This window comes from Mycobacterium sp. IDUB_24 (assembly GCF_055419385.1).
Window position 1 is genome coordinate 113,887 of sequence record NZ_JBVAXO010000008.1, and the last position, 55,598, is coordinate 169,484.

Annotated in this window: 57 protein-coding genes (2 of these 57 only partly in view); 27 read left to right on the forward strand and 30 right to left on the reverse strand. The window is 67.3% G+C overall.

The window, feature by feature from the left end; genetic code table 11:
• From ACZYZF_RS25395 to ACZYZF_RS25430, 8 genes are all read left to right on the forward strand, one after another.
• Positions 1-149, forward strand: partial view of an iron reductase gene (locus ACZYZF_RS25395; RefSeq protein ID WP_463747802.1) — the final stretch only. 622 nt of this gene lie to the left of the window's left edge; only the last 149 of its 771 coding nucleotides appear in the window; the start codon falls outside the window, past its left edge; it ends in the stop codon at positions 147-149.
• Positions 150-305: 156 nt separating this feature from the next.
• A complete protein-coding gene (locus ACZYZF_RS25400; protein ID WP_463747803.1) occupies positions 306-707 on the forward strand; it encodes a PaaI family thioesterase in 402 nt (133 codons plus the stop codon).
• A gap of 66 nt (positions 708-773) precedes the next feature.
• The gene (locus ACZYZF_RS25405) at positions 774-1,076 is read left to right on the forward strand and encodes an urease subunit gamma (protein WP_463747804.1); all 303 of its coding nucleotides are present in this window, start codon (positions 774-776) and stop codon (positions 1,074-1,076) included.
• A gap of 3 nt (positions 1,077-1,079) precedes the next feature.
• Positions 1,080-1,394 (forward strand): urease subunit beta, encoded by a 315-nt coding sequence (locus ACZYZF_RS25410; RefSeq protein WP_463747805.1) that lies wholly within the window; start codon positions 1,080-1,082, stop codon positions 1,392-1,394.
• Complete coding sequence (locus ACZYZF_RS25415) at positions 1,391-3,124, forward strand: urease subunit alpha (protein WP_463747806.1); 1,734 nt, start codon at positions 1,391-1,393, stop codon at positions 3,122-3,124. Before ACZYZF_RS25410 ends, ACZYZF_RS25415 begins: the two co-directional genes overlap by 4 nt.
• A 14-nt stretch (positions 3,125-3,138) precedes the next feature.
• Positions 3,139-3,774, forward strand: coding sequence for an urease accessory protein UreF (locus tag ACZYZF_RS25420; RefSeq protein ID WP_463747807.1), 636 nt, complete (start codon positions 3,139-3,141; stop codon positions 3,772-3,774).
• A gap of 32 nt (positions 3,775-3,806) precedes the next feature.
• A complete protein-coding gene (ureG, locus tag ACZYZF_RS25425; protein WP_463747808.1) occupies positions 3,807-4,493 on the forward strand; it encodes an urease accessory protein UreG in 687 nt (228 codons plus the stop codon).
• Complete coding sequence (locus ACZYZF_RS25430) at positions 4,493-5,140, forward strand: urease accessory protein UreD (protein ID WP_463747908.1); 648 nt, start codon at positions 4,493-4,495, stop codon at positions 5,138-5,140. Before ureG ends, ACZYZF_RS25430 begins: the two co-directional genes overlap by 1 nt.
• Here the strand turns inward: ACZYZF_RS25430 and ACZYZF_RS25435 are convergent.
• From ACZYZF_RS25435 to ACZYZF_RS25445, 3 genes are all read right to left on the reverse strand, one after another.
• Positions 5,137-6,510, reverse strand: a complete 1,374-nt coding sequence (locus ACZYZF_RS25435; protein ID WP_463747809.1) for an NAD(P)/FAD-dependent oxidoreductase — start codon at positions 6,508-6,510, stop codon at positions 5,137-5,139. The two genes, ACZYZF_RS25430 and ACZYZF_RS25435, sit on opposite strands and share 4 nt — an antisense overlap.
• Before the next feature lie 98 nt (positions 6,511-6,608).
• Complete coding sequence (locus ACZYZF_RS25440; RefSeq protein ID WP_463837143.1) at positions 6,609-7,538, reverse strand: LLM class F420-dependent oxidoreductase; 930 nt, start codon at positions 7,536-7,538, stop codon at positions 6,609-6,611.
• 19 nt (positions 7,539-7,557) lie between these two features.
• Complete coding sequence (locus tag ACZYZF_RS25445) at positions 7,558-8,232, reverse strand: SDR family oxidoreductase (protein WP_463747811.1); 675 nt, start codon at positions 8,230-8,232, stop codon at positions 7,558-7,560.
• Positions 8,233-8,409: 177 nt separating this feature from the next.
• Between ACZYZF_RS25445 and ACZYZF_RS25450 the strand changes: the two genes are divergently transcribed.
• The 5 genes from ACZYZF_RS25450 to ACZYZF_RS25470 all read left to right on the forward strand — a co-directional run bounded on the left by ACZYZF_RS25450 (position 8,410) and on the right by ACZYZF_RS25470 (position 13,038).
• On the forward strand, positions 8,410-9,204 hold the full coding sequence (locus ACZYZF_RS25450; protein WP_463837144.1) for an ABC transporter permease: 795 nt from the start codon (positions 8,410-8,412) through the stop codon (positions 9,202-9,204).
• Positions 9,201-10,289 (forward strand): sulfate/molybdate ABC transporter ATP-binding protein, encoded by a 1,089-nt coding sequence (locus tag ACZYZF_RS25455; RefSeq protein WP_463837145.1) that lies wholly within the window; start codon positions 9,201-9,203, stop codon positions 10,287-10,289. The genes ACZYZF_RS25450 and ACZYZF_RS25455 overlap by 4 nt, the downstream gene beginning before the upstream one ends.
• Positions 10,290-10,529: 240 nt before the next feature.
• Positions 10,530-11,558: an APA family fibronectin-binding glycoprotein gene (locus tag ACZYZF_RS25460; protein WP_463837146.1), complete on the forward strand. Its 1,029-nt coding sequence runs from the start codon at positions 10,530-10,532 to the stop codon at positions 11,556-11,558.
• A gap of 147 nt (positions 11,559-11,705) precedes the next feature.
• A complete protein-coding gene (locus ACZYZF_RS25465) occupies positions 11,706-12,008 on the forward strand; it encodes a GlsB/YeaQ/YmgE family stress response membrane protein (RefSeq protein ID WP_463747815.1) in 303 nt (100 codons plus the stop codon).
• A 13-nt stretch (positions 12,009-12,021) separates the two neighbouring features.
• Positions 12,022-13,038 carry a zinc-binding alcohol dehydrogenase family protein gene (locus ACZYZF_RS25470; RefSeq protein ID WP_463837147.1) on the forward strand — a complete coding sequence of 339 codons (1,017 nt, stop codon included), beginning with the start codon at positions 12,022-12,024 and terminating at the stop codon, positions 13,036-13,038.
• 8 nt (positions 13,039-13,046) lie between these two features.
• On the opposite strand, the gene ACZYZF_RS25475 is transcribed toward ACZYZF_RS25470, so the two are convergent.
• Entirely contained in the window at positions 13,047-13,520 is a 474-nt protein-coding gene (locus tag ACZYZF_RS25475; protein ID WP_463837148.1) for a hypothetical protein, read from the reverse strand.
• A gap of 120 nt (positions 13,521-13,640) precedes the next feature.
• Here ACZYZF_RS25475 and ACZYZF_RS25480 point away from each other — a divergent pair, with 120 nt between their 5' ends.
• Entirely contained in the window at positions 13,641-14,219 is a 579-nt protein-coding gene (locus tag ACZYZF_RS25480; protein ID WP_463837149.1) for a CGNR zinc finger domain-containing protein, read from the forward strand.
• On the opposite strand, the gene ACZYZF_RS25485 is transcribed toward ACZYZF_RS25480, so the two are convergent.
• A complete protein-coding gene (locus tag ACZYZF_RS25485) occupies positions 14,216-14,980 on the reverse strand; it encodes a lysostaphin resistance A-like protein (RefSeq protein ID WP_463747819.1) in 765 nt (254 codons plus the stop codon). The two genes, ACZYZF_RS25480 and ACZYZF_RS25485, sit on opposite strands and share 4 nt — an antisense overlap.
• 38 nt (positions 14,981-15,018) lie before the next feature.
• Complete coding sequence (locus ACZYZF_RS25490) at positions 15,019-17,388, reverse strand: phosphoketolase family protein (protein WP_463747820.1); 2,370 nt, start codon at positions 17,386-17,388, stop codon at positions 15,019-15,021.
• A gap of 166 nt (positions 17,389-17,554) precedes the next feature.
• Here ACZYZF_RS25490 and ACZYZF_RS25495 point away from each other — a divergent pair, with 166 nt between their 5' ends.
• The gene (locus ACZYZF_RS25495; protein ID WP_463837151.1) at positions 17,555-19,042 is read left to right on the forward strand and encodes an acetyl-CoA acetyltransferase; all 1,488 of its coding nucleotides are present in this window, start codon (positions 17,555-17,557) and stop codon (positions 19,040-19,042) included.
• Here the strand turns inward: ACZYZF_RS25495 and ACZYZF_RS25500 are convergent.
• The 5 genes from ACZYZF_RS25500 to ACZYZF_RS25520 all read right to left on the reverse strand — a co-directional run bounded on the left by ACZYZF_RS25500 (position 19,012) and on the right by ACZYZF_RS25520 (position 25,511).
• Positions 19,012-22,164, reverse strand: a complete 3,153-nt coding sequence (locus tag ACZYZF_RS25500) for a helicase HerA domain-containing protein (protein WP_463837152.1) — start codon at positions 22,162-22,164, stop codon at positions 19,012-19,014. The genes ACZYZF_RS25495 and ACZYZF_RS25500 overlap by 31 nt on opposite strands.
• Positions 22,164-22,811, reverse strand: coding sequence for a hypothetical protein (locus ACZYZF_RS25505; RefSeq protein ID WP_463747823.1), 648 nt, complete (start codon positions 22,809-22,811; stop codon positions 22,164-22,166). Before ACZYZF_RS25505 ends, ACZYZF_RS25500 begins: the two co-directional genes overlap by 1 nt.
• 151 nt (positions 22,812-22,962) lie before the next feature.
• On the reverse strand, positions 22,963-24,189 hold the full coding sequence (locus tag ACZYZF_RS25510; RefSeq protein ID WP_463837153.1) for an NAD(P)/FAD-dependent oxidoreductase: 1,227 nt from the start codon (positions 24,187-24,189) through the stop codon (positions 22,963-22,965).
• A gap of 11 nt (positions 24,190-24,200) precedes the next feature.
• Positions 24,201-24,929, reverse strand: a complete 729-nt coding sequence (locus ACZYZF_RS25515) for a DUF72 domain-containing protein (RefSeq protein WP_463747825.1) — start codon at positions 24,927-24,929, stop codon at positions 24,201-24,203.
• 9 nt (positions 24,930-24,938) lie between these two features.
• The gene (locus tag ACZYZF_RS25520; protein WP_463747826.1) at positions 24,939-25,511 is read right to left on the reverse strand and encodes a hypothetical protein; all 573 of its coding nucleotides are present in this window, start codon (positions 25,509-25,511) and stop codon (positions 24,939-24,941) included.
• A gap of 55 nt (positions 25,512-25,566) precedes the next feature.
• Between ACZYZF_RS25520 and ACZYZF_RS25525 the strand changes: the two genes are divergently transcribed.
• The gene (locus ACZYZF_RS25525) at positions 25,567-26,265 is read left to right on the forward strand and encodes a DUF998 domain-containing protein (RefSeq protein WP_463747827.1); all 699 of its coding nucleotides are present in this window, start codon (positions 25,567-25,569) and stop codon (positions 26,263-26,265) included.
• Here ACZYZF_RS25525 and ACZYZF_RS25530 read toward each other — a convergent pair.
• The 8 genes from ACZYZF_RS25530 to ACZYZF_RS25565 all read right to left on the reverse strand — a co-directional run bounded on the left by ACZYZF_RS25530 (position 26,233) and on the right by ACZYZF_RS25565 (position 34,090).
• Positions 26,233-26,484: a hypothetical protein gene (locus ACZYZF_RS25530; protein ID WP_463747828.1), complete on the reverse strand. Its 252-nt coding sequence runs from the start codon at positions 26,482-26,484 to the stop codon at positions 26,233-26,235. The genes ACZYZF_RS25525 and ACZYZF_RS25530 overlap by 33 nt on opposite strands.
• Positions 26,484-27,350, reverse strand: coding sequence for an oxygenase MpaB family protein (locus ACZYZF_RS25535; RefSeq protein WP_463747829.1), 867 nt, complete (start codon positions 27,348-27,350; stop codon positions 26,484-26,486). Before ACZYZF_RS25535 ends, ACZYZF_RS25530 begins: the two co-directional genes overlap by 1 nt.
• Before the next feature lie 14 nt (positions 27,351-27,364).
• Positions 27,365-27,589: a hypothetical protein gene (locus ACZYZF_RS25540; RefSeq protein ID WP_463747830.1), complete on the reverse strand. Its 225-nt coding sequence runs from the start codon at positions 27,587-27,589 to the stop codon at positions 27,365-27,367.
• Positions 27,590-27,657: 68 nt separating this feature from the next.
• Positions 27,658-27,990 carry a TfoX/Sxy family protein gene (locus ACZYZF_RS25545; protein WP_463837154.1) on the reverse strand — a complete coding sequence of 111 codons (333 nt, stop codon included), beginning with the start codon at positions 27,988-27,990 and terminating at the stop codon, positions 27,658-27,660.
• Positions 27,991-28,005: 15 nt separating this feature from the next.
• Positions 28,006-29,436 carry a D-serine/D-alanine/glycine transporter gene (gene cycA / locus ACZYZF_RS25550; RefSeq protein WP_463747832.1) on the reverse strand — a complete coding sequence of 477 codons (1,431 nt, stop codon included), beginning with the start codon at positions 29,434-29,436 and terminating at the stop codon, positions 28,006-28,008.
• 62 nt (positions 29,437-29,498) lie between these two features.
• The gene (locus ACZYZF_RS25555; protein ID WP_463747833.1) at positions 29,499-30,290 is read right to left on the reverse strand and encodes a lysophospholipid acyltransferase family protein; all 792 of its coding nucleotides are present in this window, start codon (positions 30,288-30,290) and stop codon (positions 29,499-29,501) included.
• A gap of 103 nt (positions 30,291-30,393) precedes the next feature.
• Positions 30,394-32,724: an endopeptidase La gene (gene lon, locus ACZYZF_RS25560; protein WP_463837155.1), complete on the reverse strand. Its 2,331-nt coding sequence runs from the start codon at positions 32,722-32,724 to the stop codon at positions 30,394-30,396.
• A gap of 97 nt (positions 32,725-32,821) precedes the next feature.
• Positions 32,822-34,090: an HNH endonuclease gene (locus tag ACZYZF_RS25565; RefSeq protein ID WP_463837157.1), complete on the reverse strand. Its 1,269-nt coding sequence runs from the start codon at positions 34,088-34,090 to the stop codon at positions 32,822-32,824.
• Positions 34,091-34,197: 107 nt separating this feature from the next.
• On the opposite strand from ACZYZF_RS25565, the gene ACZYZF_RS25570 reads away from it, so the two are divergent.
• The 3 genes from ACZYZF_RS25570 to ACZYZF_RS25580 are packed head-to-tail and all read left to right on the forward strand — an operon-like array spanning position 34,198 to position 36,084.
• Positions 34,198-35,124 (forward strand): NADP-dependent oxidoreductase, encoded by a 927-nt coding sequence (locus tag ACZYZF_RS25570; RefSeq protein ID WP_463837158.1) that lies wholly within the window; start codon positions 34,198-34,200, stop codon positions 35,122-35,124.
• Positions 35,125-35,144: 20 nt separating this feature from the next.
• Entirely contained in the window at positions 35,145-35,867 is a 723-nt protein-coding gene (locus ACZYZF_RS25575) for an SDR family oxidoreductase (RefSeq protein WP_463747909.1), read from the forward strand.
• Between the two features lie 16 nt (positions 35,868-35,883).
• Positions 35,884-36,084, forward strand: a complete 201-nt coding sequence (locus ACZYZF_RS25580; RefSeq protein ID WP_463747837.1) for a hypothetical protein — start codon at positions 35,884-35,886, stop codon at positions 36,082-36,084.
• Positions 36,085-36,093: 9 nt separating this feature from the next.
• Here ACZYZF_RS25580 and ACZYZF_RS25585 read toward each other — a convergent pair whose 3' ends face one another.
• From ACZYZF_RS25585 to ACZYZF_RS25600, 4 genes are all read right to left on the reverse strand, one after another.
• Positions 36,094-37,596: a molybdopterin-dependent oxidoreductase gene (locus ACZYZF_RS25585; RefSeq protein ID WP_463837326.1), complete on the reverse strand. Its 1,503-nt coding sequence runs from the start codon at positions 37,594-37,596 to the stop codon at positions 36,094-36,096.
• Between the two features lie 141 nt (positions 37,597-37,737).
• Entirely contained in the window at positions 37,738-38,733 is a 996-nt protein-coding gene (locus ACZYZF_RS25590; protein WP_463837160.1) for an esterase family protein, read from the reverse strand.
• 163 nt (positions 38,734-38,896) lie between these two features.
• On the reverse strand, positions 38,897-40,297 hold the full coding sequence (locus ACZYZF_RS25595) for a mechanosensitive ion channel family protein (RefSeq protein WP_463837162.1): 1,401 nt from the start codon (positions 40,295-40,297) through the stop codon (positions 38,897-38,899).
• Positions 40,294-42,447 carry an adenylate/guanylate cyclase domain-containing protein gene (locus ACZYZF_RS25600; protein ID WP_463837163.1) on the reverse strand — a complete coding sequence of 718 codons (2,154 nt, stop codon included), beginning with the start codon at positions 42,445-42,447 and terminating at the stop codon, positions 40,294-40,296. Before ACZYZF_RS25600 ends, ACZYZF_RS25595 begins: the two co-directional genes overlap by 4 nt.
• Positions 42,448-42,508: 61 nt before the next feature.
• Here ACZYZF_RS25600 and ACZYZF_RS25605 point away from each other — a divergent pair, with 61 nt between their 5' ends.
• Positions 42,509-42,949, forward strand: a complete 441-nt coding sequence (locus tag ACZYZF_RS25605) for a DUF1810 domain-containing protein (RefSeq protein ID WP_463747841.1) — start codon at positions 42,509-42,511, stop codon at positions 42,947-42,949.
• Here the strand turns inward: ACZYZF_RS25605 and ACZYZF_RS25610 are convergent.
• The 3 genes from ACZYZF_RS25610 to ACZYZF_RS25620 are packed head-to-tail and all read right to left on the reverse strand — an operon-like array spanning position 42,933 to position 46,335.
• Positions 42,933-44,240, reverse strand: coding sequence for an alpha-amylase family protein (locus ACZYZF_RS25610; RefSeq protein ID WP_463837165.1), 1,308 nt, complete (start codon positions 44,238-44,240; stop codon positions 42,933-42,935). The genes ACZYZF_RS25605 and ACZYZF_RS25610 overlap by 17 nt on opposite strands.
• On the reverse strand, positions 44,233-44,712 hold the full coding sequence (locus ACZYZF_RS25615) for a nucleoside deaminase (RefSeq protein ID WP_463747843.1): 480 nt from the start codon (positions 44,710-44,712) through the stop codon (positions 44,233-44,235). The genes ACZYZF_RS25610 and ACZYZF_RS25615 overlap by 8 nt, the downstream gene beginning before the upstream one ends.
• Positions 44,713-44,748: 36 nt before the next feature.
• Positions 44,749-46,335, reverse strand: coding sequence for a hypothetical protein (locus ACZYZF_RS25620; RefSeq protein WP_463837327.1), 1,587 nt, complete (start codon positions 46,333-46,335; stop codon positions 44,749-44,751).
• Between the two features lie 162 nt (positions 46,336-46,497).
• Here ACZYZF_RS25620 and ACZYZF_RS25625 point away from each other — a divergent pair, with 162 nt between their 5' ends.
• Complete coding sequence (locus ACZYZF_RS25625) at positions 46,498-47,127, forward strand: PaaI family thioesterase (protein ID WP_463747844.1); 630 nt, start codon at positions 46,498-46,500, stop codon at positions 47,125-47,127.
• On the opposite strand, the gene ACZYZF_RS25630 is transcribed toward ACZYZF_RS25625, so the two are convergent.
• Positions 47,124-49,145: an FUSC family protein gene (locus ACZYZF_RS25630; protein ID WP_463837166.1), complete on the reverse strand. Its 2,022-nt coding sequence runs from the start codon at positions 49,143-49,145 to the stop codon at positions 47,124-47,126. The genes ACZYZF_RS25625 and ACZYZF_RS25630 overlap by 4 nt on opposite strands.
• Before the next feature lie 85 nt (positions 49,146-49,230).
• On the opposite strand from ACZYZF_RS25630, the gene ACZYZF_RS25635 reads away from it, so the two are divergent.
• Positions 49,231-49,974: an EthD domain-containing protein gene (locus ACZYZF_RS25635; protein ID WP_463837167.1), complete on the forward strand. Its 744-nt coding sequence runs from the start codon at positions 49,231-49,233 to the stop codon at positions 49,972-49,974.
• Between the two features lie 37 nt (positions 49,975-50,011).
• A complete protein-coding gene (locus tag ACZYZF_RS25640; protein WP_463747847.1) occupies positions 50,012-50,767 on the forward strand; it encodes an enoyl-CoA hydratase/isomerase family protein in 756 nt (251 codons plus the stop codon).
• Here the strand turns inward: ACZYZF_RS25640 and ACZYZF_RS25645 are convergent.
• Both ACZYZF_RS25645 and ACZYZF_RS25650 read right to left on the reverse strand, forming a co-directional pair.
• Positions 50,764-50,979: a (2Fe-2S)-binding protein gene (locus tag ACZYZF_RS25645; RefSeq protein WP_463747848.1), complete on the reverse strand. Its 216-nt coding sequence runs from the start codon at positions 50,977-50,979 to the stop codon at positions 50,764-50,766. The two genes, ACZYZF_RS25640 and ACZYZF_RS25645, sit on opposite strands and share 4 nt — an antisense overlap.
• Entirely contained in the window at positions 50,979-51,614 is a 636-nt protein-coding gene (locus ACZYZF_RS25650) for a fatty-acid--CoA ligase (protein WP_463837168.1), read from the reverse strand. Before ACZYZF_RS25650 ends, ACZYZF_RS25645 begins: the two co-directional genes overlap by 1 nt.
• Before the next feature lie 242 nt (positions 51,615-51,856).
• Here ACZYZF_RS25650 and bfr point away from each other — a divergent pair, with 242 nt between their 5' ends.
• The 4 genes from bfr (at position 51,857) to ACZYZF_RS25670 (ending at position 55,438) form a co-directional block, all read left to right on the forward strand.
• Positions 51,857-52,336: a bacterioferritin gene (bfr, locus tag ACZYZF_RS25655; protein ID WP_209916222.1), complete on the forward strand. Its 480-nt coding sequence runs from the start codon at positions 51,857-51,859 to the stop codon at positions 52,334-52,336.
• Between the two features lie 136 nt (positions 52,337-52,472).
• Positions 52,473-54,536, forward strand: a complete 2,064-nt coding sequence (locus ACZYZF_RS25660; protein WP_463747850.1) for an MDR family MFS transporter — start codon at positions 52,473-52,475, stop codon at positions 54,534-54,536.
• A gap of 42 nt (positions 54,537-54,578) precedes the next feature.
• A complete protein-coding gene (locus ACZYZF_RS25665) occupies positions 54,579-55,061 on the forward strand; it encodes a carboxymuconolactone decarboxylase family protein (protein WP_463747851.1) in 483 nt (160 codons plus the stop codon).
• 11 nt (positions 55,062-55,072) lie between these two features.
• Positions 55,073-55,438: a VOC family protein gene (locus tag ACZYZF_RS25670; RefSeq protein WP_463747852.1), complete on the forward strand. Its 366-nt coding sequence runs from the start codon at positions 55,073-55,075 to the stop codon at positions 55,436-55,438.
• A gap of 12 nt (positions 55,439-55,450) precedes the next feature.
• Here ACZYZF_RS25670 and ACZYZF_RS25675 read toward each other — a convergent pair whose 3' ends face one another.
• Positions 55,451-55,598, reverse strand: partial view of a nuclear transport factor 2 family protein gene (locus ACZYZF_RS25675; protein WP_463747912.1) — the final stretch only. The gene runs 269 nt beyond the window's last position; only the last 148 of its 417 coding nucleotides appear in the window; its start codon lies beyond the right edge, outside the window; it ends in the stop codon at positions 55,451-55,453.

The following is a 55,598-nucleotide window of genomic DNA, read 5'->3' on the forward strand; positions in this document are numbered from 1 at the left end:
TGGTCGGTGCGGCCACCCAGGTCCCGCTGCTGGCGGGGTGCAGTGAAGTCGTGAGCATGCGGCGGGGCCAGGCGGTGCTCGATGCCCTGGTGGGTTTCGGCTTGCCGGTCCGCGGCTGTGGCCGGGCGGGGAAGGTCTTGCTTAATTAGGATAGCCTTGCCTAGTATGTAGATACGAGGCTAACGGACCGAGCCGGAGTCCTGAGGGCTGCAGAGACCCCCGGTCCGCTCGAGGGCGGGTTCCGCGTTTGATACGCGGGACCCGCCCGCATCTTTGTGGCGATACGGCGTGTAGACACGAGGGCTGTGACCACTGAAACCCCCGAAGGTTTGGGCAAGGGCTTCGACACCGAACTCGGCCTGACCTATCTCGAGCTCACCCCCGACGGCGGCCGCGCGCAGCTCACGATTCACGACAAGCTGCTGCAGCCCTGGGGCATCGTGCACGGCGGCGTGTACTGCTCGATCGTCGAGAGCCTGGCCAGCGTGTCCGGCCACATCTGGCTGTCGGAGAACGGCGGCGGCACCGTGGTCGGGGTCAACAACAACACCGATTTCCTGCGCGCCATCGGATCCGGCACTGTCACAGCGGTTTCCACACCGATCCACCGCGGCCGCCGCCAGCAGCTGTGGCTGATCACCATCACCGATGAGAACGACAAGCTCGTGGCCCGCGGACAGGTGCGGCTGCAGAACGTTCCGGAGTAGCGCTTCCGGCGCCTGTCGAGGGACGAGCGCTGCCGAACACCGTTCCTCGTGGCAGGATCGCCCACTATGCGTTTGACCCCGCATGAGCAGGACCGGCTGCTCATCTCGTATGCCGCCGACCTGGCCCGGCGCAGACAGGCTCGCGGCTTGTTGCTCAACCATCCCGAGGCTGTCGCCGTCATCACCGATCATCTGCTCGAAGGTGCCCGCGACGGTCGGACGGTAGCCGAGCTGATGGTGAGCGGACGCGATGTGCTGACCCGCGGGGAGGTCATGGAGGGGGTGCCCGAGATGCTGCACGACGTACAGGTCGAGGCCACTTTTCCCGACGGCACCAAGCTGGTCACCGTCCATAACCCGATCGCCTGACCCATGGTGCCCGGAGAGATCGTGTTCGGCGACGGCGGCATCGTGCTCAACGCCGGGGCGCCGCGGTTGATTCTCGACGTCGTCAATACCGGTGACCGGCCGGTCCAGGTCGGCAGCCACGTACACCTGCCGCAGGCCAACCCCGCGCTGGATTTCGACCGAGCGGCCGCCCGCGGGCACCGTCTGGACATCCCGGCGGGTACCGCGGTTCGCTTCGAACCCGGTGTGGCCCAGCGGGTTTCCCTGGTGCCACTGGGCGGCTCCCGCGAGGTGCACGGAATCAGTCTCGACGCTCCCGGCCGATTGGATGCCCAATGACCGAACTGACCCGTGCGCGCTACGCGGCGCTGTTCGGCCCCACCGCCGGTGACCGGATCCGGCTGGCCGACACCGACCTTTTCGTCGAGATCACCGAGGACCGCAGTGGCGGACCCCGGCACGCCGGTGACGAGGCGGTGTTCGGCGGCGGCAAGGTACTGCGTGAGTCGATGGGCCAGTCGAGGGCGACCCGCGCGGACGGCGCACCGGACACCGTCATCACCGGTGCGGTGATCATCGACCACTGGGGAATCATCAAGGCCGACATCGGGATCCGCGACGGACGTATCGTGGGGATCGGTAAGGCCGGCAATCCCGACATCATGTCCGGGGTACATCCTGCCCTGGTCGTCGGCCCGTCGACCGAGATCATCGGAGGCAACGGCCGCATCCTGACCGCGGGTGCGATCGACTGTCACGTCCACCTGATCTGTCCGCAGCTCATGGCAGAAGCGCTAGGGGGCGGCATCACCACCATCGTGGCCGGGGGTACCGGACCGGCCGAGGGCAGCAAGGCCACCACGGTCACGCCGGGCGCCTGGCATCTCGCCCGGATGCTGGAAGCGCTCGATTCCTGGCCGCTCAACGTCGCGCTGCTCGGCAAGGGAAACACCGTCAGCTCCGAGGCGATGTGGGAGCAGTTGCGCGGCGGCGCAGCCGGATTCAAGCTGCATGAGGACTGGGGCACGACTCCGGCGGCCATCGACGCCTGCCTGACCGTCGCCGACGCCGCCGGCGTGCAGGTCAATGTCCATACCGACACCCTCAATGAGGCCGGATTCGTCGAGGACACGCTGGCCGCCGTCAAGGGCCGCAGCATCCACGCCTATCACACCGAAGGTGCCGGTGGTGGGCACGCGCCCGACATCATCACCGTCGCCGCCCATCCGAATGTGCTGCCCAGTTCGACGAATCCGACGCGCCCGCACACGGTCAACACCCTCGACGAGCACCTCGACATGTTGATGGTCTGCCACCACCTCAACCCGAGTGTGCCCGAGGATCTGGCGTTCGCCGAGAGCCGGATCCGGCCGTCGACCATCGCTGCCGAGGACCTGTTGCACGATATCGGGGCCATCTCGATGATCGGCAGTGACTCGCAGGCTATGGGCCGGATCGGCGAGGTGGTGCTGCGGACCTGGCAGACCGCGCACGTGATGAAGCGCAGGCGTGGCGCCCTGGAAGGGGACGCGTGCGGAAAAGCTGGAGCGGACAACAACCGCGTCCGCCGGTACGTCGCGAAATACACCATCTGCCCGGCCATCGCGCACGGTCTCGACGATGAGATCGGTTCGGTCGAGGTCGGCAAGCTCGCCGACCTGGTGCTGTGGGAACCCGCGTTCTTCGGGGTGCGCCCGCATGCGGTTCTCAAGGGCGGCATGATCGCCTGGGCGGCGATGGGTGATGCCAACGCTTCGATCCCCACGCCGCAACCGGTGCTGCCGCGGCCGATGTTCGGCGCGGCGCCCGCCGCGGCGGCGGCCACGTCGATGCACTTCGTTGCCCCGCAGGCGATCGAGGACGGTCTGGCGGACCGTCTCGACATCCGTCGAAAGCTGGCTGCGGTCAAGAACGTTCGGCAGATCGGGAAGGCTCAGATGCCACTCAATGATGCGATGCCGCGCATCGAGGTCGATCCGGACACGTTCACCGTCCGGATCGACGGGCAGGTGTGGCAGGAACAGCCTGCCGTGGAACTGCCCATGGCGCAGCGATACTTTCTTTTCTGATGAGCAGCTTCTAGATGACCAGCCTGGCAACACTTCTGACCCTGGCCGATTCGCGGTTGCCGACGGGCGGACACGTGCACTCCGGCGGCGTCGAGGAGGCGGTGACCAGTGGCCTGCTCACCGACGTCGACACGTTGCGCGCGTATCTGGTCCGGCGCATCCGTACCAGCGGGGTAGTTGCTGCCTCGGTGGCGGTGGCGGTACACACCGGGGCCCTGGATCCCGAGGCTGCCGATGCCGAGACCGATGCCCGGACACCGGCTCCGGCGGCGCGTGATGCCTCCCGTGCCCAGGGCCGCGGACTTATCCGGTTGGCCCGGCGGGTGTGGCCGCTGCAGTCGTGGGAGGTGCTCGGTCCCCGTCCGCACCTGCCGGTCGCGGCCGGCTCGGTCGGGGCGGCCGCCGGGCTGGATCCGGATCAGACGGCACTCTCGGTGGTCTACACCACCATGACGGGTTCGGCGACTGCCGCGCAGCGGTTGCTCGCGTTGGACCCCGCCGACGTCGCGGCCTTGACCTTCGAATTGTCCGGGTTGTGTGACGAAGTGGCGGCCGAGGCGGTCACCGGGTTGGCCGACCTGTCCGATCCGTTGCTCGACGTCCTGGCGCAGCGTCACACCGAACGCGACCGGCCGCTGTTCGTCTCCTAACCCTGTCTGTCACCGCACTCGAAAGGCCCACCATGCCACCGCATTTCCTCGACGGCGAACCGCACACCCATGTGGACCGGCCCAAGCGGGTACGTCAGCCCGGTGAGCCGCTGCGCATCGGTGTCGGCGGTCCCGTCGGATCCGGCAAGACCGCCCTGGTGGCGGCGCTGTGTCGGCAGTTGCGCGACGAGTTGTCGCTGGCGGTGTTGACCAACGACATCTACACCACCGAGGACGCCGACTTCCTGCGCCGGCATGCGGTGCTACCCGACGAGCGGATCGCCGCGGTGCAGACCGGGGGATGCCCGCACACCGCGATCCGCGACGACATCACCGCGAACCTGGATGCCATCGACGATCTGATCGAGGCCAACCCGGCATTGGATCTGATTCTCGTCGAATCCGGCGGCGACAACCTCACGGCGACGTTCTCGTCGGGACTGGTGGATGTCCAGATCTTTGTCGTCGACGTGGCCGGGGGAGACAAAGTGCCACGCAAGGGCGGCCCCGGTGTCACGTACTCGGACCTGCTGGTGGTCAACAAGACTGACCTGGCGCCCCTGGTGGGAGCCGATCTGGACGTGATGCGCCGCGATGCGGCGAAGGTCCGCGCGCACCGTCCGACGGCGCTGGTTTCGCTGACCGAGGATCCGACAGCGGGCCCGGTGCTGGCCTGGGTGCGCGAACAATTGAGGGTCGCGCAGGCACTGCCGTCGTGATGCACTCCGAGGTCGTGATCGTGGCCTCGCCGGGGCGGTTGCCGCGGATCGAGGCGCGCGGCGGTCTGGCCGGACGGTGCACCGAACCCGACACGGTGCATCTGGTCTCCACGGCAGCCACCCCGCTCGGGGGCGACACCATGACTGTGCGGGTTGTGGTCGAAGCCGGTACCCGGCTGCGGATTCGCACTGCCGCAGCGACGATGGTGCTGCCCGGCGCGGCCACTCTACGGTCGACCGCGCACTGGGAGCTCGAGATCGCCGGGCAGTTGGATCTCGATCTCCAACCCACCGTGGTGGCCGGCGGTTCGGTGCATCACAGCACCACGCTTCTGCGGCTGGCCGAGTCGGCACAGGTCCGCCTCCGGGAGCGGGTGCAGATCGGCAGATCCGGTGAGCGGCAAGGGTTCTGGTCGTCCAGCTTGCATGCCGACGTCCAGTCGGTGCCACTGTTGCGTCACCGCATCGAGCTCGGTTGCGGCGCAGTGGGTGAAGATGTGCTGGCGACGCCCAGGGCGTGTATCAGCGAACTGCGCTATCCGGCACCCGTATTCGACGCTCCCGGAACCGTGCTGGCGCTGGCCGGCGGTGGCAGCCTGGCCACCTGGCAAGGTGACCGGCTGCCGCCTGATGCCGGAGGGCCCTAGGACGCCGCCTTCTCGGTTTCCTGCACCGAGGCGGCGATCTCTTCGAGCTCCTCGATCCTGGTGCGGGCGTAGGCCTGCTGTTCGGTGATGGTGAGCTGACCGCGCTTGGTGCTCAAGAAGGTCACACCCCACGACAGCACGGTCACCAGACGGCTCTTGAAGCCGACGATGTACACGAGGTGCAGCACCAACCAGCACACCCAGGCGAAGAACCCGGAGAACTCGACCGGGCCGACCTTGGCCACCGCCGAGAACCGGGACACCGTCGCCATCGAGCCCTTGTCGAAGTACTCGAAGGGGGCCCGGATCTTCGGGCTGGTCCCGGCGACCTCGCGTTTGATCAGTTTCGCCGCGTAACGGCCGCCCTGGATCGCTCCCTGGGCGACGCCCGGCACACCCTCCATCGCGGCCATGTCGCCGACCACGAAGACGTTGGGATGGCCCGGAAGCGTCAGGTCCGACCCGACCTTGACCCGGCCGGCCCGGTCGAGTTCCACGCCCGACTGTTCGGCCAGATCCTTGCCGAGCGGGCTGGCCGAGACACCGGCCGACCACACCTTGCACGCCGATTCGATACGCCGCAGCGTGCCGTCGGAGTCCTTGACCGTCAGACCGTTGCGGTCGACGTCGGTCACCATGGCGCCCAGCTGAACCTCGACACCCATCTTTTCCAGCCGTTCCTGGGCCCGCTTGCCCAGCTTCGGCCCCATGGGCGGAAGGACGGCCGGCGCCGCGTCGAGCAGGATCACCCGGGCCTCGGTGGGATCGATGTGACGGAAGCTGCCGCGCAGGGTCTGATCGGCCAATTCGGCGATCTGCCCGGCCATTTCGACGCCGGTCGGCCCGGCGCCCACGACGGTGAAGGTGAGTAGCTTGGCCCGGCGCACGGGGTCGCTGGAGCGCTCGGCCTGCTCGAACGCACCGAGGATGCGGCCACGAAGCTCCAGCGCATCGTCGATCGACTTCATGCCGGGAGCGAACTCGGCGAAATGGTCGTTGCCGAAGTAGGACTGCCCGGCGCCGGCGGCGATGATGAGGCTGTCGTAGGGGGTGGAGTAGGTGTGCCCGAGCAGCACCGAATCCACCGTCCGGTTCTCCAGATCGATGTGGGTGACGTCGCCCAACAGCACCTGGGCGTTCTTCTGCTTGCGCAGGATCACGCGGGTGGCCGGCGCGATCTCACCTTCGGAGATGATTCCGGTGGCCACCTGGTACAGCAGCGGCTGGAACAGGTGGTGGGTGGTGCGGGCGATCAGCTTGACGTCGACGTCGGCACGTTTGAGGGTCTTGGCGGCGGTCAGGCCGCCGAATCCCGATCCGATGATGACTACCTTATGCCGATCCGATGCCGTAGCTCCGGGATGGCTCATTGCTGCTCCTCGCGGACGTGTTTGCCACTCGTAATAACCGTTAGGTTAGTCGGCGCCATTCCTGCCTGTGCGGTGAGATGGGCAACCGAACCGAATGTTTACCCGAATAGCAGTGGTTTCAATGCCTCGCCGACCGCCGTGATATCGCCGGGACGGTAGCCGTGCAACTGAGTCGGCAGGTTGAGGACCACGCCGCCGATGCCCGCGTCGAGCACCTTCGTCTTGACCTGTTCGGCGATCTGCTCGGGACTGCCGGCGACGGTGCGCTGCCTGAACGCCTCGGGGACCGCGTCGACGGTCACGTTCTCGTCGACGAGCGAGGTGAGCAGGACGCTGGTTTCCAGCGTTGCGGGGTCGCGGTCGATCGCCTCACATTGCTGTTGGACCACCTCCACCTTGCGCCGCAACTCGTCGAAGCCGGCGATGACGTTGAGATGGTCGAAGTGGCGGGCCGCCAGTGGGATGGTCTTCTTCTCGCCGCTGCCCCCGATCATCAGCGGAATCTGGTCGCGGAAACGGGGGTTGGCCATCGCGTCCTGCACGCGGTAGTACTTGCCGTCGAAGGTCGGCCGCTCGCCGGCGAGCATCGGAAGGATGATCTGCAGCGCCTCGCCGAGCTTGTCGAACCGTTCGGTGAACGTGCCGAATTCGTAGCCGAGTTGATCGTGCTCGAGTTCGAACCAGCCGGTTCCGACGCCGAGAACAGCACGGCCCTGACTGATGACGTCGAGTGTGGTGATCGCCTTGGCCAGCAGGGTCGGATTGCGATAGGTGTTGCCGGTGACCAGTGTCCCGAGTTGCACCCGCTCTGTCGCGGTGGCAAGCGCACCGAGCGCGGTGTAGGCCTCCAGCATCGGCTGATCGGGGGTGCCGAGCCCGGGCAGCTGATAGAAGTGGTCCATCACGAAAACGGTGTCGAAACCGGCGGCCTCGGCTTCACGGGCCTGCGCGATGACAGTGGGGAAGAGTTCGGAAACCCCGGTGCCGTAGGAGAAATTGGGTATCTGGAGTGCGAGTCGGATCGTCACTCCGTCAACCGTAACCTTCTCAGCCGAGGGTCGCCATCGCGCCGCGGCTGACGTGCATGGTCTGACCGGTGATGTGGCGGGCCGCCGGGGTGCTCAAAAACACTGCGAGACGGGCGTATTCATCGGCAACCGAGGGCGGCGTGCTTCCCAGTCCGTCGTAGCCGGGTTCGGCGGACAGGCCGGTGGCGATGGCGTTGACGGTGATTCCGCGGGTGCCGAAGTAGGCGGCCTGACCGGCCGTCCAATCGCTCAGCGCTGCCTTGACCGCAGCTTCGATGCTGCCTTCACGCGGGCTCGCGGGTACGACGTTGACGATCGAACCGCCCGAGCGCAACTGGTCGCCGACGATCTGCACGGTCAGCACGGCCGAGACCACGGTGGCATCCAGCGCGTGGCGCCAGGCGGTGGCTTGTTCGGCCAGCGTGAACGTGCGGGGGTCCTTCGCCTCGAACAGTGGGGCCGGGACGTTGACGAGGGTGTCGAGGTAGTGGGGGAACTGCGCGCGGGCGTTCTCGACACTGGCGGGATCGGTGTTGTCGAACACGATCGAGGAGATGTCGAGCTGCTTGGCCGCCAACTCCAGATCCTCGCGGCGGGCGCCGGCGATAACCACGTTGTGGCCGGCATCGAGGAAACCTGCCGCAATCGCGCGGCCGAGTTCGGTGTCGCCGCCGGTGACCAGCACCTCCGCCATGATGTACCTCCATGTACCTGGGGTCGCCGCGCCGGGCGGGGGCGACCAACACCCAATGTTACTGGACAGTAGCTAGGTCGGGAAATTCGGCGCGCCAATCATCGGCTCGCATAGGGTGGCCGAGATGATCCGACCCAGCGCCACGACCGGCGTCGACGTGGTCGGCGAGGGTGTGTCGTGACCAATTCGCCACAACTTCCACGCTGGATATATCTCCCTGCCGCCGGGGGTGCGATCTTCGTCGTGCTGCCCCTGGTGGCGATGGTGGCAAAGGTGGACTGGCCGCAATTCGGGTCACTGATCTCGAGCGCGTCGTCGACGGCGGCGCTGAAGCTCAGCCTGGAGACATCGCTGGCCAGCACGGTGTTGTGTGTCCTGTTCGGTGTCCCGTTGGCGTTGGTGCTGGCCCGCACCGGAGGCTCGGTCACCCGAATCGTGCGGCCATTGATCCTGTTGCCGCTGGTGCTGCCGCCGGTGGTCGGCGGTATCGCGCTGCTCTATGCATTCGGGCGGCTGGGATTGATCGGCCGGTATCTGGAGGCCGCCGGGGTGCACATCGCGTTCACCACGGTCGCGGTGGTGCTGGCGCAGACCTTCGTCTCCCTGCCGTTCCTGGTCATTTCGCTGGAAGGCGCCGCGCGCACCGCCGGCGCCGATTTCGAGGTCGTGGCCGCGACGCTGGGTGCGTCGCCGGGAACCGTGTGGTGGCGGGTGACTCTGCCCCTTTTGGGGCCGGGCCTGATCTCGGGAGCTGTCCTGGCCTTCGCGCGTTCCCTGGGCGAGTTCGGTGCCACGTTGACGTTCGCGGGGTCACGCCAGGGAGTGACCCGCACCTTGCCGCTGGAGATCTATCTGCAGCGCGAGAGCGACGCCGACGCTGCGGTGGCGTTGTCGGTGCTGCTGGTGGCGGTGGCGGCGGTGGTGGTCATCGGGCTCGGCAGTCGCCGGCTGCGGGCGGGTGGTTGGACATGACGCTGCAGGCGCGAGTCGTCATCGAAAGTCGTGGCCTGGAGCTCGAATTCGGTGTGGCGGCGGGGGAGGTCCTCGCGGTACTGGGCCCCAACGGCGCGGGTAAATCGACCACATTGCACTCGATCGCCGGACTGGTCGGTCTGGATGCCGGGAGGGTTCAGGTGGGAGACCGGGTGCTGACCGATACCGCCGCCGGTGTGCACGTGCCGACGCATGCCCGCCGGGTCGGCCTGTTGCTGCAGGACTCTCTGCTGTTTCCGCACCTGAGCGTGCTGGCGAACGTGGCATTCGGTGCCCGCAGCGCGCGCCGGACAGGTCGCCGCGCCGCCTATGAGACCGCTCGCCGGTGGTTGGCCGAGGTCGAGGCCACGGATCTGGCTGACCGGCGGCCCCGCCGGCTGTCGGGCGGTCAGGCGCAACGGGTGGCCCTGGCCCGGGCGCTGGCCGCCGATCCCGAGGTCCTGCTGCTCGATGAACCGCTGGCGGGATTGGACGTGGCGGTCGCGGCGTCGATGCGGAAAGTGTTGCGCCGAGTGCTCGCCACCGGGGGCAGGTGTGCGGTGCTGATCACCCACGAGCTCCTCGATGTCCTGACGCTGGCCGACCGGGTGATCGTGGTCGAAGATGGGCGTATTGCCGAAAGTGGTTCTGTCGCAGAAGTATTGGCTACACCGAAGAGTCACTTCGCAGCGCGGTTCGCCGGCGTCAACCTGATCGGAGGCACCGCCGCCGATCGGGCTGTGCTGACCACCGCGTGGCAGACGAACTGGTACGGCACGGCGGCGGCCGACGTGCAGCCCGGCGCGCCGGCCGTTGCACTGTTCTCACCGGCGTCGGTGTCGGTGTACCGCGACGAACCGCACGGCAGTCCGCGCAACACCGTCGCGGTGACGGTCGCCGAGCTCGACAGCCGGGGGCCCGGTATCCGGGTGCGGGCCGATGAGCAGCCCGACGGCGCGCCCGGCCTGGCCGCTGACATCACCGCGGAATCGGCCGCCGAGCTGCGGCTGACCCCGGGCGACACGGTGTACTTCTCGGTGAAGGCGCAGGAGGTTGCCGTCCACCCGGCCGGACACCGGAAGTGACTAGGGGATCCGGTACGTAACGCGGGCGTGCGCAGGCCCGAATCACCTGTTGAGGGACCGGCGCGGTGAGTGTCGGAAGCGGGTTGCCGGCACCGGCGTGGCGCCCGACGCAGCCGCGCGTCAGCAACCGGTCTATAGGGCATTTAACTGGATGTTTCCTGTGTGCAGCAATCTCACTTTTTAGCACTCTAAGAGCAACTCACACTTGCGTCACGGCCGTAACACGGTAGTTTCATCCCCATGGACGAGTCGGATGCGATGTCACATCGGCGCAGAGGTCTGTCGAACAAACTGGCACTGGTCGCGATGACCGGCGTGACCGCCGCGGCCGTCGCGCTGCCGGCGGTGGCGTATGCGGATCCCGTGCCCCCGGCGCCCCCGGTACCGGCACCCGCTCCCGCTGTGCCCGGTGCGCCGGCCCCGGCCGCCCCCGGAGCGCCCGCACCCGCGCCGGCCCCCGGAGCGCCCGCACCCGCGCCGGCCCCCGGAGTACCTGCTCCCGTGGATCCCAACGCTCCGGCCGCCCCCGCCCCCGCCCCCGCACCTGCTCCCGCGGATCCCAACGCTCCGGTTCCCGCACCGGCTGACCCGAACGCTCCCGTCCCGGCGCCCGCACCGGAGCCCGGCCGGGTGGACAACGCCGCGGGTGGCTTCAGCTACCTCGTGCCTGGCGGTTGGAAGATCTCCGACGCGACCCAGTTGTCATACGGACAGGCGCTGTTGACCAAGATTCCGCCGGAGGGCACGCCCGAACCGCCGAACGACACCAGCGTGCTGCTCGGACGCCTGGATCTGAAGTTGTTCGCGGGCGCCGAGGCCGACAATGCCAAGGCGGCAGTCCGGCTGGCCTCCGACATGGGTGAGTTCTTCATGCCTTTCCCCGGAACCCGGGTGAATCAGGAGACCGTGCCGCTCGACGCGAATGGGCTCTCCGGTGTCGCCTCGTACTACGAGGTGAAGTTCACCGACACCAACAAGCCCAACGGCCAGATCTGGGCCGGAGTGGTCGGTGCGCCACCGGCCCCGGGTACCCCGCGCGGGCAGCGTGCTCCCGAGCGCTGGTTCGTGGTCTGGCTCGGCTCGGCGAGCCATCCGGTCGACAAGGCTGCCGCTGCGACATTGGCCAACTCGATCCGGCCGTGGACGCCGCCGGCGTCGGCCGCTCCTGACCCCAACGCACCGCCACCGCCGGCCGACCCGGCGCATCCCGGTGTCGGGGTGCCGGTGCCGGTCACCAACGCCCCGCCGGAGATGCAGCCCCCGGCCTGATGCCGGGCGTGCCGGATCCCAGGAATCCCGCAGACGAACGCTGATCGTTCCCAATTGGCCAACCGAATTGTTACGTTCGGGAGGTACATCTGGGGTGTGGCTCAGCGAGCCCGCTGGGCATAGCCAGTGACAGGTAGGAGACCTGCAATGGATGTAATGGCGTCGACCGAGTTTCTGGCCCGTTCCTCCACGCTGACCAGTGTCGGCTGGATCGGCTACATCATCATTGGTGCGATCGCCGGTTGGATCGCCGGCAAGATCGTCAAGGGCGGTGGCTCCGGCATCCTGATGAACATCGTCATCGGCGTGGTCGGTGCGCTCATCGGCGGATTCCTGCTCAGCTTCTTCCTCAACACCGGAGGCGGCGGCTGGTGGTTCACTCTCTTCACCGCCATCCTCGGATCGGTGATCCTGCTCTGGATCGTCGGAATGGTGCGCAAGGGCAGCTGATTCGGCGCCGGTGATGGACATGGGGACCATGACGGCCTGGCAGGTCGTCGCCCCCGGTCCGGTGAGTACGCATCCGCTGCAACGGGTAACCGTGTCGACCCCGCGGCCCGGCCCTGACGAACTGCTGGTCAAAGTCCTGGCTTGCGGGGTGTGTCGTACCGATTTGCATGTGGCCGAAGGCGATCTGGCCGTGCACCGGCCGCGGGTGATCCCCGGGCACGAGGTCGTCGGCGAGGTTGTCGCGGTCGGTGCCGATACCGGCGGCGGGTTCGTCCCCGGCGATCGGGTCGGCGTGGCGTGGCTGCGGCACACATGCGGGCAGTGCGTCTATTGCTTACGAGGACGGGAGAACCTCTGCCCGTCCTCGCTGTACACCGGCTGGGACGCCGACGGCGGCTATGCCGAATTCACCACCGTCCCCGCGGCATTCGCGTTGCGATTGCCGGCCGGATACTCCGACGTCGAGCTGGCGCCGCTGTTGTGCGCGGGCATCATCGGCTATCGCGCTCTGTTGCGCACCGACCTACCGTCGGGTGGACGGCTGGGACTCTACGGCTTCGGCGGCAGTGCGCACCTGACGGCGCAGGTGGCGTTGGCGCAGGGGGCTCGCGTGCATGTGATGACCCGCGGCGAGCGTGCCCGCGAACTGGCGCTGACACTTGGGGTGTCGTCGGTGCAGGGGAGCGCTGACATGCCCCCCGAACCCTTGGATGCCGCAATCCTGTTCGCTCCCGTAGGGGATCTGGTGCTGCCCGCGCTCGCGGCCCTGGACCGCGGCGGCGTCCTGGCGATCGCCGGAATCCACCTCAGCGATATCCCGACCCTGAACTATCAACAGCATCTGTTCCAGGAACGGGAGATCCGCTCGGTGACCGCCAACGCCCGTGCCGATGCCCGCGATTTCCTGGCGTTCGCGGGTGCGCACCGGATGGCGGTGAGCACCCCCGAGTACGGCCTGGACCGCGCCGATGACGCGTTGGCCGACCTGGCCGCCGGACGCGTTGCGGGTGCTGCGGTGCTCCGCGGATAGCGGCCTCCTCACAGCGCAGCGAGCGCGGCACCCAGTCGACCGTCGAGATCTCCGTGACCGAATGCGTACAGGGGCCCGAGCCCGTCGTTGATCACCCGGTTCAGGCGCGCCATGCCGCGTGCCTCGACCGGCAACGGGGAATGCAGACGAAGGGTGATCGCGTCGATGGTCGCCTCGGCTGCGGCGATATTCTTGCGGTGCAACGGGATTCGTGATGACCACAGAATGGTGTCGTTGGCGGATTCGACCACGCAGCGGCGCAGTGCACGGGCAATGGCTTCTCGTTCGGAGGTTGACGTCAACCGGTCCGCACGGGCCGCGATGGCGCTGCCCGGGGTCGTCGGCGTCCCGACGGCCAGCATGGCGTCGAGGCGCCCAGATCGAATACGTGCGGTCAGGCGGGCTCGGATGGACGGGCGCTGGGGGGCGGGTGCACGCCGGGGCGTGAGCGCGGGTGTCGCAGAAATTCGGTTGTCGTTCATGGCGATACCTCGTAGTTTTCGTGGTGCCCGAGTCCGGAGAACGTGACTATCTAAGACCGTACGCCGGTCATGAATGACTAGTCAAACCAATTTAGCGGTCACGGCGGTAGGCTTGGTGTCATGACAACAAGGTGGGCCGGCGACACCGAGACCAAACCCGCGCCCGAGCCGCTGGCCCGGATTCAGGCCCTGGTCAACACGATCGAACTGCCCGCCGGAACGGACCGCCTTGCGCATCCCGACGACGCGGCACCGTGGCTGGCCGCCAACGGGTTGCTCACTGCCGGTGCCGGCCCGACGGAGGCCGAGCTCGACCTCGTGCGCGAGGTGCGCGAAGCGTTGCGTGCACTGCTGATCCACAATGCCGGCGGCCCGGCACCGCCCGCCGATCACCTTGCGGTGCTGCAGGCGCTGACCGACGTGTCCACTGCGAAGGTGGATCTCGCTCCCGACGGACAGGTGCAATTGTCAGCCGCGGGCGCGGCAGTGGGCGAGCGTCTGATCGAACTGCTGCTGGTGATGCGCGACGCGCAGCGGGACGGTACCTGGGCGCGTTTGAAGGCGTGTGCGAACGACGAATGTACGTGGGCGTTCTACGACCGGTCCCGCAACCATGGTGGTGCCTGGTGCGACATGGCCAGCTGCGGGAACATGCTGAAGAACCGTGAGTTCAGGGCGCGGAAACGCGCCGACGGTTAAGTCGACAGGTGCCACACGAGGGCGGCTGCCAGTGCGCCGATCCCGTTGAGTGACCAGTGCAGGGCGATCGGCGCGATCAGGCTGCCGCTGCGCCGACGCAGCCAGGTGAACACGAAGCCGGCGGCGCCGGTGGCCAGCACCGCCATCACCACGCCGATGACCGTGCCGAAGATCCCGCTGCCGAACAGCCGGGTGAACCCGACATTCCCGCTCGTCAGCCCGAGTGAACTTGCGATGTGCCACAGGCCGAACAACAACGAGCCGCCCGCCGCGACACCGCGGAAACCCCAGGCTCGGTCCAGGGCGCCGTGCAGGACGCCGCGGAACGCCAACTCCTCGGGAATTACGGTCTGCAGCGGGATGATGACCATCGACGCGATCAGCGCGCCGGAGATCGTCGCGTAGTGATCGTTCATGAACATCGGCCGCGTCCACGGCAGCATGGCGCCGATCGCGATCACCGAGACCACCAGGGCAACGGCGCCGAGCGCGTATCCGGCACCCGAGCGCCAGTGCTCACGGCCCAGTCCGAGTTCGGTCCAGCCGATCCCGCGGGCCCGGACCAGGACCAACAAGCCGAGCGCAGCGGCCGGGACGGTGGCGATACTCGCCCAGGGCGTCGTGAAATGGGCGATCAGGTTGGTCAGCGTCAAGATGACGACGACGATCCCGATGTCGGCATAGATGCGGAAATGGTGCAACGCCGAGAGCTGGGCCACCAAGGGATGGGGGTGCGCGGCCACGGCGCTCTGATCAGACATAACTTGCCAAGCGTACCGGTGGGGCGCAATTACCCAGGTCACACTGCATCCCAGGTCCAATCTGAGATCGCCGGGTCATCTTCGCCGTGCCGGCGGGTGTAGCTGCGGGCGGCCAGCCGGGCGTCGACCATCTCCTGCCGCAGCCCGGCCGCCCTGACCGCCAGGCCGTCGACCCGGTCGATCACGTCCATGACGAGGTGGAATCGGTCGAGATCGTTGAGCATGACCATGTCGAACGGCGTCGTCGTCGTACCCCGCTCCTTGAACCCACGTACGTGGAGTTGGTCGTGGTTGCTGTGCCGGTAGGCGAGCCGGTGAATGAGCCACGGGTAGCCGTGATAGGCGAAGATGATCGGCTTGTCCGTGGTGAAGATCGAATCGAACTCGCGGTCGGGCAGCCCGTGGGGGTGTTCGGACTCGGGTTGCAGACGCATGATGTCGACGACGTTGACCACGCGCACTTTCACCTCGGGAAGCCGGCGGCGCAGGATGTCGGCAGCGGCCACGGTCTCCAGCGTCGGGATGTCTCCGGCACACGCGAGCACCACATCAGGTTCCCCGGTCGTGTTGCTCGCCCACTCCCAGATCCCCAAACCGCGGGTGCAGTGCGCGACGGCCTCGTCCATCGTCAGATACGTCAGCGCCGGTTGCTTGCCCGCCACGATGACGTTGACGTACTGGCGGCTGCGCAGGCAGTGGTCGGCCACCGAGAGCAGGGTGTTGGCGTCCGGTGGCAGGTAGACGCGGACCACCTCGGGGCGTTTGTTGGCGACGTGGTCGATGAAGCCCGGGTCCTGGTGTGACGCGCCGTTGTGGTCCTGGCGCCACACATGGGAGGTCAGCAGATAGTTCAGCGAGGCGATCGGCCGCCGCCAGGTCAGGTGCGAACTGCTGGACAACCACTTGGCGTGCTGGTTCAGCATGGAGTCGACGATGTGGACGAAGGCCTCGTAGCAGTTGAACAGCCCGTGCCGCCCGGTCAGCAGGTAGCCCTCCAGCCAGCCTTGGCACAGGTGCTCGGACAGCACTTCCATCACCCGGCCGTCGGGGGCGAGGTTCTCGTCGACGGGAAGGGTCTCGGCCTGCCATGCCTTGTCGGTCTTCTCCAATACCGCAGCCAGGCGGTTGGAGGCGGTCTCGTCGGGACCCATCAGACGGAAGCGGTCCGAATTGGCGGCGATGACATCACGCAGAAATGTGCCGAGCACTCGGGTGGCTTCCGCGGTGCCCGTGGCGGGGCTCTCCACGGTGACCGCGTAGTCGGTGAAGTCCGGCAGGTCGAGGTCACGCAGCAGCACGCCACCGTTGGCGTGCGGATTGGCGCTCATCCGCCGGGTGCCCGAGGGTGCCAGGGCTCGAAGCTCGGGCCGCAGCGCACCGGTGTCGTCGAACAGTTCCTCGGGCCGGTAGCTGCGTAGCCATGTCTCGAGCTGGGACAGGTGCGACGGGTTGGTCCGGGTCTCGGACAGCGGCACCTGGTGCGAGCGCCAGGTGCCCTCGACCAGTTTGCCGTCCACCTCGTGCGGGCCGGTCCAGCCCTTGGGGGTGCGCAGGATGATCATCGGCCACAATGGACGGCCCGGCTCGCCGTCGAGGCGGGCCGCGCGTTGGATCGCCGCGATCTGGTCGAACGCCTCGTCCATGGCCGCGGCCAACTGCTGGTGGACGTTGGCCGGGTCGTCCCCGGCGACGGTGATGGGCCGGTAGCCGTAGCCGTAGAACAGTGATTCGAGTTCCTCGGCCGGAATGCGCGACAGCACTGTGGGATTGGCGATCTTGTACCCGTTGAGATGCAGGATCGGCAGCACTGCGCCGTCGACCACCGGGTTGAGGAACTTGTTGGAATGCCAGCTGGCGGCGAGCGGTCCGGTTTCGGCCTCGCCGTCGCCGACGACGCAGGCCACCACCAGGTCGGGATTGTCGAATGCGGCGCCATAGGCATGCACCAGGGCGTATCCGAGTTCGCCACCCTCATGGATGGAGCCGGGTGTCTCGGCGGCCACGTGACTGGGTATCCCGCCGGGAAAAGAGAACTGGCGGAACAGTTTTCGCAGACCGCCGGTGTCCTGCTCGATTCCGGTGTAGACCTCGCTGTAGGTGCCTTCCAGATAGGCGTTGGCCACCAGGCCCGGGCCGCCGTGACCGGGCCCGGTGACGTAGATGACGTTCGCGTCGCGCTCGCGGATGATCCGGTTGAGGTGGGCGTAGAGCAGATTCAATCCCGGGGTGGTGCCCCAGTGCCCCAGTAGGCGCGGCTTGACGTGCTCCGCGGCCAGTGCCTCATGGAGCAGCGGGTTGTCCAGTAGGTAGATCTGCCCGACGGACAGGTAATTGGCCGCCCGCCAGTAGGCGTTGAGCTGCTCGAGTTCCGTGTCGGTCAGTGCGGGTGATCCGGTCGCGTCGCTCATGTTCTCCATAGTGGCCGGTGTCGGTGAATGGCGCCCGCGATCTGGGTTACCCGAATTCGCAACGGTCAACCAACAGCACCCGAAACGCCCGGCCGCGATGGGGCCGGGTGATCGGTCGCCGACCAGATTCTGAGGTCCGTATACCGCGTCGGCTAGGTTCGTGGGCATGACCGCCCCCAGGACTCTCGACCCACAGACCCCGGTACTGATCGGCTACGGCCAGGTCAACCAGCGGGAGGAGAATCCGGATGTCGAGCCGGTCGATCTGATGGTCGCGGCCGCGCGGGAGGCTGCCGATCCGCGGGTGCTGGAGGCGGTCGACTCGGTGCGGATCGTCAATCTGCTGTCCTGGCACTACCGGGACCCGGGTTTGCTGTTGGCGCAACGCATCCGGGCCGACAAGGCCGCGACACGCTACACCGGGGTGGGCGGCAACGTTCCGCAGTCGTTGGTGAACGAGGCCTGTCGGGATCTGCAGGGCGGACGGGCCGAGGCGGTGCTGATCGCCGGCGCCGAGACCTGGCGGACGCGCAGCCGGCTGCGTGCCCGCGGCGAAAAGCCGGACTGGACCCGCCAGGATGAATCGGTGCCGGAGGCGCCGGGTGCGCATGAAGGTGTGCCGATGGCCGGTGAGGCCGAGATGCGGATCCAGCTGGACCGCCCGGCCCACGTGTACCCGATGTTCGAACAGGCACTGCGCATCGCGGCCGGCGAGACGAGCGACGAACATCGCAGACGGATCGGTGCGTTGTGGTCACGGTTCAGTGCGGTGGCGGCGGACAACCCGCATGCCTGGAGTCGGGAGACAGTGTCTGCCGAGCAGATCTGGCAGCCGGGCCCGGACAACCGGATGATCAGTTGGCCCTACACCAAGTTGATGAACTCCAACAACATGGTCAACCAGGGGGCGGCGTTGATCCTGACCACCGTAGAGAAGGCAACGTATCTCCAGATCCCGACCGACCGTTGGGTTTTCCCGTACGCGGGCACGGATTCGCACGACACCTACGCGATCGGCGAGCGGGCTGAGTTCTACCGCTCACCGGCGATCCGGATCGCCGGTGAGCGGGTCCTGGAACTGGCCGGTGTGAGTCTTGACGACATCGACTTCGTCGACGTGTACTCGTGCTTCCCGTCGGCGGTGCAGGTGGCGGCGGCCGAAATCGGTCTGCCGCTGGACGATCCGGCCCGGCCGTTGACGGTCACCGGCGGGCTGACATTCGCGGGCGGTCCGTGGAACAACTACGTGTCCCACTCGATCGCGACCATGGCCGAACGGTTGGTGGCCAATCCGGGGACTCGCGGGCTGATCACCGCCAACGGCGGGTACCTCACCAAACATAGTTTCGGTGTGTACGGCACCGAGCCGCCGGCCCATGAATACCGTTGGCAGGACGTGCAATCCGAGGTCGACGCCGAGCCCACCCGGCAACTGCAGGTCGACTTCACCGGCACCGGGACGGTGGAATCCTGGACCACCCCGGTCGGCCGCGACGGCACCGTGGAACGGGCTTTCCTGGCGGTACGGACCCCTGACGACGCGCGCACGCTGGCCCGGATCGTCGACGAGTCACAGGCGGCCGCGACCATGTCCGAGGACATCGCCGGGGCCGCGGTGCAGGTTCACGCCGACGGCAGCGCCACCCTGCTCTGAGCGGCGAGCGCCAGCACTTCGTCAGTGGTCGGTGGGCTGGGCGGATGGTGTGACAGGCACCAGGGCGTCTGGATCTTGTGGAAGGCGTTGCCTTCCAGCGCGAGATAGAACTGGCCCGACCGCAGCTTGCTGATGTCGGGTACGTGGCCGCCCTTCACCCGGGCCATCTCCCGCGCCACCGCGATCTGGGCGGGGGAGTTCAGCAGGCCGTAGAACTGCGTGGTGGCATTGCCCGGAATGTGGTTGTGCAGGCCTCGTGGGGACTGCGTCGCGAACACCAGTCCCAGCCCGTACTTTCGGGCCTGCGAGGACAGTGCCAGGGTGCTGTGCGTCGAGGCAGTCGTGTGGCTGGACGGCGCGAAGTTCTGTGCCTCGTCCATCACCAGCAACCCGCCCAGCGGCCGGTCGCCGGCGGGGTTGCGCTTGATCCAGGCGAACAGCGCCATCTGTAGCTGGTTGACGAACCCTTCGCGTTGTTGATCGCTGGTCAGGCCGACCATGCTGATCACCGACACCCGCGCCCGGTAACCAGGAGACGGTGTCAGGAGCACCCCGGGGTCGGCAGCGGTCCCGGTGCCGCCGAACAACGGATCGTTGACGGTTGCCGCGCGCAGGTTCTGGGCCAGCTCGGCGGCCAGCTTGTTCGCCCCGCCCAATGCGCTGACCTCGGTGGGCAGATCGGCGAGCAGGTCGATGAAGCCGTCGAGGCTGATCGAGGGCCTCGCCCCGTAGAACCGAAGCGCCTCCCGCAGCACCGCGCGGGACCGCTCGGCCTTGGCGGTGTTCCCGGCGATCAGGGCGCGCGGTTCGAGTGCGGCGACGGCAGATTCGACGGCGTCGGAGAACTCGTCGTCGTCATCGATGACACTGGCGAAGTCCGGTAGCGGCTGGAACGACAACGGCCGCCCCGTCGACCGGCGTGGCGTCCACACCACCACCTCGGCGTTGTCGAAATACGCGTCGGCGCGCTCGTCGTCGGCCGGGTTCCACCCCGGCGGGTTCTCGGGCCAGCGGGCACCGAGGCGGGACAGGTCGTTGTTCGGGTCCAGCACGATCGATGACACGCCTCGCAGCGCGCACTCCTCGACCAGGCGCCGGATCAGCACGGTCTTACCCGAACCGGAGCCGGCGAATATCGCCGTGTGCTTGCGCAGTGCGGCGAGGTCTACCGAGACCGGGCGGCCGCCGGGACTGTCCAGGCCCAGGGTCACCGCGGTGGGCGAGTGCTCGATCACCGGGGTGGGCGGCTGCACACGGATCGGACCGGTCGCGAGCTCGGCGTCCACATCGATCTGGGCCGGTGGCGGAGGATCACCCGCGATGTCCCCGAGGGCGGCGCGCAGCCAGCCGATCCCGTGGGCGGGACGGCGCCGCCGCAGCCACTCGGGCAGGTCGGGGTGGTTGTCGTCGATGAGGTCGCGCAGCGCCGTCATCGTGCGCACGTCGTCCTCGCTCATCGGCAGCACCCGGCCGCCGGCCGCCTCGAACTCGGCGATCATCACGGCGGTTTTGGCGCCCTTGGGCCACGCGGTGTTGCGCAGCAGGAACAGCTGCCGCCGGTCGGGGTTGAAACCCGTTGCTTCCCACGCCTTTCGGATCCGGTTCTGCACCGCTACGGCGTTGCCGGACGAGATGGAGCGGAATGCCCAGTGCCGCTCGTCGTCGGTGGCGGCGTCGAGGGTCTGACGGAGCCGACCGTGAAGCACCACCCGCTGGCCCGGAGGCGGATCGGGGCGGAATGCCTGTCCGGCTTCGCCGAGTTCGGTGATCCACGCATCCAGCGCCGCCGACAGCAGGCCGGGCATCGTGGTGTCCTCACCGTCGGGGTCGAGGGCGGCAACCGTCACCGCGCGGCGCCGGTAATCGGCGAAGCGCCGGTCCAGTTCGCCGGTGTCCCCGATGGCGGCGTCGCCCGTGGAGGCGTCGTGCGTGTCGGTCACCTCGGCGGTGAGTTGGACGAGTTCTTCGATCGTGTCGCGGTCCAGGCAGCGGCGGATATGGGTGTCGACGCGCTTGAGCAGCTGACGCGGGGTGTACTGGGTGGCCTCGTCGAACGCCGAGGGCAGGATCGGCCAGCTCGCGTACGGCGCGGTGAATCCGATGGCCGAGTAGCTGGCGGTGAACCGGCGTTCCAGGATGGCGCGGCCGACGTCGGGCGTCGGCAGGCCCTGCAACAGCGCGGTGGTGCGGAACCTGTCCTGCACGGTGGCGGTGGCGCGGTCCTGGATCGCCTCCCATGCCGCGGGGAGGCAGGCCACCACACCCACGGTGCGGCGCATGGTCTGGCGGATCGACATCAGCCCGTGGGCGACGTGTTCCAGATCCCCCGCGGTCTGGGTAGTTCGGCCGGCATCGGCGCCTGCGGTGTCGGTGCGCTCGATGGACTGGGCCAGCAGCGTGTCGATCTGGTCGAGGGCCAGCACCGACGGCCCGGCCAGGGCGATCAGGCGTGAGATGTCGCGGACCGATTCCTGCGCGGTGAGCGTCGGTGCCGGCAGGCCCCAGGATTCTCGTTCGCCGCTGCCGGTCAGGAATGCTTCGCCGATGTCTTGCAGCTCGAGATCGCCGGAGCCCAGTAGGACGAGCGCGCGCAGGGTGTGGTGCGCGCGTTTGACGGTGTGGCGGTGCACCTTGTGCAGGGAGTTGACGAAGTCGCTGAGGATCTCGGGCGTCAGGTCGTCGTCGCCGATCACGGCCCGGCGGTTGGCCCGGGAGATGTGGGCGACCGAGGACAGCTCCCACAGCACGTCTTTGAGTTGGGTCTCGCGCTCGCTGCCGGGCCGGCCCAGGCTTTCGAGGATCCCAGCGCGGGCGGACTGCCAGAAGCTCGCCGCGTCGAGCAGTTCGACCAGGAAGAAGTAACCGCCGCCGGTTTGCACCTGTTCGCGGACCTGGCCGAGGAGGTGGGTCTTGCCGGATCCGGCGGGGCCGCGCACCACAACGCCCAGCGGACTGGAGTCGGATTCCCGTTCGGCATCACCGAAGGCGGCCATCACATCGGCCATCGGCCGGTCGTGCATCCCGCGTACGTGCAGGGCGCCCTGTGAATGCCACAGATCGTCGGCCGTCGGCGCCCAGGTCAGGCGAAGCGCGCTGAGCGCTTCGCGGTGCTGTAACTCCATCAGGACTCGATCGCGATCAGGTGCTTGTTCTGGTTGCCTATCTCCACCGCGGCGTCGCGGTCGGCTGGGGTGAGCACCTTCTGGTTCTCCTCGGGGATCAGGCTGACGCCGGGTTGCTGGTAAAGGCTGATCAGCGCGGCGTCGACGGTGGGGCGGGGCAGACCGGGGACGGCCTGGCGCAGCCGCAGCAGGCTGACCCAGCTGCCGGGCCGGGTGGTCAGCCCGGCGTAGGCGGTGCGCAATTGGATTTCGGGGGCCTCGTCGGGGGCTTGGTCGGGGGCCGGGTCGGACGGCACTTCGGCAGGCAGGAACACGTCGGCGGGAACCAGGTCGGCGTGTTCGAAGTAGCGGTGCAGCGCACCCAGCAGTGTGTACAAGGCTTTGCCCTGCCCGGTGGACCGGGGCGGTGCGTCCGCCCCGAACAGGGATCGGCACAGCGCCCATCCCGCGTCGGTGAGTTCGTGGACGAGCGGCCGGGTGCCGGTGGTCTCGATCAGGCCCAACCGGTTGAGCCGGTCGCGCTTCGGTTTGTCGAGTTTGGGGCCGAGCCGCTCCAGCTCGGCGTTGGGCACCGGCCGGGACTCGGCCATCAGTACCAGCAGGACCGCCTGCTCGGTGCCGGTCAGCTCGTCGGACGCGACATTCACCGGATGCTCACCTTCCTGCCGTCGTGGATATTGCACGCGGGCGGGGTGATACCTGCACGTGTCTCATGCACGTTAGCGTGTACCCCGGACCGCGCGAGAATGTTGTTGTGCTGCACGGTATTCGCCCGCCCGGCGGGCGCGGTGCCCGCAGCTACCGGGTGACCAGCGGCTGCGAGGAGTCGGCGATGCGGTCAGGATCCACCGGGCCGCCCGATCGGATCAGCGCCTTGACGTCGTCAAGGACGTCCCACACGTTGACGTTCATCCCCGCCAGCACCCGGTTGTCGGCGTCGAGCCAGAAGGCCACGAACTCGCGCCCAGCAACGTCGCCGCGGAAAACCACTCGCCGATATTCGGGGGCGTGGCCCACGTATTCCATGCCGAGGTCGTACTGATCGGTGAAGAAATAGGGCAGCTCCGCATATTCGGCGTGGTGTCCCAACATGCCTGCGACCGCCACCGCGGGCTGCTTGAGCGCGTTGGCCCAATGCTCGGTGCGGATCCGAACCCCGAACAGCGGATGCTGTGCGGCGGCGATGTCGCCCACCGCGTAGATGTCGGGGTCGCTGCTTCGCAACGACGCGTCGACGAGCACCCCGCCGTCTGCGGTCGCCAGCCCGGCCTGTTCGGCGAGCCCGATGTTCGACGCCGCACCGACGGCGATCAGTACCGCGTCCGCGGCGACGCTCGAGCCGTCCTCGAGCCGCAGCCCGGTGGCGCTGCCGTTGTCGGTGGTGACCTCCTTGACCGACTGGTCCAGTCGCAGATCGACCCCGTGCTCGCGGTGCAACTGCGCGAACACCTCGCCGACCTCGGCGCCCAGGGCGGCCAGCAGCGGCAGGTGTGCGGACTCGATGACCGTGACGTTCACGCCGCGGCCGCGCGCACCGGCGGCGACCTCCAGTCCGATCCACCCGGCTCCGACGATGGCCAGCGTCGAACCGGGGGTCAGCGCGGCGCTCAGGGCGGCGGCGTCATCGATGGTGCGCAGATAATGCACACCGGCGGCATCCGATCCCGGGATCGGTGGTCGTCGTGACGAAGAGCCGGTGGCCAGCAGCAGCTTGTCGTAGCCGACTGTGGTGCTGTCGGGTAGTGCGAGGGTGTGCTCGGCGGCGTTGACGGCGCTGACCTCGGTTCCCAGCCGCAGGTCGATGTTGTGGTCGCGGTACCAGGACGCCGGATCGGTGGTGAAGTCGTCGAGTTTCTTCTTGCCGGCCAGGTACTCCTTGGACAGCGGCGGACGCTCGTAGGGCAGGTGGTCCTCGGCGGCGAAGAGTACGACATGGCCGTCAAAGTCGTTGTCCCGCAGCGCTTCAGCGGCCTTGGCGCCAGCCAGGCCCCCGCCGACGATCGCGAATGTGGACGACGTTGTCATGTCGATTCAGCCTACTCGCCCGAAACCAACTGCCTCAGCTTTCGGGCGTTGCGTACCGCGTGACCACCGAGATCGTTGTTGAAGTACACGACGACGCGGTGCTGGTCCCGGTCCCACCGGCGGACCCGCTGTGCCCACCGGTGCAGCTCGTCGTCGGAGTAACAGCCGGCGTACATGCCGTCGCCGCCCGGGCCGTGCATGCGGACGTAGACCAGGTCGCTGGTGGCCACCGTGCGGCACGTCAGCCCGGGACCGCTCATCACGACGTAGGCGGCGCCGAAGCGCTCCAACAGCCGGTACACCGCGGGCTTGTGCCACGAGGGGTGGCGTAGTTCCATCGCCACCCGCACCTCGTGGGGGAGTTGCCCCAGGAAATCCGCCAGTAGGTCGTCGTCGCGCTCGATGGCGGGGTGAAGCTGGACCAGCAGGGCCTCGTTGTGGGGGTTCATCAGTTGCCAGTACTGCTCGAACCGTGGGGTCCAGGTCTGCGGTGACCGCAACCGCCGAAAGTGGGTGAGCCCGCGGTGCGCCTTGACCGACATCGTGAAACCGGGCGGCAGCTGTCGGCGCCAACTCGTGAAGGTGGTGTCGGTGGGCCACCGGTAGAAGCTGCCGTTGAGTTCCACGGTGTCGAACTCATCGACGTAGTGGGCCAGCCGCGCGTTCGCCGGGGTGCCCCGCGGATAGAGCACCCCGGTCCAGTGGTCGTACGACCAACCCGAGGTGCCGATCCTGATCATCTGCCATCGCTAGGGGACGTCTGTGTAGTGCAGGGTGTAGCCCTCGGCCGAGAACGTGAAACCTCGGCCCGTCACCTCCCGCACGCAGGACACCCCGGACTGCTCCTGCACGTTGCACCGGAATCCGGCTACTGCCAGCACCTTCCCGAACGGCAACACCACTGCGGCCGATTGCGCGAAATCCGGCTGCGTCAGGTTGGCGAAATGTGCGTCGGTGTCCCGGTCGAGAACCAGCGCGTTGGGTGCTGCGGTTCCGCCGGTCGCGTCGGGCACGGTGGCGGGGGCGCCGGTCACGCTCATCGCCGAGGTACCACCTGCCGGCTGGCACCCGGCCCGGTCGCGCGGCAGGATCGCGCACTGCCAGCGCCCGCTCGGGGTGCTGAAGTAGTAGGCCTTACGACCGTTGACCTCGATGGCGTACTCAGCGGCGTCGACCAGGTTCGCGGTGCCGAACTGCGGTGGCGGAGTGGTGCTGCTCGTGGGCGGGCCGCCGGCGGCGTCGTCGGTGTTGACGACGGTTCCCGACGCGCATCCGGTGAGCGCCGCTGCGGCGGCGGCGACTACGACGAGGCAAGCCTTCACGACGCAAGACCCTAACCAACCTTCGGGGCGGCCGGAACGGTAGCGTCGACTTTCCGTGACTTCCCACGCGCGCCCGGCAGATGTCCGGGTCACCTCGGCCCTGCTCACCGCCGGCGTGGCGGCCGGCCTGTTGCTCACCGTGGTGTCGTACACCCTGGCGTTCACCCGTCCCGGCTTCGACCTGACCCGGCACGCCAATTCGATGCTGGTCCTTGGGGATTGGGGCTGGATTCAGTCGGTCGACTTCGTCGTCTGCGGCTTGCTGCTGATCGCGTTCGGTGCCGGGGTCTGGCGAGTGGCCGCCGGCGTCACGTCGGGCCGCGTCGCGGCGATGTGTGTGGCGCTCTACGGTCTGCTGGCCGGGGTCGTGGTGGGGCTGAACCCGACCGATCCGGGGTTCGGGTTTCCGCCCGGCGCATCCCAGGGCTATCCCGGCGTCGAGGAGGTGAGTACCTCGGCGAAGATCCACGGGGTGGCCGGCGGGCTGGGTTTCCTGGCCATGACGTGCGGATGCTTCGTGCTGGCAAGGTATTTTGCCCGCACTGGGGATCGGGCCTGGGCGGTCCTGTCTGCGGGGGTCGGCGTCGCGGTGCTGGCGGTGTGTGTCTACCTGGCCTCCCACGCCGGCGCGCAGACCGAGACCTTCAACTATGTGCCTACGTGGGTGGTCGGCACATTGCTGTGGCTGTATGTCGCGGGCCTGGCCGCGCGGCTGCGGCGCTCACATCGCGACGCACACGTCGGCGCCCAATAGCAGCACCGGCCACAGCAGCGTCACCTGGCCGAAGGCCACCAGATCGGCGCCGGCGGGAAACTTGGTGAGCAGGCTCGACTCGATCAGCTGCACCTGCTCGGGGTGGAAGAACGTCCAGACCAGGCCGATCACCAGGTAAGGCAGGGCCAGCCACATCAAGGTCTCGAGCATCTGCTCGACGCTGACCCGGTGGCCCAGGATCCGTTGGATCCGGTTCATCAGATCAGCGCCTTGTCGGCCGCCATCCGCCGGCGCACGTCGGCGAGCAGCAGGTAACTGCCGCCCTGGCGGATGAACACCGGCAGGAACCGGTTGCCCAATGCCACGGCCAGAAACAGCCATTCGAACAATCGCTGCCGGCCGCGGCCCCAACCGAAGCCGACGGCGTCGCGGAACACGGGCGCCAGAAATCCGGCGGTCAGGAATTTCAAGAGCGGCCGGAACGGTATTCGCAGCAGCGGGTTGATCATCCGCAGGTCCACCAGGTCGTGCAGATACCGCCTGACGACGTCGTCCATCTGTACCTGCCCGCACGCGGTGTCCCAGTACGTATCGAAATCGGACCGCGTCGGCGGCCACTGCTGCTCGGTGACCTGCAGGGTGGTGCCCAACGTGGCGGCAGATTGGTAGAACTGCTCGGCTTGTGCGTCGGTCATCTGGCCGCGCAGCAGTTGATAGACATCCTCGAGGCCGACGAACAGGCAGGCGGCCACCCACATCTGCAGGTCGCGGTCGAAGGCGTTGTACTGCACGGGACTTGCCGGCCCGGATCGGACCTGCCGATGAGCCACGTCGACCGCATCGCGGAACGCCGCCCGGTCCTCGGAGTTGCCGAGGATCGCCACCGCCAGATAGCTCAAGGTGGTGCGGGCGCGTTTCCACGGGTGCTTGAGCAGATTGCCGGAATCCACCGTGCTCTCCACGACGCCGTAGCCGACGCCGGGCGCGGACAGCTGCATGATCACGTTGGCCGCGCCCGCGGCGAAACCCCAGAGGTCCATCGCATCGGCGATGGTGACGTCGTCGTCGGACCAGCGCGAGGTGCGCCGGGTGATCGAGATCCGGTTGGCGGGGGCGGAATTCATGCGGAGTCTCCCCGTCAGCTCATGCACACGTTGGTGAACAGCAGGACCGGCCAGGACACGATGGAGCCCAGGAAGGACACCGCGGCATCGGCACCGTGCATCCCGGCCAGATGGCCGGTGTGGGTGAGCGACCAGATCAGGCCGATGAGCAGGTAGGGGACCGCGAGGATGATGGCGGTCCCGATCCACTCGGCGATGGTCATCTGGAAGCCGAGAATCTTGCGTACTGCGGTCAACATCTGAGTGCGCCCCCGTCGTTGTCAGGCGGGTTCTATGTTAATGGTGATTCTGACCGGCGTCCCGGAAACTACTTGGGCGGCAGGCTCTTGGCGTAGTCGATGCCGCGGGCAACCCACGATCGGAGCTGGCGCTTGGTCTTGATGCCGGGGCCTGCGATCCGCAACCATCCCCGCATCTCCCGGCCACCCATCACCATCGGCTCGACATGGTCACGCAGCAGCAGTCTGTCGCTGTCGGCCCGCGCGACCCGCACCATCAGGCCGCCCTCGCGGCTGGCCGCGACGGCCATGTTCCCGTTGATCAGGAACGCCAACCCGCCGAACATGCGCTTCTCGTCGAGACCGCTCTCGGTTGCGGTCAATTCGCGGATGCGGTCGGCCAGGTCGGCGTCGAAGGCCATGTCGGTTGAGACTCCTCAGTCGGAATTCTTCGACTCGAGCTCGGCGCGGAAGGCGGCTTCCCGGGCCAGATGTCCGGGGCGGCGCCGCAGCACCAGCCAGGCGATACCGAGCACCAGGAACCACACCGGGGTCACCAGCTCGGCCTGCAGGGTGTCCTCCTTCTGGGTGAACGCCCACAGCAGGAAGGCGAAGAAGGCCAGGACGACGTAGCACATCACCACGCCGCCGGGCATCTTGAACTTCGACGCCTCGTGCAGTTCCGGCCGGCGCCTGCGGTACACGAGGTAGCTGACCAGGATGATCGTCCAGACGAAGATGAAGCACAGCGACGAGATCGTGGTGACCAACGTGAAGGCCGCGACGATCGAGTCGCCGGCCGCCACCATCACCACCCCCGACAGCAGGAACACCCCGGACAGGAACAACGCGTTGGCCGGCACGCGCCGCGAGGTGAGCCGGCCGAACAGGCTCGGTGCATCGCCTTCGGAGGCGAGGCCGTAGACCATCCGGGAGGTCGAATAGATGCCCGAGTTGGCTGACGACGTCGCCGAGGTCAGGACCACGAAATTGACCACCGATGCGGCGATTCCCAGGCCCGCGAGGCTGAACATGGCCACGAACGGGCTCAGTTTGGGATCGATCTCGCGCCACGGTGTGACCGCGATGATGATGGTCAGGGCGGCGACGTAGAAGAGCATGACGCGCACCGGGATCGAGTTGATGGCCCTGGGCAGGTTCCGCTCGGGGTCCTTGGCCTCGGCCGCAGTGGTGCCGACCAGTTCGATGCCGACGAATGCGAAGGTCGCGATCTGGAATCCGGCGACGAATCCCATTGGGCCGGTGGGGAAGAACCCGCCGTCGTTCCACAGATTGGCGAAGGACGCCTGGGCGCCACCGGGTGCTTGGAAACTGGTGAAAACCATCACGAGGCCGATGACGATCAACGTCACGATCGCGATGATCTTGATCAGGGCGAACCAGAACTCGGTCTCGCCGAAGGCCCGCACGGTGGGCAGGTTCAATCCGATGAGCACGACGACCGTGGCCAGTGCCGGTATCCAGAGCGGCAGGTCCGGCCACCAGAAGGCCACGTACCCGGCGATCACCACGACGTCGGCGACGCCGGTGACGATCCAGCAGAACCAGTACGTCCAGCCGGTGAAGAATCCCGCCCACGGGCCCAGCAGGTCCGCGGAGAAATCGGCGAAGGATTTGTAGTGCAGGTTGGACAGCAGCAGCTCGCCCATGGCCCGCATGACGAAGAAGAGCATGAAGCCGATGATCATGTAGACGAAGAGCACCGACGGGCCGGCCAGGGAGATGGTCTTGCCGGAGCCCATGAACAGGCCGGTTCCGATTGCTCCGCCGATCGCGATCAGCTGGATGTGCCGGTTCGACAGCTGGCGGGAGAGATGGCGTTCGTCTGTGGATGTATCTGACGTCACACCGTGAAGGATTGCAGGCGGGGAGATGAGGGCTGCAGCCAGCCCGGCATTCTCCCCGGCTGCTAACCCAATATCGGGAACCGGCGCTGTGAGGCGAGCCGGTCCAGCGCCGTCTGCATGACTTCTCGGATATGCGAGTCGACGGCGTCGATGTCAGGATCGGCGCCGAACCGTGCGTTGATGTCGATCGGAGGCAGGACCTCGGTGACGATCTTGGTCGGCAGGGGCAGGTTGGGCGGCACGATGACGCTGAGGCCGAACGGAATCCCGATGCTCACCGGCAAGATATCCAGGCGGAAGCGTGGCAGCCCGAGCCGCTTGGCCAGCCAATTGCCCCGCGTGAGGAACAGCTGGGTTTCCTGGGCGCCGATCCCGACGGTCGGCACGATCGGGACCCCGGCGGCGAGCGCGGTGCGGACATACCCGGTTCGCCCGTTGAAGTCGATGGTGTTCGCCTCGGCGGTGGGGCGGTAGGCGTCGTAATCCCCGCCGGGAAACACCAGCACGACCGCACCGGCACGCAGGGCAGCCGCGGCGTTCTCACGGCTGGCGTGGACCACCCCGAGTCGCCTGAACAGATCCCCGGTCGGACCGAGCAGGACTCCGTAATGGGCCAGGGTGTACAGCGGTCGGTCGTATCCGAAGTGGCGGTAGAACTCCGGGGCGAAGACCAGGACGTCGGGTGTCAGCATGCCGCCGGAGTGGTTCGCGACCACGAGAGCACCGCCGTGGCCCGGAATGTTCTCCAGGCCGCGGACCTCGGAGCGGAACCACCACTTCGCGATCGGGCCCGCCAACGACTTCGCCCGCTGGGTGACGGCGGGATCCCACTGGTCGAGCTCGCTTTCGTCCATCGCCGCCAGATTGACCCGAATGCCGAACAAATAAACCGCCCGCCGTTGTGACCTCGGGTGTCACAACGGCGGACGGCAGTTTGGCGGCGAGCCCGTCGGCTCCTTATGCGGCGACCGACGCGCCCTCGCGGACCGGTTCCAGCGCCTCGGCGATGATGTCGGCCACATCGGTCATCGGCTTGACCTCCAAGGCCTCCAGCACCTCGGCCGGGACCTCATCCAGGTCGGGCTCGTTGCGCGCCGGGATGAAGACCGTCTTCAGTCCGGCCCGTTGCGCGGCCAGCAGCTTCTGCTTGACGCCGCCGATCGGCAGCACCCGGCCGTTCAGCGTGACCTCACCGGTCATGCCGACATCGCCGCGCACCTGCCGCCCGGTGGCCATGGACACCAGTGCGGTGACCATGGTGACGCCGGCCGACGGACCGTCCTTGGGCACTGCGCCCGCGGGGACGTGCACGTGGATCTGGCGGTCCAAGGCCTTGGGGTCGACGCCCAACTGCTCGGCGTGGGCCCGCACGTAAGACAGCGCGATCTGTGCCGACTCCTTCATCACGTCGCCCAGCTGACCGGTCAGCTTCAGGCCCGGCTCGCCCTCGTTCGAGTTCGCCTCGATGTAGAGGACATCGCCGCCCAACCCGGTGACGGCCAGACCGGTCGCCACCCCCGGCACCGCGGTGCGCTCGGTGGATTCCGGGGTGAACCGCGGACGGCCCAGATACTCAACCAGATTCGGCTCATCAACGATGATGTTCGTGATTCCGCCGTCTTCCAACTTCGTCGTCACCTTGCGCAGCGCCTTGGCCAGCAACCGCTCGAACTGCCGGACGCCCGGCTCGCGGGTGTAGTCCGCGGCGATCTTGCGTAATGCCGCATCCGTCACCGTCACCTCGGCATCGGTCAGCGCCGCACGCTCGGCCTGCCGGGGCAGCAGGTAGTCACGGGCGATGGCCACCTTGTCGTCCTCGGTGTAGCCGTCGAGCTGGATCAGCTCCATCCGGTCCAGCAGCGCCGACGGGATGTTCTCGATGACGTTGGCCGTCGCCAGGAACACCACATCGGACAGGTCCAGATCCAGCTCCAGGTAATGGTCGCGGAACGTGTGGTTCTGCGCCGGGTCCAGCACCTCCAGCAGTGCGGCCGACGGGTCGCCCCGGTAGTCCGAGCCGACCTTGTCGATCTCGTCCAGCAGCACAACGGGATTCATCGAACCCGCCTCGCCGATGGCCCGCACCACGCGACCCGGCAGCGCCCCGACGTAGGTACGCCGGTGGCCACGGATCTCGGCCTCGTCACGCACGCCGCCCAGGGCGACACGCACGAACTTCCGGCCCAATGCGCGGGCCACGGACTCACCCAGCGAGGTCTTGCCGACCCCGGGCGGACCGGCCAACACCATCACGGCACCGGATCCGCGACCACCGACGACGGCCATGCCGCGCTGGGCGCGACGGGCTCGGACGGCCAGGTATTCGACGATGCGGTCCTTGACGTCGTCCAGTCCGTGGTGGTCGGCGTCCAGAATCTCGCGAGCACCCTTGAGGTCGGTCGAATCCTCGGTGCGCTCGTTCCACGGCAGCTCCAGCACGGTGTCCAGCCAGGTGCGGATCCAGCCGCCCTCGGGGCTCTGGTCACTTGAGCGTTCCAGCTTGCCGACCTCGCGCAGCGCGGCCTCCCGGACCTTCTCCGGCAGGTCGGCCGCCTCGACGCGGGCCCGGTAATCCTCAGACCCCTCGGGCTCACCCTCGCCCAGTTCCTTGCGGATGGCCGCCAACTGCTGGCGAAGCAGGAATTCCTTCTGCTGCTTGTCCATGCCCGAGCGCACATCCTCGGCGATCTTGTCGTTGACCTCGACCTCGGCCAGGTGCTCGCCGGTCCATTGGATCAGGTTGCTCAGGCGGGCGGTTGTGTCCTCGGTCTCCAGGAGTTCGCGCTTCTGGACGTCGGTCAGGTACGAGGCGTAGCCGGCAGTGTCGGCCAGAGCGGACGGGTCGGTGATCTTGTTGACCACGTCGACGATCTGCCAGGCCTCGCGCCGCTGGAGCATGGCCAGCAGCAGCTTCTTGTACTCGGCGGCCAGCGCCTTGGTTTCGTCGGTCGTGGAATCTGTGGTCTCGGCTGCTTCCTCCACCTCGACCCACAGGGCCGCACCCGGTCCCGTGGTTCCGGAGCCGATGTGAGCGCGGCGTTCACCGCGGACGACGGCAGCTTCCGCGCCGCCGGGCATCCGGCCGACCTGCACGATCGATGCGATCACACCGTGGGTCGGGTAGCGATCGTCCAGGCGTGGAGCGATGAGCAGCTTGCCCGATTCGCTGGCCTGGGCTGCGTCGACCGCCGCGCGGGCAGCGTCGTCGAGTTCGACGGGCACCACCATTCCGGGCAGCACGATTGGTTCGCTCAAGAACAGGACCGGCACCGCGTTTGCTTGAGACATCAAACCTCCAAAGTTCAGTCTGATGCGCTCAACCTTGCCGGGGTCGTGTTTGTTCCCGGCGCGTCCGGTGTCCGAGTTCGCCGTGAGTGAACGGAAGCTAAGCGGCGCGCTTGTTGATCACGACATGGACTTCGCGGGTGAGTATCCGGAGGCCTCCGGATAGCGGCGGCGCGGTGGATCGATAGGTCGCGCCGGTCGGGGTGATGTGTTCGGTGGTGTGGCGGCCGGATCTGTCGGTCCGGGTGCGGACTTTCCAGCCAGGTGTTTCTTTGACGTAGTTGCAGTGCTCGCATAGTCCCTGACCATTGGCGGCGGTGGTCGGTCCGTTGCGGTGGTGCGGTGTGATGTGGTCGATGTGCCGGATCGGAGCGTTGCAGTAGGGGGCTCGGCAGGTTTGGTCGCGGGTGGCGATGAACCGGGCCAGGCCTTTGGGGAAACGTCGTGAGCGGGATTCCATGGCGACCAGTGCCCCGGTGTCGGGGGTGGCGTAGAGCCGCCGCAGGGTGGCCCAGGAGTTGTCGTGGGCGAGCGCGTCGCTGATCATGCGCCGGGCTGCCGCTGCGGGAATGGGTCCGTGGCCTTGCAGGTGGGCGGGTTGGCTGCCGCCGGCGAACAGGGTGTCGTCGGAGAGTACGAGGTTGACGGCGACGGCCGCCGGTGTGGTGAAATCGCGGCCGGTGACGCGGGCGACGAGTGTGTCGGCCATGGTTTGGCCACGGTTGCGGCCGTCGGCGCAGCGGTCGGCCGCTTGGGTGAGGGTGTAGCGCACGGACGCCGCGTCGGTCGCAGGTAGCAAGGCGGTGAGAATGGCCATGTTGTCGGCGGCGGGCCGGAAGGTGACGCAGCGATCCTCGGGCGCTCTGGTGGCTCGATCGATGACTGCTGTCGGGTCGAGTTGGTAGGCAATGGTTTTGGCATTACCGCGGATGCGCGTGTCGCCGACGCCGATCAGGTTGGTGTGGTCGGCGCAGAGTTGGTGGTCGAGGCGGTGCCGGTCGGCGGGGGACAGGCAGGCGGCTTCGCGGATGATCAACCGGGCGCGGGTTTCGGTGAGAACGCCGGTTTCGAGGGCGGCCAAGGTGTGGGGCAGGTCGTGGACGAGAATGCGGGCGTCGGAGAGATGTTGGCGGCCGTTGGTGGGAGAGTCCATGCGGGCCAGTCCGATTTCGGTGCCGAGTCCGCGGCCGCGCCGTGCGACGGGGACTCTGGTGGCAGCTTCGGCGGCGTGGCGGGCGGACTCCAAGGCGACGGTGGCGCGAGCTTGTGCGGCTGCGGCGGCGCATTTGAGGCGTTCGAGTTCGGCGATGCGGTCCCGCAGTGCCGCCTCGCCGGCAGCGGCATCAACCTTCGCGATCAATTCGAACACATGTTCGATGATACGCCGCTGCGGTGACACTGCATCCCGAACCCCGCTACCGGAATGTTTTCGGGGCCGGCGCGGTCATACGAAGGACGGATGAAGGGGAAGCGATCATGAGCAGAGCAGTGCAGTTCGACCAGTACGGAGAAATCGACGTCCTGCAGGTCCGTGATGTGCCACGGCCCGTCCCTGCCGCCGGCGAGGTATTGGTGCAGGTTCGTGCCGCCGGTATCAACCCGGGCGAGGCCATGATTCGTCGTGGCGCGCTGCGCGAACGGTTCCCGGCCACCTTTCCCTCCGGGCAGGGCAGCGACCTCGCCGGCGTGGTGGCCGAGCGCGGACCGGGAGTGACCGGGTTCGAGGTCGGTGACGAGGTGCTCGGATTCACCGACGAGCGCGCCAGTCACGCTGAATATGTCACGGTGCCTGCCACCCAGTTGACTTCCAAACCCTCGGGCCTGCCGTGGGAGGTCGCCGGGTCGCTGTATGTCGCGGGCGCCACTGCCTATGCGGCGGCGCGCGCCGTGCGGCTTCGCCCCGGCGACACCGTTGCGATCGCGGGTGCCGCCGGCGGTGTCGGCACCATCGCGGTGCAGCTCGCGAAGCGCGCCGGCGCCACCGTGCTCGGCATCGCCGGGTCCGCGAACGATGAGTGGCTGACGACGCACGGCGCTGTCCCGGTCAACTACGGTGACGATCTGGCTGCCCGGCTGCGTGCCGCGTCCCCGTCAGGTCACGTCGATGCTTTCCTCGATTTCTTCGGCGGTGGATACGTGAAGCTGGCCGTCGAGGAGTTGGGTGTCCCGCCGGAACGCGTCGACACCGTCATCGACTTCCCGGCCATCGAGCAGTTCGGCGTCCAGGCTGCCGGCAACGCCGAGGGGGCCGACATCGCGATCATCGCCGAGTTGGCGGATCTCGCCGCCAACGGGAACCTCGACGTGCCCATCGCCGGCGTGTTCGCCCTCGACGATGTCAGGGCTGCGTACACCGAGCTCGAAAAGCGGCATACCCGAGGGAAATTGGTGCTGCGACCGTGACCGGTGACCCGATCGCCGGAATGGTGGTGGCGGTCACCGGAGCCAGTAGCGGCATCGGTGAGGCGACGGCACGCCTGCTGGCGGCGCGGGGCGCGAGGTTGGTGCTGGGCGCCAGGCGAGAAGACCGTCTCGAGCGGATCGCCGCCGAACTCGTGGCGGCGGGATCGCGCGTGGTCGCGCTGGCAGTCGATGTCACCCGCCGGGCCGATGTCGAAGTGTTCGTCGAAACGGCGGCAAACGAGTTCGGCAGGCTGGATGTGTTGGTGAACAATGCGGGCATCAGCAAGATCGGGCCGCTGTCCGACGGTGACGTCGACGGGTGGTCGGCGATGATCGATGTCAACGTGCGTGGCGTGCTGCACGGAATCGCGGCGGCCGCGCCGGTGTTCCGGCGCCAGGGTCACGGGCATTTCGTCACCACGGTATCGACCGCCGGGTTGAAGATCGTGCCGGACATGGGCGTGTACGCGGCGACCAAGAATGCGGTGCGGACCGTGATGGAGGCACTGCGCCAGGAATCCACCGACGGTGTCATCCGGACCACCTCCATCTCACCGGGATTTGTCCGCACAGAGCTTGACGGTTCGATAGATGATCCGGTGCTGCGCGCCCAGATCCGGGCCAATATGGACGAATTCGGCCTACCGCCGGAAGCGGTGGCGCGCGCCGTGGCATTCGCGATCGAGCAGCCACGCGGCGTCGAGATCGGCGAGATCGTCATCCGGCCCACCGTGCAGGGTTGACGCGTAACATCCAACTATGAACAGGGGATACGTTGTGACGTTCGCGGTCGGTGTGATCGTGGCGCTGTTCGGCCTCATCTGGGCGCTGCAGGGTTTCGGTGTGTTGCAGGGCAGTCCGATGAGCAACACCGTCACCTGGTCGGTGATCGGCCCGATCACCGCGGTGGTGGGCGCCGTGATCGCGGCATTCAGCTGGCGAAGGCTCTCGTCGAAGTGACGGCCGGTATCAGGCCACGGTGAAGTTCACCGAATGCCAGCCGGTGGCGCCGTCGGGCACGGTAGGCGCATCGTCTGAAGTCTGCACCGCTCCGGTGTTGTCGGTGGCCCGCACCGTGATGGTGTGGCTGCCCGGGCCGTTCGCCTGCCAGGGCAAGCTCCACAGCCGCCACGTCTGGTCGGAATAGGCGGCGCCCAGCTGCGCGGGTTGCCATGGGCCGTTGTCGATTTGGACCTCGACACCTCTCACTCCGCGGTTCTGCGCCCACGCCACGCCGCCGAAGGTCGTCGGCCCGGCCGTCACCTGTTGTCCTCGCTTCGGGACGTCGATGCGCGATTCGGTCTTGATCGGGCCGCGCGGTGCCCAGCCCTGTCGGGTCCAGTAGGCCTCCGCGCGGTCGAAGCGTGTCAGCTCGAGGTCGGTGACCCATTTGGTGGCCGACACGTAGCCGTAGAGTCCGGCCACCACCACCCTGGCCGGGTAGCCGTGCTCGACGGGAAGCGGCTGCCCGTTGAGGCCGATGGCCAGTATCGCGTCCCGGCCGTCGTTGAGGGCGTCGACGGGGGTGCCCACGGTGAATCCGTCCACAGAGGTCGACAGCAACATGTCCGCGCCAGGGTCCACCGCCGCCGCCCGCAGCAGGTCGGTCAGCCGATACCCGGTCCACATCCCATTCGAGATCAGGTCGCCGCCAACCGGATTCGATACACAGGTCAGCGTCACGGCCTTCTCGACGGCTTCGAACCGGGCCAGATCGTCGAAACTGTAAGTGATCTCGCGGCCGACCATGCCGTGAATGCGCAGCCGCCAGGCGTCGCGGCTGAGCTGCGGAACGCTGAGCGCGGTGTCCACCCGGTAGAAGTCGGCGGCATCGGTGATGAAACTCGGCAGCGCAATGTTTTTCGGCTGGACATCGGGCGGGATCGAGAGAGCCGGTACGCGCGGCCGGGGCAGGACCGAGGTGTCACGTTCTGCCGCGACCGAACTCGTCACCCGGGCGACGACGACACCGAGAAGCCCGGTTGCCGCCCCGAAACCGAGCAGGCCGGCGGTGGTCAACCACATCCGCCTGCTGGTGTCGAACTGCTCGGTGCCGTCGTCCGGGGTGGTCCAGAGACGCTGCACGAGCAGGCGCAGCACTGCCACACCACATGCGGTGCCCACCACTGTGGGCACGATGTCGAGCAGTGTCGCGCCGGGCCGAGAGAGCACGGCCGCGCAGGCGATCAATCCGGCCGCGATGAATATGGCGGTGCCGATCGGGCGCTGCCGGGTCTCGTACGTCGCGGCCAGTGCGGCGACGGCGGCGATCACCACCAGGACGACGACCGCCAGGAACAGTTTGTCCAGGCTGCCGAGGGCTTGGATCACCCATTCCTTGACCGGGCCTGGTGTCAGGTCCACGACCGCCGATCCGACGGCGTTGCGTGGATCGGCGGGTGGCCCGAACGGAATGCTGACGAGCTCGGCGATGCCGAGCGAGACCGCGGCGGCAGCAATCCCGCCGAGCATCCGTGCGTTCGGCGAGGAACTCGACGTGGACCCCGACGTGGACCCCGACGTGGACTGAGCCATCGTCACCAACCTACTACCGCGGACAAGGCAGGGAGCCTGCCGTTGGGGTGACGACAGGCTCCCCGGGTGGGTGGATTTCTAGGTGGCCGACTGAGCGCCGAGCACCCGCTGGATGTCGGGCAGCATCTGCTGCAGCTGCTGTCCCCAGTAGCCCCAGGCGTGCGTGCCGTTGGCCGGGAAGTTGAACACCCCGTTCGTGCCGCCGGCCGCGATGTAGTTGTCCCGGAAGGTGACATTGGTGCGCAGCGTCAACCCTTCGAGGAACTGGGCTGCCATCAGGTTGCCGCCGTTGGTCCCCGAATCGAGATCCGACGGGGTTCCGGTGCCGCAGTAGATCCAGATGCGGGTGTTGTTGGCGACCAGCTGGTTGCTGTTGACCATCGGGTCATTGCGCTTCCAGGCGGGGTCGGTCGACGGGCCCCACATGCTCTCGGCGTTGTATCCGCCGGCGTCGTTCATCGCGAGGCCGATCAGCATCGGCCACCAGCCCTCGGACGGGTTCAGGAAGCCCGAAAGCGTTCCGGCATAGATGAACTGCTGCGGGTGATGGATCGCGTAGGTCAGCGCCGCGCTGCCCGCCATCGAGATGCCGACGACGGCGTTGCCGGTCTGCGAGACGCCACGGTTGGCGGCGAGCCAGGTGGGAAGTTCCTGGGTCAGGAAGGTCTCCCACTTGTAGGTGTAGTCCTGACCGTTGCCCTTCGAGGGCTGGTACCAGTCGGTGTAGAAACTGGACTGCCCGCCGACCGGCATGATCACCGACAGACCGGAGCCGTTGTACCACTCGAACGCCGGGGTGTTGATGTCCCAGCCGTTGAAGTCGTCCTGGGCGCGCAGTCCGTCGAGCAGGTAGACCGCGTGCGGTCCGCCGCCCTGGAACTGGACGCGGATGTCGCGGTTCATCGACGGCGAGAACACGTCGAGGTACTCGACCGGCAGACCCGGACGGGAGAATGCCCCAGCGGTCGCCGAACCTCCTGCGAAACCGATCAGCGCGGGCAAGGTAGCGGCTGCCATTGCTCCCGCCGCCAGTCGGCGCGTCCACGCTCCGCGAATCTTGTTGAGGAACTTCATAACGGCAACCAACCGTCCTTTCTGCACGTGTGCCAAGCAGTTTGCCGCTTGCTCCGGTAGTGAAACACGCGCCACATGAGTCACACGCGTAACAACACCGCTCGCGCAGATCGCGGTTTACTAACGGTTGGAACTCGGCGCCGAGACCCTAGGGCTACGACCCTCAGCGTCCGGCCGCGGTCAGGGCCTGTTTGACGTTGGCCCGGCGCTCCTCGATCGCCCGGCCGATGTCCTGCAGCAGCACCGGCTTTCGCGATACGAGGTCCTCGATGCAAGCGCGGTCGAATTGCGCGACCGTGACCTCGGTCAGTGCGTATGCCGTGGTGGTGACGGGTTCCCGGGTCAGGGCGGTTTGACCGAGAAAGTCGCCCTGCTCCAAGGCGAGCACGGGGACGAACAGATCGTCCACGTCGGCGACGGCCAGTTGCACCGTGCCGGCGACGATGAAGGTCATCTTCTTCGGAACTTGACCGACGACCTGGATGACCTCGTCCGTGCCGTAACGGGTGAGACGGGCGTGCGGCAGCAGATCGAGCTGATCCTCCGGGCTCAGACGCAGGGTCGGTGCGATGAGACGAAGCGTCTGCTCGACGCGTTCGGTGGTGGCGAACTCGTCCTCGGCCTCATCCAGATGCAGACCTGCGCGTCGCGAGGCGTACCACGTCCAACGCAGAAACGTGGATCTGGCGGCGAAGTCGTCGGCCGGCGAATGCAGCGGGATCAGGGTCTTGTACTGCAACGAGCCGGCGGCCACCGTGGACACCACACCGTCGCGACGTAGCTGGGGCAGTCGGCGCGCGACCTCGTTGAGTACGCGGCAGACCTCGTCGGGCGCGTCGTCCACGGCGAACACGGTGATCACGGTGATGGTGTGTGCGCCGGGGGGACGGCTCAGGTTGGCGAACGATCCGCCGGCCAGCACGGAGTTCGGGATCACCTGCAGGCCGCTGCCGGTGTCGATGTGGGTCGCGCGCCAGTTCACCTCTACGACCCGCCCGCGCGCGGACGGGGCGTCGACCCAGTCGCCGAGCCGGAACGGCTGCTCGAAAAGCACCAGAAGTCCGGAGATGATCTGGCCGACCGAGTTCTGCAGGGCAAGCCCAAGCACGATCGAGGACACGCCGAGGGCCGTGAAAAGGCCACCGACGTTGGCGCCCCAGATGTAAGCGAAGATCAAACCGATGCCGACGGCGATCAGTGCGAACCGGGCAACGTCCAGGAATATCGACGGAATGCGTTTGCGCCAGCTGCCTTCCGGGGCGCTCTGGAACAGCGTCGCGTTGAGCCCGGAAAGCAACAGGACCAGGACGACAAAGCCGAACACCGTCGCCACGATCCGCACCGGTGTGGTTTCACCGGAGATCTGCATCGCCTGGATCAGCAGGATCAGCAGTGCACCCAGCGGCAGGATGTAGGTGCGGACCAGGTGCACCGGCCCGGCCAGGATGCTGCCGCGCCGGCGCAGTGCGCTGTGCAGTTCGGTGAGCAGAACCAGGCAGACCGGAAAACCGACTGCGACACCGACGGCCCAGTAGAACCACGGGGCGTCGAGCACGCTGTTCACCGTCGGTCCTGTAGTTGCCAGATCGGTTCGTCGGACCCGTCGACCTGCACCGTGCCGGCCGGCCGGAGGTCGCGGGTGTCGCCCATGGCCTCGAACACCCGCTCGGTGACGTACACGCCCGGCTGCGGTGAGCCACGTTGCACCCGGTAGGCGAGGTTGACCGCCGAACCCCACATGTCGTAGGCAAGGTTCGAGCGTCCGACCAGACCGCTGCTCACCGCGCCGGTGTCGATACCGGCGCGCAGGTCCAGTGCCGTCCCGGCCTCGGTGTTGAACCGTTCGATGATGCGCTGCATTTCGAGTGCGAAGTCGACGGTGCGTCGCACGTTGTCGAGCCTCGGCACGCTCAAACCGGAGCTGGCCCAGTAGCCGTTGCGCAGGGTGCGAACCCGTTCGACGCCCAGATCGTCTGCGGCGGCATCGAATTGGTGCACCAGACGGTTGACGATGGCCAGGGCCTCCTCCGATGGCATTCCGGACGTCAGTTCGTCCAACCCGACCGTGTCGGCGAACAGGACCGTCACGTTGTGGTGGTCCTGCGCGATCGTCTCTTCGCCGTCCCGGTAGCGCTGCACCACCGACTCCGGCATGAGGGTGCGCAGCAAGCGGTCGTTCTCCCGGCGCTGCTCGGCGAGCAGATCCTCCTTGATCGCCAGGTTGCGGCTCATGTCATTGAATGCTGTTGTCAGATCACCGAATTCGTCCCTCGATTGCACAGGCAGCGAGATGTCGTAATCGCCGGCGCCGATCTGCCGGGCACCGGCTTCCAGTCGGCGCAGTGGGCGGACGAACAACCGCGCCAACAGCATTGCCGCCAGACACACCAGGAAGGTGATGACGACGGTCGACAACACCAGCGTGCGGGTGAATGTCGCGACCGGAGCGAACGCCTCGGCCGTGTCGATCTTCGCGATCACCGTCCAGTTCAGCCCATGCAGATTGACCGGTGAGTAGGCCTGCAGAGTTTCATTGCCCAGATAGTCGTCCTCGATCACGGTGCCACTCTGGCCGCGTAGGGCCAGCCGGGTGGCCTCTGTCTCCACCGGTTGCACCAGTGTGGTTCCGTGCTGGCTGAGTGATTTCGCCGCAACAGCCGGGGGCGTTCCAGCGTTGATCACGTCATGTTCGAACTTCTCGGGATTCTCGATAAACAAGCGTGAGTCCGACCGCATCAAACCGTCGGGACCGACCAGAAATGTCTCGCCCGTCGCACCCATCCCGGCGGATTCCCACTGCTTGTCCGCTGTCATCATCCGGTTGATCTTGGAGATCGGGAACTGGAGTGCGAGGACCCCCTCGACCCGGCCCGGAGGGCCGACCGGGGCCATCATCCAGGCCGTGGGCTCGTCGGCAGGTTGGTAGTCGCCGAAGTCGGTGACCCCGACGTAGTCGACGGCGTTCGACGCCAGGGTCTTTTCGTATGCATCCCGCAGCAGGCTCTGCCGGTATGGGCCGGTGACGACGTTGGTGCCGAGGTCCACACCCTTGTAGGCGCTGTAGACGACATTGCCCGCGGTGTCGAGCAGGAGGGCATCCTCGAACTGGAAGCGTTCGACGATCTCTCGGAAGTAGTCGTTGAACCTCGCGTTCGCGGCCGACCAGGCGCTGCCGTCACGGGCATCGTCAACCCTGATCGCCTTTTCCGGGTCGGCAAACGGTGCCGTGTAGTAAGCCTGCAGATATTTCTGCGCGTTGGAGGTGGGCAGCAGTCGGGAGACGTCCACCGTGTCGCCGGTCTGCTGCTGTTCGTCCGGCTTGAACTGGGTGTTGTAGTAGTCGACGACCGATTGCCACTGTTGGGGGTTGGTCGTCGAGGTGTTGAGCTGACCGAAGCCACCGGAGAACGCCTCGACCGCTTCGATGGTGGTCGTCCCTCGGGTGTACACGATCAGTGAATCCTCGAGGTCGGCGAACTTCGATTCCAACTGCCGTGCCTGGGATTCCCGCAGCTCGGTCAGGCGGTCGAATACCGACTGCCGAAGCGATGACCTCCCGGACTGGTATCCGATCGCGCCGACGACGGCAGCCGACAGAATGCTGGTCACCAGCAGCATGACCAGCAACTTTGACTGGATGCTGATCCGGGACACCGCGCGCCGATGCGCACTTCCGGTGGGAGCGACGCGCTCGGCGTCGGCTGTTGTAGTCATTGAATCCCGAAGATTAGCTTGTCACGATGTATTACGTGGGGCTGCGCGACAAACTCCGGTCATGACTGACCAGTTCGACTTGCAGAGATTCGTCGACGCCCAGGCCGGCGTCTATGCCGGCGTTTGCGCCGAGTTGCGGGCCGGCCGCAAGCGCAGCCATTGGATCTGGTTCATCTTCCCGCAGTTGCGGGGGCTCGGTCGTAGCTCGACGGCCGACCACTACGGCATCGGGTCTTTACGGGAGGCCGGCGCCTACCTGGCCCACGACGTCCTGGGTCCACGGTTGCGGGAGTGTGTTCGGCTGGTTACGCAGGTCGACGGGCGGTCCGCCGAGCAGATCTTCGGCCGGCCGGACTGCCTCAAGGTCCGCTCGTCCATGACGCTGTTCGCGGTGGCCGCCGCCGATGAGGCCCAGCGAGCAGACTTCCAGGCCGTGCTGGACAAGTTCTATGACGGGCTCGGGGATCCGTTGACCCTCGAAATGCTCAGTGCGGCTGGATGATCAGCCATCCGTGCGGAGGAATTTCCGGGTGGCTGATGTCGTCCTGCGGTGGGGCGCCCGAACCGGCGATCATCCGGCCCGACGTCACCCCGAGGTCCGGCAGCGACACGGGCAGCGGCGCGTCGTCGATGTTGAGCGCCACGATCAGGGCCTCGGAGCCGGCGTGGGTCCGATACACGTAGCCGGTGTTGGTCAGCAGCATGGGCGCGGTCCGCGCCGTGTGCAGCCAGGGATGGCGCCGGCGCAATCCGATCAGGTACTGGTGCAGCCGCAGTGAATCGGAATCGTCTGGGGGAGTGGTAAATTCGGGCCGGACGGCGTCGTCGCCGCCGCGGCGTTCCTCTTTGAGGCCGCGGTAGGCCGACTCGTCGCCGGCGTAGATGCTCGGGGTTCCGCCGCTGGTCATCAACAACACCAGCGCATGCTCGAGGTGTGCTGAATTCTGTAGCTGGCTGGCGATCCGGGTCACGTCATGGTTTCCCACGAAGGTCAGCGGTACGAACGTGTCGAGAAAATCGTTGTGCCGCTTCAGCGCCCAGTCCAGTTCGTGGAAGTTGCCGTCGTTGAGGCTGCTCCAGGTCGCCTTCCACAGCTCGTACTGGGTCACCGAGTCGAAGGTGGAGGCGTGGACGGTCGCGGCGTAGTCACCGTGGATCACCTCGCCGACGAACCACGCTTCGGGGAACTCGCCACGCACCGACGGCAGCACCTGCGCCCAGAACCGGTCGGGTACCGCGTACGCGGCGTCGAGGCGCCAGCCGTCGGCGCCGCGGCCCAACCAGTGCCGCATCACCGCGGCGGTGTGGTCCACCACCTCTGGCTCGTCGTGGTTGAGCGCGATCAGCTCGTCGTGACCTTCGAACGTATCGAATCGTGATGCCTTGCCGCGGCGGCGAAACCAACGGGACGCGGGGTGGTCGGGGCCGCCGTCGACGGCCTGCCGGTACTGGTCGAATTCGGTGCCCACATGGTTGAACACGCCGTCGAGCAGGATGCGCAGCCCGCGTTGCCGGGCCTCGGCCACCAGATGGTCGAAGTCGCTCTCGTCGCCCAGGCGCGGGTCGATGCGGAAGTGGTCGGTGGTGTCGTAACCGTGGGTGCGTGAAGCGAAGATCGGGCCGAGCGCGATTCCGGAGGCACCGAGTTGCACGGCGTGATCCAGCCATCCGACGACCCGGCGCAGCCGGTGCTCGTCGGGCGACGGTCGTGGATCTGCGGGGAACGCGCCGACGAAACCCAGTGGATAGATCTGCCACCAGACGGCATGCGCGACCCAGGACGGCTCAGACACGAAACTTCGCCGCGTACAGATCTTTCATGGTCTCTGCCAGGTCCCGCGCCGGCCCGTCCACCTCGAGGCCGGGGGCCACGGTGGCGATCGGCAGGGCGGCCACCGGACCGGCCGGCACACCCCATTCGGACAGCCAGCCCACCAGCTGCTCCGACGAGGTGGCGTAGACGATCCGGCCCAGCCCGACCCAGGCGTGCGCCGCGGAGCACATCGGACAGTGCTCACCGGAGGTGTACACCGTGGCGCGGGCGCGGTCCTGGGGGCTCAGGTGCTCGACGGCCCAACGGGCGATGGCGAATTCGGGATGCTGGGTGGCATCGCCGTCCTTGACCCTGTTGCGGTCGGCGAACACCGTGGCTCCGGTGTGATCGACCAGGATCGACCCGAAGGGCTCGTCGCCGTCGTCCAGCGCTTCGCGGGCCAACTCGACACATCTGCGCAACTGACCGAGGTCGTTCTCGCTGATAGCCACGTCGGCGAGTTTACGCCCGGGGCGACGCCGGACCGATCAGTCGCCGCCACAGCAGGCGTTCGTCACCTGCAGGCGGCACGCGCACGAGGCCTGCACCGCGACGTCCGCGCGGGCCAGCGCCAATTCGAGTTGCTGCCCGATGATGACGGCCTCCGCGTCGCGGCCCAGCCGGCGCAGGCATTCGTGGTAGCCGTGCAGGCTCCACACGTTGTTCGGGTGGTGGCTGGACCGGCTCAGCGCGGGGTCAAGGCCCAGGTCGGCGGCGTAGACAACGGCGGCCTCCTCGACATGCCCCTGCTCGAGCAGCAGTGCCCCGTAGGCGTGGCGGGTGGGCTGCATCCATCCCCATGGCTCGTCGTAGGGCAGCGCGTCGTCGAGTTCGATTGCCCCGCGCAGATGGGCGAAGGCCGTCTCGTAATCGCCTTCCCTGTAGGCGATCTCACCGTTCAGCATCTTCTCGGCGATGGCCAGGATGTCCCGACTGGTGTTATTGAACAGATACCGCGTGTCCGGGATGCGCCGGTATGCCGCGATGAAGTTGTCCCGCTCGGTGCGGGCCTGCTCAACCTGTCCGGTGGCGGCGTACGCGACGCCGCGGCCGTAATGGATGGTCGCCGTCGTGGTGCAGTACAGCTCCGGATCCGCGGGCAGCGGTTCGGAGATCAGATCGGCCCAGCGACCGAACCGCACCAGCACATGCACCCGCAACGGGGCAAAGGCCTCCAGCCAGTCCGCCATCGGCGGCGAGGCAACCGAGAGCACCTCGGGGGTCAGCTGTGCGGCCAGTTCTTCGGCCGCGTCCAAGGCGATCTGTGAACTGCCCTCGAACATGGCCGAATACACCACGAAATGCAGGTCGTGCGCCCGGTACAGCGAATAGAAGTTCAGCGCGCCCTCGCGTGCGACGAATTCCCTGTCGGCTTGTACCGCAGCCAGATTGGCGTTCACGGAGTTGCGGTAGTAGCCGCACAACACGTCGATGTGGCTGGCCATGTGTTGCAGATGCCCGGCGTCGGGCACCAGCCCACGCAGCAGGTCGGCGGCGGGTAGCGCGGCCTGCGGTGTCGTCGACATCTCCATCGCGTGGATGTAGAGGTGCAGCACGCCAGGATGTTGCCGGCCGGCGGCGGTGGCCAGCGCGGCGTCGAGGATCCGTTTCGCTTCCACCACACGCGATCCCGGCGCCGGCTCACCGGTGCGGCCGTCCCACAATGCCCACGCGGTCACGTTGAGGAGGGCATCGGCAGCCAACGTCTGCACATCGATGTCCTCGGGATGGGTCACGGCCAGCGCCACCATCGCGTCGGCGTAGGCGGCGTGCCCGGCCGTCAGGGCGTCGGTGTCATCGGGGTCGGCGGTCGGAAATCGCTTCTGGAGAGCGCAGATCAGGCCGCGCTCCACCACCGAGGCGCGGCCCGCTCCGGCGCGGTCGAGTTCGGTCCGGGCGCGGTCCAGCGAGGTGCTCAGATCGGTCGGGTCGAACGCGTCCCACGCCTTGTTGTAGTTGGGGCCGACGGCGTAGGCGATACCCCAGCGGGCGAGGGCAAAGTCCGGGTCGAGGTGCAGGGCACGCTCGAAGCACCGGATGGCCTCCTCGTGGTTGAAGGCATACGACCAGACCATGCCGCGGTCGAACCAGACCTGGGCCGGGACCGAGGGCGTCTCCGTCGGCCGGTGATAGCTCCCCAGCCGGTAATACGGTTCGGTCTCGGCGGGATCTGTCACGGTCCCGACGCTACCCCGGGTGGCTCGACACCGGCGCGTCGAACATGTTCTAGTGCTGGGATGCCGGGTTACACCCATGTCGAGGGTCTCAGTTCTGTGGACGTGCAGCGTCTGCGGTCGGTGTGGGCGCCGTTGGCCGGTTCGGTGCGTGCGCTGATCGACGCCAGCATCCGCTCGGAGGTCGACGCTGACGAGGTGGCAGCGGTCCGGGCCCAGATCGACGACGCGACCGCGCGGTTGCGGGCCAAACAGATCGACGGCCCGTTCGGTGTCCGCTACACCTCCGAGGGTGACCGGATGCCGTGGGGCAACCCGGCGATCGGTATCCGGAACCCGATCGCGCCGCCATTGGTCATCGTCAAGGATCCAGACGGCGGGGTGCGGACCGATTTCCACCTGGGCGCGCCCTACGAGGGCCCGCCAGGTCACGTGCACGGCGGGATGGTGGCGATGGTGCTCGATCATGTGCTGGGCGAGGTGGCTGCCAGCGACTCGGATCGCCCGAGGTTCACCGGCACCCTGACCATCCGTTACCTGCGCGCCACCCCGCTGGGCGATCTGCACGCCGAGGGGCGGATCACGCGCACCGACGGGATCAAAGCCTTTGCCTCCGGCCATGTTTCCGACGCCCAGGGAATCACCGCCGAGGCTGAAGGGGTGTTCATCCTGCCGAAATGGGCGCGGGGCTAGCGCGCGTCATCCGCGGGTTCCACCCGATCGATCGCGATGTCCTGCAGGCTGCGGGTGATCGTGGTCAGTTCGCCGATCAGAATGCGCGCCGCGCCGTTGTCGGCGGACAGCGTCGAGGCCACGTTGTGCACCCGCCGCAGGGCCGTCGACAGTTCAGCGGTGTCCAGGCTCCAGGGCACCGCGGGGCTCGGTGGCGCGCCGCGCAGGGCCTCCACGTAGTCGTCCACCGCAGCGATGAACTCGCTGTGCAGGGCCGACGAGGGGTGCGTCGGCAGGCTGTTCTCCAGCGTGGTGCAGGCGCTGGTCACCGAATTCAGCGCGGCGCGGTAGGTCCGCAGCCAGCGCCGCAGGACCGGAGGTTCCAGGCTGGTGGCGCCCCACGCGGCCTCGAATGCCGCGCGGGCCCGGAAGGCCCGCTGCCAGGCCGCCGACAGGATCTCGGCCGGGTGGTCGATTTCGTGTACGAATGCCTTGATCACCAGTGCGGCGTAGTCGATCTCGGTCATCAGCAGTTCCCCGGCGCGTTGGCGCAACCGGATGAGGGCGTGGTCGGGCAGTGCCACGTGGGCCATTACGGCCAGGGTGCCGCCGATCATCACGGCGAACAGTCGGTCGGTGTTGCCCGACCAGGGCGCGGACGCGCTCACCCCGACCGCGAACATGGCGATCGCGCCCACCGTCGCGCCGACCGCGAGATAGCCGAACTGCGCGACACCGTAGGCCAGTCCGACGAACGCCAGCGCGCAGATCGTCGAACCGATCGGCCCGGGTTGCCACATGAGCGTGAGGATCGAGGCGACGACGATGCCGACGCCGAGGCCGGCCATACGTCCGGCGCACCGCGTGTAGGTGTGCGCCGTTTCCGGCCGCAGCACCACCACGACCGTCAGGGGCATCCAGTAGCCGTGCTCCAGCCCGCCGTAGCGGGCTGCTGCCACCGCCAGCGCGGTGGTCACCGACAGCCGGATGGCGTGCCGCAGGATCGGCGAGGTCCAGGTCAGGTGCGATCGGACCACGGACGGTGCCGAGGCCAGCGAGCCGATCAGGTCGGGCCGGTGCAGCTGGCCGAACCTCAGCACCGCGGCCTCCCGCAGCTGTTCGCAGAAGCGTTGTGCCAGCGCCGCTTCGGGTCCGGTCACGGCGGAAGTGGCGGTGTGAACCCGCACCAGGGCGTGCTCGGCGTCGCGGCGCGCGGTGTGACCGTGGTCGGCGATCGCGTCGAGCAGCACCGCTGCGGCGGTCAGCAGCTGGGGTAGGCCCGTGCCGCCCTGGTTCTCGACGTCGGTCGAGCTGTCACGGTCAGCGGTGGAGCGCAGGGACGCCAAGGTGCCGGCGAGACGCTCGGGGAGGCGATATCCGCCGTGATAGGCACGTGGCCGCTGGCTCACCTGACTGTCGGCGAACACCTCACGTAGCCACGTCAGCGGGGCGTCGTCGACTGTCGCTGTGCAGTCGGCGGCGACGTTGCGGGCGTCACCGGCCAACGACTGGTAGGCCCGGGTGAGTCCGTCGCGCTGGGCACGCCAGCGTCGCGGTGGCCACACGGCGATCAGCGCCGCCTGGACCACTCCGGCGACGATGACCAGGGCGGGCGCCAGCAGTGACTGGCCCACCGTCGGTGCGACCGGCGGCGCCAGTACCAGCAGCGCGCTGGCCGCTGAGGCCACCAGGCCGGCGTTGGCACCCAGCGACCACTGCATGCCCGCGGCGAAGCACCACAGGGCCACCACGCCGATGAAGATGGGGCTGTGCCCACCGGCGAGGGTGCCGAGCAGCACTGCGATGGCCAGTTCCACGGAGCCGGTCACCACCAGTGGCACCCGGCCGCCGGGACTGCGCTGCAGCGCGATCGCACCGGCGATCACGCCGCCGCCCAGTGTCCACATCGCTGTCGCACCAGAACCCAACGCCAGGGCGAGCGCAGTCACCGCCAGAACGCCGATCAGGCTTCGGGCCACCGCACCGGCGTCGGGGGTGTTGAGCCGGAGCGCGTCGGCTGCCTGCCCACCTGTGTGCACCGCACCATTCTCACTCGCAACCCGCCGCCGGTGGTACAACCGCCCACGCGTGGCGCGGATCGGTTCGCCGGTAGGTTCTCCCTTCGTGGAGAAAGTCATCGTTCTGCTACGTGCCCCGCATTCGGATCAGCAGTGGTGTCAGCGGCTGCGCACAAGTGTCGCCGACGAACTGCTGGCGCTCGGGCTGCCCGGCCTGACCATCAATGTCCGGGACGACGCGGTGCGGGAGTCGTTGATGACGCTGACGACGTTGGATCCTCCGGTGGTGGCGGTGGTCAGTCTGTGGGCCCGCCAGTACTACGGCGAACAGGTTTCGCGGGCGTTGGAAGTGCTTGCTGCCGAATGTGATTCGCTCGCGGCCTATCTGGTGACCGAATCGGTCCCGATGTGCGCGCCGGTGACCGGGGTGGGCGAGCGGACCGATGGTCTGGCCAATATCGCGCTGCTGCGCCGGCCCGTCGACCTCGATGAGGCCACCTGGCTACACCGCTGGCACCGCAACCACACCTCGGTGGCCATCGAAACCCAGGACACCTTCGGCTACACCCAGAACACCGTGGTGCGTGCGCTCACCGAGGACGCCCCGGCGATCGACGGCATCGTGGAGGAATTGTTCCGCCAGCAGGCGGTGTCGGATCTGCACGCGTTCTTCGGTGCTGCCGACGACGACGATCTGGCCGATCGCATGCGCAAGATGGTGGCCAGCACCGACGCCTTCGGCGCCAGCGCCAACATCGACACCGTGCCGACCAGCCGGTATGTCTACTCCAGCCCGTTCGCCGGCCCGCCGGTAGACCCGGGCGACGAGAGTGGAACGTGTTCTAGTTAGGCTGCAGCGGTCACGGCGCGAACTCGAGGAGTGAGAGATGACCCTGCTGATCGAGGACAACAACCGGGTTCGCACGTTGACCCTCAACCGCCCCGACGCGCTCAACGCGTTCAACGAGGCGCTGTACGACGAGACGACGGTCGCCCTACGGGCGGCCGCCGAGGATCCCGACGTCGCAGTGGTGTTGCTGACGGGTGCCGGCCGGGGGTTCAGCGCGGGCAACGACCTCGTCGAGATGCAGGCCCGTATCACCAACCCGGAATCCACCCCCGGTGAGCACGGGTTCTACGGAATGCTCGACGTGCTCGCGGATTTCCCGAAGCCGTTGATCTGTGCGGTCAACGGGGTCGGCGTGGGTATCGGCGCCACCATCCTCGGGTTCGCCGACCTGGCGTTCATGTCGTCCTCGGCGCGACTGAAGTGTCCGTTCACCAGCCTGGGCGTGGCGCCCGAGGCGGCCTCGTCGTATCTGATGCCACGGCTGCTCGGCAGGCAGAACGCCGCGTGGCTGCTGATGTCCTCGGAGTGGGTGAGCGCGGCCGAGGCCCGCGAAATGGGTCTGGTGTGGAAGGTCTGCGAGCCCGACACGCTGCTGACCGAGGCCAGGGGATACGCAGAAATCCTTGCGGCCAAGCCGATTTCCAGTTTGATCGCTGTCAAACAAGCCATGATGGCGCCGATCCGCGACCAGATCTCGGCGGCCGTGGAGCGGGAGAAGGCACTGTTCGTCGAACTGGTGGGCGCGGCGGCCAACGTCGACGCTCTGGCTCAGTTCGCCGATCGCAAGCGCTAGCGGGTGGCCCGCGACGGGCAGCCGTTGAATGGGGTGGGGCACCCCTCGGCCGCCTGATGGGCGGCGATGATGGCGCGGATGGTGCGCCGGCACCGTCCGCAGTCGGCGCCGGCGCCGCAGGCTTCGGCCACTTCCTTGGATGTGGTGGCGCCGGACTCCACGATCTCGTTGACAACCTGACTGGTCGCTCCGGTACAGAGGCAGACGAACATCAGTCGTCCTGTCCGTCGACGTCCATGATGTACGCCAACTTGCCCACGAACAGGCTGGGGTAGGCCCCGAATCCGGCCGTCGTCATCCACTCGGCGGCGGCGTCGGGGTGGTCGATCCACTGTCGGGCGCTGATCTCGTCGGAGACCTCCTGCAGGATCATCACTTCCTGGCCGTCGTCGAGCGCCTGATAGACCCAGATCTTGCGGATGCCGCCCTGCTCGAAGCGCTCCAGACCGTCGTGCACCTTGCGCATCAAGGTGGGAACGTCGTCGACGGTGGCCACCGCTCCGACGATCACGCCCGCCACGTGCCCCTCCGGGGACGGCTCGGTCAGGTCGATCTTCTCCACCACTTCGCCGCCGAATATCGGCGGAATATCTTCGACGCCGGAAATATCGAACCACTCGAAAATTGCGGGCGAACGCAGGACATCGCGGATGGACCGGGCATGTCGAATGCCTATTGTCACCAATACCCGGCCCGGTTCCCAAATTGATTTGTAGAGCACCACGTGATGAGCGCCGATAGACAACAGTCCTGAGCGATGTTTCCTCATCCATTTCCACATTTGTTCGACATCGTCGACGCGGAAATCGCAGGACAGAATGAGCGAGTGCAAGTCGTACTCACTCATTTCTTACCGGCCTTTCTTTCGTGGTGTCCCAAGAGATTAGCGCAGTCTAACCTTAGTTAGGACAGCCAGTCCACTCTTCGTGGCCACGCCTCGGTCCCACTGCCGCCGAGGGTCGCGCAATGTCGCACGAACACGCCGAATTGGGTGTTAATCATTGCGTCACGCCAGGCTTTCTGGACTAGATTGGATGTGCACGGCAGACGGCAACACTTGACCAGCCCTCAAGGTGCTTAGGAGCGACGATGCAAGGCGATCCCGATGTTCTGAAATTGCTCAACGAGCAATTGACGAGCGAACTCACTGCAATTAACCAATATTTCCTGCATTCGAAGATGCAAGATAATTGGGGATTTACCGAATTGGCGGAACACACCCGCGCGGAGTCCTTCGAAGAGATGCGGCACGCGGAGACCATCACCGACCGAATCCTGCTTCTGGACGGTCTGCCCAACTATCAGCGGCTGTTTTCGCTGCGCGTGGGTCAGACGCTTCGGGAACAGTTCGAGGCCGATCTGGCGATCGAGTACGAGGTGGTCGCTCGGCTCCGTCCGGGGATAATCATGTGCCGCGAAAAAGAGGACGCGACCTCGGCGCGGATCCTGGAAACCATCTTGGGTGACGAGGAAGGTCACATCGACTACCTCGAGACCCAGCTGGAGCTGATGGAGAAGTTGGGCGACGCGCTCTATGCAGCGCAGTGCGTCTCCCGCCCGCCGCAATAGCTTCGGCGTTTCGGTTCAAGCCGCCCTGGGTAGCCGGTCAGCCGCCGGTTGCCTGGGGCGGCTTTGTCCGTGCTGTAACTTTCATAGGCTATCTAACGATATCGCTGGTGAACCGGCAGGCCGGCGAAAGGAAGTTATGACCAGCCCGACAACGACAACCGCCGAGCAACCCGCCGGCGGTCCGATCCTGAGCGTGCGCAGACGCAACCTGGTGTTCGTCGCGGTCCTGCTCGGAATGCTGTTGGCCTCCCTCAACCAGACCATCGTCGCCACCGCGCTTCCCACGGTCGTGGCAGACCTGGGCGGTGCCGGTCATCAGGCATGGGTCGTGACCAGCTACCTGCTGGCCTCCACCGTCGTCACCGCCGTTGTCGGGAAGGTCGGCGACATCTTCGGCCGGAAAGTGGTGTACCAGGGCGCGGTCCTGTGCTTCCTCGCCGGATCGGTCCTCAGCGGCCTGTCGGGATCGATGGCCATGTTGGTCGCGGCGCGGGCGCTGCAGGGGATCGGCGGCGGCGCGATCATGGTGACATCCTCGGCGCTGATCGCCGAGGTCATCCCGCTCCGGGACCGCGGGCGGTATCAGGGTGCGCTCGGCGCCGTATTCGGCGTCACCACCGTTGCCGGCCCGCTGTTGGGCGGTTTCGTCACCGATCATCTCGGCTGGCGGTGGGCCTTCTGGCTGAGCATCCCGGTCGGCGTCGTGGTCCTGATCGTCGCGGCCGCCACGATCCCGGCAATGGCCTCCCGTGGCCCGCGCCCGCTGATCGACTATGCCGGAATCGTGTGGGTCGGGATCGGGGCCTCCGGTCTCACGCTGGCCACCAGCCTGGGCGGCGAACTGGCCTGGACCTCGCCGGCCATCATCGGATTGGTCGTCGGGTCCGTCCTGGCGCTGGCGATGTTCGTCCGGGCCGAAACCCGGGCGGCAGAACCGATTCTGCCGATGCGCCTGTTCCGAAATCCGGTGTTCACCACGTGTTGCGTGCTGTCGCTGGTCGTCGGCTTCGCCATGCTGGGTGCCTTGACGTTCATGCCCACTTTCATGCAGTTCGTCGACGGCGTATCGCCGTCCGAATCCGGCCTGCGCACCATGCCGATGGTCATCGGGCTGCTGATCACCTCAACCGTCAGCGGCAGCCTGGTGGGCCGCACCGGCCGGTACAAGATCTACCCGATCGCCGGTACCGCGATCATGCTCGTCGGGTTCGTCCTGCTGTCGCGCATGAACGCCGCGACCCCGATTCCGCTGCAATCGCTGTATCTGCTCATCCTGGGCGCCGGTATCGGCATGTGCATGCAGGTGCTCGTTCTCATCGTGCAGAACACGTCGGACTTCAGCGATCTGGGCGTGGCGACGTCGGGGGTCACGTTCTTCCGGACCATCGGCAGTTCCTTCGGTGCCGCGATCTTCGGGTCGTTGTTCGTCGGCTTCCTGTCGGATCGCCTGCCCGGTGCCCTCGCCGCCAGCGGCGCGCCATCGGTGGCGGGGGCATCTCCGGCGGCGCTGCACGAACTACCGCCCGAGGTCGCCGCCCCGATCGTCGACGCCTATGCGGATGCGCTGGACCTGGTGTTCCTTTGCGCCGCGCCGGTGGCGCTGATCGGCCTGATCGTCGCGCTGTTCCTCAAGGAGGTGCCACTCCTCGAGTCGGAGGCGACGATGGCGGGCGATCTCGGCGAAGGCTTCGGCATGCCGAGCTCGGAATCGGCGGACCAGGTGCTCGAGACCGTGGTCAGCCGGCTGATGCGCAGTTCACCCGAGATCCGGCTGCGGAACGTTGCGGGCGGGTCGGGGTGCGAGCTCGATGTCGCGGGGCTGTGGGCGCTACTCAAGATCTACCGGCACAGCCAGATATTCGGCGCGGCTCGCCTGACCGAGATCGCCGACCGCCTGGTCGTGCCCTTCGAAGTGCTCGAGCCGACCTTCAACCGGTTGGTGCAGGACGGGTATGTGTTGCGCACCGGAGACAACCTGTGGCTGACCCAGAGCGGGGTGCGGCAGGTCGACGGCGTCTCGGCCGCACTGGTGGAACGGATCGTCGACAAACTGGGCGATTCGTCGTCGTTCGAGGGCCGCCCGGACCGGGCCCAGGTGGAGGCCGCGCTGGAGCGCATCGCGCACCGGGTCGTGGTGCAGCGGGACTGGGGAGACGACGACCGTGCCACGGAGCTGACCGGCTCGGGAACCAAAAACTAGAACTTGTTCCAGAACTGCCGAATATTGCGTACGATTCGGCCCATGAGCCGTATCGGAGAATTTCCCGACGACGACGTGGCCGGCTGGATCTTGAAGTCGCCCGAGATCGGCACCGCGATGGCCAACTTCACCAACGCGGTGTACACCAAGGGCCGGCTGCCCCTGCGGGTGCGGGAGCTCGCTCGGATGGTGATCGCGCTCGACAACGAGTGCGTGGTGTGCCAGAACACCCGCGACTCCGACGGCGCCGCGGCCGGAGTGGACGAGGATCTCTACGATCACGCCGCCGAGTGGCGGACCTGGCCTGGCTACAGCGCGCAGGAGCGGATCGCCGCCGAGTTCGCCGCGCGCTTCGCGAGCGATCACACCGGACTGCGCGATGACGAGGACTTCTGGGAGCGCGCGCGTGAGCAGTTCGACGCCGAACTGCTCACCGACCTGGCGCTGTCGTGCGCGATGTGGCTCGGAATGGGCCGGATGCTGCGGACTCTCGACATCGGCCAAACCTGCAAGATCACGCTGTAGCCTGCGGAGCCATGATCGGAAGCCTTCGCTCTATCGTGCTCGACTGCCGGGATCCTCGTGCGCTGGCCGCCTTCTACGCCGAGGTGCTCGGCGGTGACGTGGCCGCCGAGGACGACACGTGGGTGGTCGTCACAGACCCGGCGGGCCGACGGCTCGCCTGCCAGTACTCGCCGCAGCACGAGCCGCCGTTATTTCCCGATCCGCGGGGGTCACAGCAGATTCACCTCGACATCCAGGTCGACGACCCGGATGAGGCCCAACGTCAGGTGCTGGCGCTGGGGGCGACCCGGGTCACCGATGCCGTCGGTGAGACCTTGTTCCGGGTGTTCCGTGACCCGGCCGGCCACCCGTTCTGTCTGGTGTGGGGTATCGACTGAGCGGCTGAGCCGTCAGACCAGCGCGGTGGCGTCGAACACCCACGACATGTCGGCCGTGGCGAAGTTCTCCAGCCAGTCCGGCGGGGCGTGGTTGGCCAGGGCACTCATGTCCCAGTAGTCCTTCCACAGCGTCACCTTGCCGTTCTCGACCCGGTGCACG

Coding starts and splice junctions, on each gene's coding strand:
- ACZYZF_RS25605 (WP_463747841.1), top strand. CDS start 42,509: ATGACTGACCAGTTCGACTTGCAGAGATTCGTCGACGCCCAGGCCGGC.
- ACZYZF_RS25545 (WP_463837154.1), bottom strand. CDS start 27,990: ATGGCCTTCGACGCCGACCTGGCCGACCGCATCCGCGAATTGACCGCA.
- ACZYZF_RS25600 (WP_463837163.1), bottom strand. CDS start 42,447: ATGACTACAACAGCCGACGCCGAGCGCGTCGCTCCCACCGGAAGTGCG.
- ACZYZF_RS25500 (WP_463837152.1), bottom strand. CDS start 22,164: ATGGAGTTACAGCACCGCGAAGCGCTCAGCGCGCTTCGCCTGACCTGG.
- ACZYZF_RS25575 (WP_463747909.1), top strand. CDS start 35,145: ATGGTGGTGGCGGTCACCGGAGCCAGTAGCGGCATCGGTGAGGCGACG.
- ACZYZF_RS25495 (WP_463837151.1), top strand. CDS start 17,555: ATGACCGCCCCCAGGACTCTCGACCCACAGACCCCGGTACTGATCGGC.
- ACZYZF_RS25415 (WP_463747806.1), top strand. CDS start 1,391: ATGACCGAACTGACCCGTGCGCGCTACGCGGCGCTGTTCGGCCCCACC.
- ACZYZF_RS25665 (WP_463747851.1), top strand. CDS start 54,579: ATGAGCCGTATCGGAGAATTTCCCGACGACGACGTGGCCGGCTGGATC.
- ACZYZF_RS25480 (WP_463837149.1), top strand. CDS start 13,641: ATGACAACAAGGTGGGCCGGCGACACCGAGACCAAACCCGCGCCCGAG.
- ACZYZF_RS25470 (WP_463837147.1), top strand. CDS start 12,022: ATGGACATGGGGACCATGACGGCCTGGCAGGTCGTCGCCCCCGGTCCG.
- ACZYZF_RS25430 (WP_463747908.1), top strand. CDS start 4,493: ATGCACTCCGAGGTCGTGATCGTGGCCTCGCCGGGGCGGTTGCCGCGG.
- ACZYZF_RS25405 (WP_463747804.1), top strand. CDS start 774: ATGCGTTTGACCCCGCATGAGCAGGACCGGCTGCTCATCTCGTATGCC.
- ACZYZF_RS25620 (WP_463837327.1), bottom strand. CDS start 46,335: ATGGTCTGGTCGTATGCCTTCAACCACGAGGAGGCCATCCGGTGCTTC.
- ACZYZF_RS25465 (WP_463747815.1), top strand. CDS start 11,706: ATGGATGTAATGGCGTCGACCGAGTTTCTGGCCCGTTCCTCCACGCTG.
- bfr (WP_209916222.1), top strand. CDS start 51,857: ATGCAAGGCGATCCCGATGTTCTGAAATTGCTCAACGAGCAATTGACG.
- ACZYZF_RS25625 (WP_463747844.1), top strand. CDS start 46,498: ATGCCGGGTTACACCCATGTCGAGGGTCTCAGTTCTGTGGACGTGCAG.
- ACZYZF_RS25460 (WP_463837146.1), top strand. CDS start 10,530: ATGGACGAGTCGGATGCGATGTCACATCGGCGCAGAGGTCTGTCGAAC.
- ACZYZF_RS25420 (WP_463747807.1), top strand. CDS start 3,139: ATGACCAGCCTGGCAACACTTCTGACCCTGGCCGATTCGCGGTTGCCG.
- ACZYZF_RS25650 (WP_463837168.1), bottom strand. CDS start 51,614: ATGAGTGAGTACGACTTGCACTCGCTCATTCTGTCCTGCGATTTCCGC.
- ACZYZF_RS25475 (WP_463837148.1), bottom strand. CDS start 13,520: ATGAACGACAACCGAATTTCTGCGACACCCGCGCTCACGCCCCGGCGT.
- ACZYZF_RS25530 (WP_463747828.1), bottom strand. CDS start 26,484: ATGAACCGGATCCAACGGATCCTGGGCCACCGGGTCAGCGTCGAGCAG.
- ACZYZF_RS25540 (WP_463747830.1), bottom strand. CDS start 27,589: ATGTTGACCGCAGTACGCAAGATTCTCGGCTTCCAGATGACCATCGCC.
- ACZYZF_RS25660 (WP_463747850.1), top strand. CDS start 52,473: ATGACCAGCCCGACAACGACAACCGCCGAGCAACCCGCCGGCGGTCCG.
- ACZYZF_RS25570 (WP_463837158.1), top strand. CDS start 34,198: ATGAGCAGAGCAGTGCAGTTCGACCAGTACGGAGAAATCGACGTCCTG.
- ACZYZF_RS25640 (WP_463747847.1), top strand. CDS start 50,012: ATGACCCTGCTGATCGAGGACAACAACCGGGTTCGCACGTTGACCCTC.
- ACZYZF_RS25670 (WP_463747852.1), top strand. CDS start 55,073: ATGATCGGAAGCCTTCGCTCTATCGTGCTCGACTGCCGGGATCCTCGT.
- ACZYZF_RS25535 (WP_463747829.1), bottom strand. CDS start 27,350: ATGAATTCCGCCCCCGCCAACCGGATCTCGATCACCCGGCGCACCTCG.
- ACZYZF_RS25435 (WP_463747809.1), bottom strand. CDS start 6,510: ATGAGCCATCCCGGAGCTACGGCATCGGATCGGCATAAGGTAGTCATC.
- ACZYZF_RS25590 (WP_463837160.1), bottom strand. CDS start 38,733: ATGAAGTTCCTCAACAAGATTCGCGGAGCGTGGACGCGCCGACTGGCG.
- ACZYZF_RS25510 (WP_463837153.1), bottom strand. CDS start 24,189: ATGACAACGTCGTCCACATTCGCGATCGTCGGCGGGGGCCTGGCTGGC.
- ureG (WP_463747808.1), top strand. CDS start 3,807: ATGCCACCGCATTTCCTCGACGGCGAACCGCACACCCATGTGGACCGG.
- ACZYZF_RS25490 (WP_463747820.1), bottom strand. CDS start 17,388: ATGAGCGACGCGACCGGATCACCCGCACTGACCGACACGGAACTCGAG.
- ACZYZF_RS25585 (WP_463837326.1), bottom strand. CDS start 37,596: ATGCTCGGCGGGATTGCTGCCGCCGCGGTCTCGCTCGGCATCGCCGAG.
- ACZYZF_RS25645 (WP_463747848.1), bottom strand. CDS start 50,979: ATGTTCGTCTGCCTCTGTACCGGAGCGACCAGTCAGGTTGTCAACGAG.
- ACZYZF_RS25455 (WP_463837145.1), top strand. CDS start 9,201: ATGACGCTGCAGGCGCGAGTCGTCATCGAAAGTCGTGGCCTGGAGCTC.
- ACZYZF_RS25580 (WP_463747837.1), top strand. CDS start 35,884: ATGAACAGGGGATACGTTGTGACGTTCGCGGTCGGTGTGATCGTGGCG.
- ACZYZF_RS25485 (WP_463747819.1), bottom strand. CDS start 14,980: ATGTCTGATCAGAGCGCCGTGGCCGCGCACCCCCATCCCTTGGTGGCC.
- lon (WP_463837155.1), bottom strand. CDS start 32,724: ATGTCTCAAGCAAACGCGGTGCCGGTCCTGTTCTTGAGCGAACCAATC.
- ACZYZF_RS25515 (WP_463747825.1), bottom strand. CDS start 24,929: ATGATCAGGATCGGCACCTCGGGTTGGTCGTACGACCACTGGACCGGG.
- ACZYZF_RS25555 (WP_463747833.1), bottom strand. CDS start 30,290: ATGGACGAAAGCGAGCTCGACCAGTGGGATCCCGCCGTCACCCAGCGG.
- ACZYZF_RS25410 (WP_463747805.1), top strand. CDS start 1,080: ATGGTGCCCGGAGAGATCGTGTTCGGCGACGGCGGCATCGTGCTCAAC.
- ACZYZF_RS25445 (WP_463747811.1), bottom strand. CDS start 8,232: ATGGCGGAGGTGCTGGTCACCGGCGGCGACACCGAACTCGGCCGCGCG.